General features: G+C 69.8%; 57 protein-coding genes and 2 pseudogenes (2 of these 59 running past the window's edge). 27 read left to right on the forward strand and 32 right to left on the reverse strand.

The features are described from left to right. Both parE and DEW08_RS13225 read left to right on the forward strand, forming a co-directional pair. Positions 1-1,376, forward strand: a pseudogene (parE, locus tag DEW08_RS13220) (DNA topoisomerase IV subunit B); it begins 612 nt to the left of the window's first position. Positions 1,377-1,410: 34 nt separating this feature from the next. After that, positions 1,411-1,983: a hypothetical protein gene (locus DEW08_RS13225; protein ID WP_109327802.1), complete on the forward strand. Its 573-nt coding sequence runs from the start codon at positions 1,411-1,413 to the stop codon at positions 1,981-1,983. 11 nt (positions 1,984-1,994) lie between these two features. Here DEW08_RS13225 and DEW08_RS13230 read toward each other — a convergent pair whose 3' ends face one another. Together DEW08_RS13230 and DEW08_RS13235 are read right to left on the reverse strand one after the other, a co-directional pair. Next, complete coding sequence (locus DEW08_RS13230; protein ID WP_109327804.1) at positions 1,995-2,705, reverse strand: alpha/beta fold hydrolase; 711 nt, start codon at positions 2,703-2,705, stop codon at positions 1,995-1,997. 19 nt (positions 2,706-2,724) lie between these two features. Further along, positions 2,725-3,266: pseudogene (locus DEW08_RS13235) on the reverse strand (isochorismatase family protein). A 221-nt stretch (positions 3,267-3,487) separates the two neighbouring features. On the opposite strand from DEW08_RS13235, the gene DEW08_RS13240 reads away from it, so the two are divergent. The 5 genes from DEW08_RS13240 (at position 3,488) to rpe (ending at position 9,319) form a co-directional block, all read left to right on the forward strand. Then, positions 3,488-5,032 (forward strand): DEAD/DEAH box helicase, encoded by a 1,545-nt coding sequence (locus tag DEW08_RS13240; RefSeq protein ID WP_109327806.1) that lies wholly within the window; start codon positions 3,488-3,490, stop codon positions 5,030-5,032. A gap of 4 nt (positions 5,033-5,036) precedes the next feature. Beyond that, the gene (locus tag DEW08_RS13245; protein ID WP_109327808.1) at positions 5,037-5,279 is read left to right on the forward strand and encodes an Lrp/AsnC ligand binding domain-containing protein; all 243 of its coding nucleotides are present in this window, start codon (positions 5,037-5,039) and stop codon (positions 5,277-5,279) included. 95 nt (positions 5,280-5,374) lie between these two features. Then, complete coding sequence (locus tag DEW08_RS13250) at positions 5,375-7,696, forward strand: LPS-assembly protein LptD (RefSeq protein WP_109329830.1); 2,322 nt, start codon at positions 5,375-5,377, stop codon at positions 7,694-7,696. A gap of 131 nt (positions 7,697-7,827) precedes the next feature. Next, positions 7,828-8,553 carry a hypothetical protein gene (locus tag DEW08_RS13255; protein WP_109327810.1) on the forward strand — a complete coding sequence of 242 codons (726 nt, stop codon included), beginning with the start codon at positions 7,828-7,830 and terminating at the stop codon, positions 8,551-8,553. Positions 8,554-8,665: 112 nt separating this feature from the next. After that, positions 8,666-9,319, forward strand: coding sequence for a ribulose-phosphate 3-epimerase (gene rpe, locus DEW08_RS13260; protein WP_109327812.1), 654 nt, complete (start codon positions 8,666-8,668; stop codon positions 9,317-9,319). Between the two features lie 80 nt (positions 9,320-9,399). Here rpe and DEW08_RS13265 read toward each other — a convergent pair whose 3' ends face one another. After that, positions 9,400-10,026 (reverse strand): DUF4142 domain-containing protein, encoded by a 627-nt coding sequence (locus DEW08_RS13265; RefSeq protein ID WP_109327814.1) that lies wholly within the window; start codon positions 10,024-10,026, stop codon positions 9,400-9,402. Positions 10,027-10,255: 229 nt separating this feature from the next. Here DEW08_RS13265 and DEW08_RS13270 point away from each other — a divergent pair, with 229 nt between their 5' ends. Continuing rightward, the gene (locus DEW08_RS13270) at positions 10,256-10,513 is read left to right on the forward strand and encodes a GlsB/YeaQ/YmgE family stress response membrane protein (protein WP_109327816.1); all 258 of its coding nucleotides are present in this window, start codon (positions 10,256-10,258) and stop codon (positions 10,511-10,513) included. A gap of 102 nt (positions 10,514-10,615) precedes the next feature. On the opposite strand, the gene DEW08_RS13275 is transcribed toward DEW08_RS13270, so the two are convergent. From DEW08_RS13275 to DEW08_RS13315, 9 genes are all read right to left on the reverse strand, one after another. Beyond that, the gene (locus DEW08_RS13275; protein ID WP_109327818.1) at positions 10,616-11,431 is read right to left on the reverse strand and encodes a PhyR family response regulator anti-anti-sigma factor; all 816 of its coding nucleotides are present in this window, start codon (positions 11,429-11,431) and stop codon (positions 10,616-10,618) included. A gap of 182 nt (positions 11,432-11,613) precedes the next feature. Beyond that, positions 11,614-12,186, reverse strand: coding sequence for a thermonuclease family protein (locus tag DEW08_RS13280; protein ID WP_109327820.1), 573 nt, complete (start codon positions 12,184-12,186; stop codon positions 11,614-11,616). Beyond that, the gene (locus tag DEW08_RS13285; RefSeq protein WP_109327822.1) at positions 12,164-12,868 is read right to left on the reverse strand and encodes an SOS response-associated peptidase; all 705 of its coding nucleotides are present in this window, start codon (positions 12,866-12,868) and stop codon (positions 12,164-12,166) included. The genes DEW08_RS13280 and DEW08_RS13285 overlap by 23 nt, the downstream gene beginning before the upstream one ends. Positions 12,869-12,947: 79 nt before the next feature. Then, the gene (locus DEW08_RS13290) at positions 12,948-13,709 is read right to left on the reverse strand and encodes an ABC transporter ATP-binding protein (protein WP_109327824.1); all 762 of its coding nucleotides are present in this window, start codon (positions 13,707-13,709) and stop codon (positions 12,948-12,950) included. 56 nt (positions 13,710-13,765) lie between these two features. Further along, on the reverse strand, positions 13,766-14,527 hold the full coding sequence (locus DEW08_RS13295) for an ABC transporter permease (protein WP_109327826.1): 762 nt from the start codon (positions 14,525-14,527) through the stop codon (positions 13,766-13,768). A gap of 16 nt (positions 14,528-14,543) precedes the next feature. Then, positions 14,544-15,575, reverse strand: coding sequence for an ABC transporter substrate-binding protein (locus DEW08_RS13300; RefSeq protein ID WP_109327828.1), 1,032 nt, complete (start codon positions 15,573-15,575; stop codon positions 14,544-14,546). Positions 15,576-15,761: 186 nt separating this feature from the next. Continuing rightward, positions 15,762-17,636: an adenylyl-sulfate kinase gene (cysC, locus tag DEW08_RS13305; RefSeq protein ID WP_109327830.1), complete on the reverse strand. Its 1,875-nt coding sequence runs from the start codon at positions 17,634-17,636 to the stop codon at positions 15,762-15,764. A gap of 1 nt (position 17,637) precedes the next feature. After that, positions 17,638-18,435 carry a sulfate adenylyltransferase subunit CysD gene (gene cysD, locus DEW08_RS13310; RefSeq protein WP_109327832.1) on the reverse strand — a complete coding sequence of 266 codons (798 nt, stop codon included), beginning with the start codon at positions 18,433-18,435 and terminating at the stop codon, positions 17,638-17,640. Further along, on the reverse strand, positions 18,432-19,157 hold the full coding sequence (locus tag DEW08_RS13315; protein WP_245986638.1) for a phosphoadenylyl-sulfate reductase: 726 nt from the start codon (positions 19,155-19,157) through the stop codon (positions 18,432-18,434). The genes cysD and DEW08_RS13315 overlap by 4 nt, the downstream gene beginning before the upstream one ends. A 410-nt stretch (positions 19,158-19,567) precedes the next feature. On the opposite strand from DEW08_RS13315, the gene cobA reads away from it, so the two are divergent. From cobA to DEW08_RS13335, 4 genes are all read left to right on the forward strand, one after another. After that, positions 19,568-20,407, forward strand: coding sequence for a uroporphyrinogen-III C-methyltransferase (cobA, locus tag DEW08_RS13320; protein WP_109327836.1), 840 nt, complete (start codon positions 19,568-19,570; stop codon positions 20,405-20,407). A gap of 22 nt (positions 20,408-20,429) precedes the next feature. Next, on the forward strand, positions 20,430-20,741 hold the full coding sequence (locus tag DEW08_RS13325) for a DUF2849 domain-containing protein (protein WP_109327838.1): 312 nt from the start codon (positions 20,430-20,432) through the stop codon (positions 20,739-20,741). Between the two features lie 79 nt (positions 20,742-20,820). After that, positions 20,821-22,509 carry a nitrite/sulfite reductase gene (locus DEW08_RS13330; protein WP_109327840.1) on the forward strand — a complete coding sequence of 563 codons (1,689 nt, stop codon included), beginning with the start codon at positions 20,821-20,823 and terminating at the stop codon, positions 22,507-22,509. Beyond that, positions 22,496-22,996 (forward strand): DUF934 domain-containing protein, encoded by a 501-nt coding sequence (locus DEW08_RS13335; protein WP_109327842.1) that lies wholly within the window; start codon positions 22,496-22,498, stop codon positions 22,994-22,996. Before DEW08_RS13330 ends, DEW08_RS13335 begins: the two co-directional genes overlap by 14 nt. Before the next feature lie 92 nt (positions 22,997-23,088). On the opposite strand, the gene DEW08_RS13340 is transcribed toward DEW08_RS13335, so the two are convergent. The 4 genes from DEW08_RS13340 to DEW08_RS32330 form a co-directional block, all read right to left on the reverse strand. Beyond that, entirely contained in the window at positions 23,089-24,198 is a 1,110-nt protein-coding gene (locus DEW08_RS13340; protein ID WP_109327844.1) for a fatty acid desaturase, read from the reverse strand. Positions 24,199-24,324: 126 nt separating this feature from the next. Beyond that, a complete protein-coding gene (locus DEW08_RS32325) occupies positions 24,325-24,477 on the reverse strand; it encodes a hypothetical protein (RefSeq protein ID WP_245986211.1) in 153 nt (50 codons plus the stop codon). A 12-nt stretch (positions 24,478-24,489) separates the two neighbouring features. Beyond that, positions 24,490-25,383 carry an Hsp70 family protein gene (locus DEW08_RS13345; RefSeq protein WP_245986212.1) on the reverse strand — a complete coding sequence of 298 codons (894 nt, stop codon included), beginning with the start codon at positions 25,381-25,383 and terminating at the stop codon, positions 24,490-24,492. Further along, entirely contained in the window at positions 25,383-25,598 is a 216-nt protein-coding gene (locus tag DEW08_RS32330; protein WP_245986214.1) for a hypothetical protein, read from the reverse strand. The genes DEW08_RS13345 and DEW08_RS32330 overlap by 1 nt, the downstream gene beginning before the upstream one ends. Positions 25,599-26,107: 509 nt before the next feature. Between DEW08_RS32330 and ftsH the strand changes: the two genes are divergently transcribed. The 4 genes from ftsH to DEW08_RS13365 all read left to right on the forward strand — a co-directional run bounded on the left by ftsH (position 26,108) and on the right by DEW08_RS13365 (position 31,367). Next, positions 26,108-27,886, forward strand: a complete 1,779-nt coding sequence (gene ftsH / locus DEW08_RS13350) for an ATP-dependent zinc metalloprotease FtsH (RefSeq protein WP_109327846.1) — start codon at positions 26,108-26,110, stop codon at positions 27,884-27,886. Between the two features lie 241 nt (positions 27,887-28,127). Continuing rightward, positions 28,128-28,853, forward strand: coding sequence for a substrate-binding periplasmic protein (locus DEW08_RS13355; RefSeq protein WP_245986216.1), 726 nt, complete (start codon positions 28,128-28,130; stop codon positions 28,851-28,853). Then, positions 28,850-30,484 (forward strand): SpoIIE family protein phosphatase, encoded by a 1,635-nt coding sequence (locus tag DEW08_RS13360; RefSeq protein WP_109327850.1) that lies wholly within the window; start codon positions 28,850-28,852, stop codon positions 30,482-30,484. The genes DEW08_RS13355 and DEW08_RS13360 overlap by 4 nt, the downstream gene beginning before the upstream one ends. A gap of 148 nt (positions 30,485-30,632) precedes the next feature. Then, positions 30,633-31,367: a response regulator transcription factor gene (locus DEW08_RS13365; RefSeq protein ID WP_109327852.1), complete on the forward strand. Its 735-nt coding sequence runs from the start codon at positions 30,633-30,635 to the stop codon at positions 31,365-31,367. On the opposite strand, the gene DEW08_RS13370 is transcribed toward DEW08_RS13365, so the two are convergent. The 4 genes from DEW08_RS13370 to DEW08_RS13385 all read right to left on the reverse strand — a co-directional run bounded on the left by DEW08_RS13370 (position 31,364) and on the right by DEW08_RS13385 (position 35,143). Continuing rightward, positions 31,364-32,398 carry a sensor histidine kinase gene (locus tag DEW08_RS13370; protein WP_109327854.1) on the reverse strand — a complete coding sequence of 345 codons (1,035 nt, stop codon included), beginning with the start codon at positions 32,396-32,398 and terminating at the stop codon, positions 31,364-31,366. The genes DEW08_RS13365 and DEW08_RS13370 overlap by 4 nt on opposite strands. Continuing rightward, positions 32,395-32,799, reverse strand: coding sequence for a DUF1987 domain-containing protein (locus tag DEW08_RS13375; RefSeq protein WP_342760734.1), 405 nt, complete (start codon positions 32,797-32,799; stop codon positions 32,395-32,397). Before DEW08_RS13375 ends, DEW08_RS13370 begins: the two co-directional genes overlap by 4 nt. Before the next feature lie 21 nt (positions 32,800-32,820). Further along, positions 32,821-33,375, reverse strand: coding sequence for a SiaB family protein kinase (locus tag DEW08_RS13380; RefSeq protein WP_109327856.1), 555 nt, complete (start codon positions 33,373-33,375; stop codon positions 32,821-32,823). Positions 33,376-33,466: 91 nt separating this feature from the next. After that, positions 33,467-35,143, reverse strand: coding sequence for a DUF3369 domain-containing protein (locus tag DEW08_RS13385; protein WP_245986218.1), 1,677 nt, complete (start codon positions 35,141-35,143; stop codon positions 33,467-33,469). A gap of 380 nt (positions 35,144-35,523) precedes the next feature. Here DEW08_RS13385 and DEW08_RS13390 point away from each other — a divergent pair, with 380 nt between their 5' ends. The 5 genes from DEW08_RS13390 (at position 35,524) to DEW08_RS13405 (ending at position 38,816) form a co-directional block, all read left to right on the forward strand. Then, positions 35,524-35,736: a hypothetical protein gene (locus tag DEW08_RS13390; protein WP_109327861.1), complete on the forward strand. Its 213-nt coding sequence runs from the start codon at positions 35,524-35,526 to the stop codon at positions 35,734-35,736. After that, the gene (locus DEW08_RS13395) at positions 35,736-36,395 is read left to right on the forward strand and encodes a hypothetical protein (RefSeq protein WP_109327863.1); all 660 of its coding nucleotides are present in this window, start codon (positions 35,736-35,738) and stop codon (positions 36,393-36,395) included. Before DEW08_RS13390 ends, DEW08_RS13395 begins: the two co-directional genes overlap by 1 nt. Beyond that, positions 36,392-36,997 carry a hypothetical protein gene (locus DEW08_RS13400; RefSeq protein ID WP_109327865.1) on the forward strand — a complete coding sequence of 202 codons (606 nt, stop codon included), beginning with the start codon at positions 36,392-36,394 and terminating at the stop codon, positions 36,995-36,997. The genes DEW08_RS13395 and DEW08_RS13400 overlap by 4 nt, the downstream gene beginning before the upstream one ends. Before the next feature lie 113 nt (positions 36,998-37,110). Further along, positions 37,111-37,557, forward strand: coding sequence for a hypothetical protein (locus tag DEW08_RS32335; RefSeq protein WP_245986220.1), 447 nt, complete (start codon positions 37,111-37,113; stop codon positions 37,555-37,557). Then, entirely contained in the window at positions 37,461-38,816 is a 1,356-nt protein-coding gene (locus tag DEW08_RS13405; protein WP_245986222.1) for a sensor histidine kinase, read from the forward strand. The genes DEW08_RS32335 and DEW08_RS13405 overlap by 97 nt, the downstream gene beginning before the upstream one ends. A 10-nt stretch (positions 38,817-38,826) precedes the next feature. On the opposite strand, the gene hisE is transcribed toward DEW08_RS13405, so the two are convergent. The 11 genes from hisE to DEW08_RS32345 form a co-directional block, all read right to left on the reverse strand. Then, the gene (gene hisE, locus DEW08_RS13410; protein ID WP_109327867.1) at positions 38,827-39,234 is read right to left on the reverse strand and encodes a phosphoribosyl-ATP diphosphatase; all 408 of its coding nucleotides are present in this window, start codon (positions 39,232-39,234) and stop codon (positions 38,827-38,829) included. A 117-nt stretch (positions 39,235-39,351) separates the two neighbouring features. Then, entirely contained in the window at positions 39,352-41,340 is a 1,989-nt protein-coding gene (locus DEW08_RS13415; protein ID WP_109327869.1) for a methyl-accepting chemotaxis protein, read from the reverse strand. A 154-nt stretch (positions 41,341-41,494) separates the two neighbouring features. Next, positions 41,495-41,857 (reverse strand): tRNA-binding protein, encoded by a 363-nt coding sequence (locus tag DEW08_RS13420; RefSeq protein ID WP_109327871.1) that lies wholly within the window; start codon positions 41,855-41,857, stop codon positions 41,495-41,497. A gap of 143 nt (positions 41,858-42,000) precedes the next feature. Beyond that, positions 42,001-42,435 (reverse strand): phasin family protein, encoded by a 435-nt coding sequence (locus DEW08_RS13425; RefSeq protein WP_109327873.1) that lies wholly within the window; start codon positions 42,433-42,435, stop codon positions 42,001-42,003. Between the two features lie 146 nt (positions 42,436-42,581). Beyond that, a complete protein-coding gene (locus tag DEW08_RS13430) occupies positions 42,582-43,265 on the reverse strand; it encodes a TetR family transcriptional regulator (RefSeq protein WP_109327875.1) in 684 nt (227 codons plus the stop codon). 64 nt (positions 43,266-43,329) lie between these two features. Next, positions 43,330-43,815, reverse strand: coding sequence for a YbaK/EbsC family protein (locus DEW08_RS13435; protein WP_109327877.1), 486 nt, complete (start codon positions 43,813-43,815; stop codon positions 43,330-43,332). Between the two features lie 19 nt (positions 43,816-43,834). Further along, positions 43,835-44,656: a pyrroline-5-carboxylate reductase gene (gene proC, locus DEW08_RS13440; RefSeq protein ID WP_109327879.1), complete on the reverse strand. Its 822-nt coding sequence runs from the start codon at positions 44,654-44,656 to the stop codon at positions 43,835-43,837. Between the two features lie 42 nt (positions 44,657-44,698). Continuing rightward, positions 44,699-45,202: a type III secretion system chaperone family protein gene (locus DEW08_RS13445; protein ID WP_109327881.1), complete on the reverse strand. Its 504-nt coding sequence runs from the start codon at positions 45,200-45,202 to the stop codon at positions 44,699-44,701. Between the two features lie 204 nt (positions 45,203-45,406). Continuing rightward, positions 45,407-45,775, reverse strand: a complete 369-nt coding sequence (locus DEW08_RS13450; RefSeq protein WP_109327883.1) for an accessory factor UbiK family protein — start codon at positions 45,773-45,775, stop codon at positions 45,407-45,409. An 81-nt stretch (positions 45,776-45,856) separates the two neighbouring features. Beyond that, entirely contained in the window at positions 45,857-47,908 is a 2,052-nt protein-coding gene (locus DEW08_RS32340; protein ID WP_245986223.1) for an AsmA family protein, read from the reverse strand. Between the two features lie 86 nt (positions 47,909-47,994). Continuing rightward, entirely contained in the window at positions 47,995-49,275 is a 1,281-nt protein-coding gene (locus DEW08_RS32345; protein ID WP_245986224.1) for an AsmA family protein, read from the reverse strand. Positions 49,276-49,463: 188 nt separating this feature from the next. On the opposite strand from DEW08_RS32345, the gene DEW08_RS13460 reads away from it, so the two are divergent. Both DEW08_RS13460 and DEW08_RS13465 read left to right on the forward strand, forming a co-directional pair. After that, a complete protein-coding gene (locus tag DEW08_RS13460; RefSeq protein WP_342760735.1) occupies positions 49,464-49,688 on the forward strand; it encodes a DUF4169 family protein in 225 nt (74 codons plus the stop codon). 205 nt (positions 49,689-49,893) lie between these two features. Continuing rightward, complete coding sequence (locus DEW08_RS13465) at positions 49,894-50,694, forward strand: DUF2189 domain-containing protein (RefSeq protein WP_109327885.1); 801 nt, start codon at positions 49,894-49,896, stop codon at positions 50,692-50,694. A 143-nt stretch (positions 50,695-50,837) separates the two neighbouring features. Here the strand turns inward: DEW08_RS13465 and DEW08_RS13470 are convergent, their stop codons facing one another. Then, positions 50,838-51,044 carry a DUF1192 domain-containing protein gene (locus DEW08_RS13470; protein WP_109327887.1) on the reverse strand — a complete coding sequence of 69 codons (207 nt, stop codon included), beginning with the start codon at positions 51,042-51,044 and terminating at the stop codon, positions 50,838-50,840. 119 nt (positions 51,045-51,163) lie between these two features. On the opposite strand from DEW08_RS13470, the gene DEW08_RS13475 reads away from it, so the two are divergent. The 4 genes from DEW08_RS13475 to DEW08_RS13490 all read left to right on the forward strand — a co-directional run. Next, positions 51,164-52,180 (forward strand): NAD(P)H-quinone oxidoreductase, encoded by a 1,017-nt coding sequence (locus DEW08_RS13475; RefSeq protein WP_109327889.1) that lies wholly within the window; start codon positions 51,164-51,166, stop codon positions 52,178-52,180. 296 nt (positions 52,181-52,476) lie between these two features. After that, positions 52,477-53,085 carry a DUF1013 domain-containing protein gene (locus DEW08_RS13480; protein ID WP_109327891.1) on the forward strand — a complete coding sequence of 203 codons (609 nt, stop codon included), beginning with the start codon at positions 52,477-52,479 and terminating at the stop codon, positions 53,083-53,085. Between the two features lie 80 nt (positions 53,086-53,165). After that, positions 53,166-53,759, forward strand: a complete 594-nt coding sequence (locus DEW08_RS13485) for a UbiX family flavin prenyltransferase (RefSeq protein WP_109327894.1) — start codon at positions 53,166-53,168, stop codon at positions 53,757-53,759. 134 nt (positions 53,760-53,893) lie between these two features. Beyond that, positions 53,894-53,905, forward strand: partial view of a carbonic anhydrase gene (locus DEW08_RS13490; protein ID WP_109327896.1) — the start only. It continues 669 nt past the right edge of the window; only the first 12 of its 681 coding nucleotides appear in the window; it begins with the start codon at positions 53,894-53,896; the stop codon falls past the right edge of the window.

Raw genomic sequence — 53,905 nt, forward strand, 5'->3', positions numbered from 1 at the left:
GCCTACCTCTATCGCGGCGTCGAGATCCGCTGGAGCTGCGATCCCTCGCTGCTGACGGTCGACACCACGACCCCGGCGGCGGAGACGCTGCACTTCCCCGGCGGCCTGCTGGACTACCTGACCGCCGCGCTGAAGGACCACAAGTCGCTGACCCCGGTGCCCTTCTCCGGTGCGGTCGACTTCCCCAACGGCCAGGGACGCGTCGAATGGGCGGTCGCCTGGACCGACAATGACGAGGGGTTCTCGCACACCTACTGCAACACGGTCCCCACCCCCCAGGGCGGCACGCACGAGGCCGGGCTGCGCTCGGCGCTGACGCGCGGGCTGAAGGGCTATGGCGAGCTGACCAACAACAAGCGGGCCGGCCAGATCACCTCCGACGACGTGATGGGCGACGCCTGCGTCCTGCTGTCCGTCTTCATCCGCGAGCCGCATTTCCAGGGCCAGACCAAGGAGAGGCTGGTCACCGGCGAGGCGCAGAAGCTGGTCGAGGCGGCGGTCAAGGACCATTTCGACCACTGGCTGTCGGGTGATCCCTCCTCCTCCAACAGCCTGCTCGAGCACCTGATCGAGCGCGCCGAGGAGCGGCAGCGCCGCAAGCAGATGAAGGAGACGGGCCGCAAGACCCCGACCCGCCGCCTGCGCCTGCCCGGCAAGCTGGCCGACTGCTCGCGCACCACCCCGGAGGGGACCGAGATCTTCCTGGTCGAGGGCGACTCGGCGGGCGGCTCGGCCAAACAGGCGCGCAACCGCGAGACCCAGGCCATCCTGCCGCTGCGCGGCAAGATCCTGAACGTGGCAAGCGCCTCGTCCGACAAGATGAAGGCGAACCAGGAGCTGAACGACCTGACCCAGGCGCTCGGCTGCGGGGTCGGGCGGGACTTCAGCGTCGACAAGCTGCGCTACGAGCGGGTCATCATCATGACCGACGCCGACGTGGACGGCGCGCACATCGCCTCGCTGCTGATGACCTTCTTCTATCGCGAGATGCCGGGCCTGATCCAGGAGGGGCGCCTCTACCTCGCCCTGCCCCGCTCTACCGCCTCAGCCATGGCGGCAAGTCGGTCTATGCCCGCGACGACCGGCACAAGGACGAGCTGCTCGGCAGGATGTTCAGGAACAAGAAACCGGAGATCAGCCGCTTCAAGGGCCTGGGCGAGATGATGCCGGCGCAGCTCCGCGAGACGACGATGGACCCGGCCAAGCGCACGCTGCTGCGCGTCCTGGTGCCGAACACCGCCGATCCGGAAGAGCGCGACGAGATCGAGCGGACCAGGATGCGGGTCGAACAGTTGATGGGACGGCGGCCCGAACTGCGCTTCCAGTTCATCCAGGAGAACGCGAAGTTCGTGAAGGCGGACGACATCGACGTCTGAGGCCGGATCGCCGGCGGTGGAAGAGGGATTGCGGATGAAACGACCTGTCCCGCTCGCCGTGGCGGCGGCCTTCCTGCTCCTGGCCGGCTGCGGCAACGAGCGGGTGGTGTCCGACCTGCCCGCACCGGCCTACACGCCGGGCGAGCTGGCCTATGCCGCCAGCGACCGCGACCTGCGGGTGGTGATCCACGGCAATCCGTTCGGCGGCGACGGCGAGCGGTTCGGCGACCGCGTCACCGACTACATGCAGAACCATGTCTTCGGCGTGCGCACCCATTTCACGATCCGGCCGGACCAGACGGCGCGGCCGGACTACCGCGTGGTGCTCGCCTTCAACCCGGCGCAGAACACGCTGAATTCGGAGCTGTGCCGCAACGCGGCCATCCCGACGCGCCCGCCGGGCGGCGCGATCGTCGTCCAGGGCGCCTTCTGCCGCGGCGGCGGCGCCCTGACCTCGGCCACCGGCTGGCTGGACGAGGTGAAGACCATGGAAGACCCGGACTTCCGCCAGCTCATCGGCGACCTGACCTTCTCGCTCTTCCCGACGAAGCGGGCCGAGGCCGACGACCGGCTGGACCACCCGGTCTTCCGGCGGAGTCGTCCCTAAACCCGGCGAGCTCAGTCCTGCAGCCAGAGCCGCAGCAGCGCCGTGACGGCCTGCGGCTGTTCCATGGCGGAGAGGTGGCCGCAATCCTCGACCACCACGAAACGGGCGCCGGGGATCAGGGACGCCATCTCCTCATGCAGCTCCGGCGGGGTCAGGGCGTCCTGGCGGCCGCAGAGGACCAGCGCCGGGCAGCGAATCGCGGCGAGGCCGGGGCGGCTGTCGGGCCGGGTCATGATCGCCGTCTGCTCGCGCTCGTACCCGTCGACGCCGATCCGCTCCGCCTGGGCCAGCACCGACTCGACGAGCGGCCGGTCTGCCATGCGGTCGGGATGGATCAGCCGCGGCAGGGCCGCCGCCATCACCTGCCGCAGCCTGCCCTGCCGGGCGAGCGCGATGCCTTCCTTGCGGTTGGCGGTCGCCTCCGGCGTGTCGGGGCGGGCGTTGGTGTCGAGCAGGGCGAGCCGCGTCACCCGCTCCGGCGCGCGGCGCAGGATCTCCATGGCGACATAGCCGCCCATCGACAGGCCGGCGACGGCGAATCGCTCCGGCGCCTCGGCCAGGACGAGATCGGCCATGCCGGCGATCGAGTCCCGCCCGGACAGGTTCGCCACGCGCATCTCCGCCACGTCGGCGAGATGCCGGGTCTGGTGGTCCCAGAGCGCGGCGTCCAGCGGCATGCCGGGCAGGAGAACCAGGGGCTGGCGGCCGTTCCGGCTGGTCATGGTCGGGTCTCCCGTGCGCTTACTTGATGAGGGCGCTGATCGTCTTGAACTCCGGCGTGCCGGCCCGCTCCATCCACTCGAACAGCACCATCTCGGTGGTGACGATCTGCGCGCCGCAGCCACGCATGCGGGCGATCGCCAGATCGGCGTTGGCCGGCAGGCGCGACGACACCGCGTCCGCCACCAGGAACAGCTCGTAGCCCAGCGACAGCAGCCCCAGCGCCGTCTGCAGCACGCAGACATGCGCCTCGGTCCCGCAGAGGACCACCTGGGGGCGGTCGATGCGCTTCAGCCGATCGACGAAGGCAGGCTCGCCGGTGGAGCCGAAGGCGATCTTCTCGACGACCGCCCCCGGAGGGACGAGCGCGGCGACCGGCTCCACCGTCGGGCCGAGTCCGCGGGATACTGTTCCGTCACCACGACCGGAACGGACAGCACGGCGGCCCCCTTCAGCAGGAGCGAGACGTTGCGGACGACCCGCTCGGAGTCGCTGATCGCCGGCAGGAGCCTCTCCTGCACATCGACGACGGCCAGGACGGATCGGTTGGAGTGAAGCAGCATCGGGGGCAGCCTTTTTCTCGCGGATCGGTGGTGGGGCGAGGGGGAAAACAGCCTACCCCACCGCTCTTTCGCCGCCAACCGGCGCGTCCGCGGCAGCTATTTCACCCGAAAAGCCACGAGGTGTATTGACAGCGGCCTTTGACTTCCTATTCTGCGGCACCATCTAGGCAACGGGCGTCGATTCGCTCGATCTTTTCAACCTCCAGACAGAAACAGGTTGGATGCTATTCTCGGAACTTGGGCTTGGCCCTGACGTCCTGCGGGCGATCGAGGACAAGGGGTACACCCAGCCGACGCCGATCCAGGAACAGGCTATTCCCTGGGTCCTCCAAGGCCGCGACGTTCTCGGCTGCGCGCAGACGGGAACGGGCAAGACGGCAAGCTTCACCTTGCCGATGATCGACATCCTGGCCTCCGGCCGGGCCCGGGCACGCATGCCCCGATCGTTGATCCTGGAGCCGACCCGCGAGCTTGCCGCCCAGGTTGCCGAAAGCTTCGAGACCTATGGGAAGCACCATAAGCTCAGCATGGCGCTGCTGATCGGCGGCGAGACCTTCTCCGAACAGGTCAAGCGGCTGGACCGTGGCGTGGATGTGCTGATCGCGACTCCCGGTCGACTGATCGACCTGTTCGAGCGCGGCAACATCATGCTGAACGACATCAAGGTCTTCGTCATCGACGAGGCGGACCGGATGCTCGACATGGGGTTCATCCCCGACATCGAGCGGATCGTCAGCAAGCTGCCGAAGATCCGGCAGACCCTGTTCTTCTCGGCGACCATGCCGCCGGAGATCCGCCGGCTGGCCGACGCCTTCCTGATGAACCCGAAGGAGATCAGCGTCGCCCCTCCGGCCTCCCCGGCCGAGACGGTGACCCAGGCGATGGCCCTGGTGCACGAGGTGGACAAGCGCAAGGCGCTGCGCCACCTGCTGCGCACCGAGGACGTCAGGAACGCCTTCATCTTCTGCAACCGCAAGCGCGACATCGACGTGCTGCGCCGCTCGCTGGAACGCCACGGCTTCAACGCCGGCGCGCTGCACGGCGACATGGTGCAGTCCAAGCGGACGGAAACACTGGAAGCGTTCAAGCGCGGGGACATCACCCTGCTGGTCTGCTCCGACGTCGCCGCCCGCGGCATCGACGTCCAGGGCCTGAGCCACGTCTTCAATTTCGACGTTCCGATCAACGCCGAGGACTACGTCCATCGCATCGGCCGCACCGGCCGCGCCGGTCGTCAGGGACGCGCCTTCATGCTGGCCACCCCCGACGACGACAAGCTGGTGTCCGCGATCGCGCGCCTCATCAAACGGGAGATTCCTATGATCGCCATCGACGGCCTCGAGTCGGCCGAGTTCGGCGAGGAAGAGGCGCGTCCCAGCCGCGGTCGCGGCGGCCGCGGCCGGGACAGGAGCGAACGGACCAAGGACCGTGGCGAGCGCGCCGGCCGCGAGGCATCCCGCGAGGAGCGGGCTCCCCGAGCCGAGGCCGGCCAGCGGGAAGACCGTCCGCGGGACGAGCGCCAGAGGGACGAGCGTCCGTCGCAGCCGCGTGAGTCGGTCGCCGCCGCCGAAGCCCGCCGCAGCGAGCCGCGCCGCGACCGGGATCGCGACCGCCGCCGCCGCCGCGACGACGATGACGACGACGTGGCGGTGATCGGCTTCGGCGACCACGTGCCGTCCTTCATGCTGCGCGCCGCGCGCCCGCGGCCGGCCGATGCGGCCCGCGACACCAAGGCCGAGGCACTGGACGGAGCGCAGGAGGGCTGAGCCGATGCAGACCATCTTCGTCATGGTCAAGTGCGACCTGGGAAAGGCCTATCAGGTGGCCGACCAGGCGGTTCAGGAGATCGAGCAGGTGTCGGAGGTGCACTCCATCTCCGGCCAGTACGACCTGCTGATGAAGTGCTATCTGGACCAGGACACGGACATCGGCCGGTTCGTGACCGAGCATGTCCAGACCCTGTCGGGCGTGCGGGACACCTTTACCCTGATCGCCTATAAGGCCTTTGCCTGACCCGGCCCTGGCCCCGCGGCAACACCGCGGGGCCGGCTGCGGAACTCACAACCGAAATCGTTGACTTGGCCGTGCGGTTCCCCCAATCGTTCCGCATGCTCCAGCATCGCTCCGGGCGCGCCCGCGCCACCCGAAACGACACCATCTCCCCCATCCTGCGCTCCGGCATCATCGGCCTGATGATCGCCAGCGGAGTGATGCTGTCCGATCTGGCGGGGGCCCAGACCCCGGCGAAGACCGCTCCGGCGAACGGCGCCCCCGGCGACACCGCCAATGAGCGGCAGCAGCCGGTCCTGATGACGGCGGATACCGTCACCTTCGACGAGACGCAGAACCTCGTGACCGCCGCCGGCAATGTCGAGCTGGCGCAGGGGCAGCGCAGCGTCAAGGCCGACAAGATCACCTACAACCAGAAGACCAAGGTCGTCACGGCGACCGGTCATGTGCGGCTGGTGGAACCGTCGGGCGACATCGTCTTCGCCGACTATGCCGAACTGACCGATGACATGAAGGACGTGTTCATCGAGAACATCCGCGTCCTGATGACCGACAACGGCCGCATGGCCGGCAACGAGGGCGAGCGGCGCGAAGGCCGGCTGACCCGCGTCAACCGCGGCGTCTACAGCCCCTGCGACCTCTGCAAGGAGGATCCGACCCGCGCGCCCCTGTGGCAGATCCGCGCGGTCCGCATCGTCCACGACAACCAGGAAAAGGAAGTCCGGTACCGCGACGCGACGATGGAGATCTTCGGCATCCCCGTCGCCTACACGCCCTACCTGTCGCATCCCGATCCCTCGGTGGACCGCAAGAGCGGCTTCCTGACACCTGGCTTCGGCAACAGCTCCGACCTCGGCTTCATCCTGAAGAACCACTATTACTGGGACATCGGCGAGGACCAGGACGCGACCTTCGACGTCAGCGGTTTCTCCAAGCAGGGGCTTCTGCTCGGCGGGCAGTATCGCCGGCGCATCGAGAACGGCCGCTTCTCCGTCGAGGGTGCGATCACCCGCGGCGAACTGAGCAACGGCGGCACCAAGGACTCGCCGAAGGACCGGCGGACCCGCGGCTACATCGCCGCCAAGGGCCTGTTCGACATCGACGACACCTGGCGCACCGGATTCGACGTCAAGCGGGCGAGCGACCACACCTTCCTGCGGCGCTATTACGACTTCCGCGAGGACTACCTGACCAGCCGGGCCTTCGTGGAAGGGTTCAAAGGGCGCAACTACGCGGCGGTGAACGCCTACAGCTTCCAGGACCTGCGCTATGGCAATACGATCGCCGAGCCGATCGTGATGCCGTCGGCCCGCTGGCAGGCCTTCGGCGAGCCCGGCAGCCTGCTGGGAGGGCGCTGGTCGCTGGACAGCAACATCCTGTCGGTCACCCGACGGGACGATGGCGCCAACACCCGGCGCATCTCCGTCCAGCCGGGCTGGGAGCGCGAGATCGTCTCGAACGTCGGGTTCGTCACCACGCTGAACGGCAGCGTGCTCGTCGCCGGCTACAACGCGGATCGTTTCAACTCGTCCAACGTCGGCGCGCGCGGATCCGACTCCGTCAACCGCTTCCGCTTCTTCCCGCAGGGGCAGGCCACCGTCCGCTATCCCTTCGTCCGCTATGGCGAGTCGTCGCAGCAACTGATCGAGCCGATCGCGCAGCTCACCGCAGCGCCGAAGCTGCCGAACAACAAGGTGTTCCCCAACGAGGACAGCCTGGACGTCGAGTTCGACGAGGTGAACCTGCTGATGCCCAACCGCTTCACCGGCATCGACCGGCTGGACGACGGCCTGCGGGTGACCTACGGCCTGCGCTCCGCCATCTACGGCAACAAGGAGGGGGCGGCGAGCGTCTTCATCGGCCAGAGCCGCCGCCTGACGCAGACGAACAGTTTCCAGGTCGGATCAGGGCTGGAGGACAACGTCTCGGACTATGTCGGCCGTGTCGACCTGCAGCCGGCCGACTGGCTGGACGTGAACTATGGCTTCCGCATCGACCACGACACGCTGCGCCCGCGGCGTCACTCGCTGAACGCCTCGGCGGGTGTCCCGCTCCTGCGCCTCTCGACCGCCTACACCTATGTCGACCAGACGTCGGTGCGCAACGCGGTGACGCGCGACCAGGTGGAACAGGCAACCTTCGGCCTCTCCTCCGCCTTCTCGACGCATTGGAGCATCGGCGTCAGCCATTCGCAGGCGATGCTGCCGCAGCCGGGGCCCCGCTCCAGCCTGGCTGTGCTGTCCTACGCCGACGAATGCCTGATCTTCCAGACGATCGCGCGCCGCGACTACACCACGACCGCGGGCGGGGTCAGCGACGGAAACTCGATCTTCTTCCGCTTCATCTTCAAGAACGTCGGCGAGTTCAACACGCCGGGCATCGGTCTCAACAGCCTGTTCGGATCGTCGACGGCGAAGTGAGGGCGGCCGGCACGCAGTAAAGGGGAGACAGGGCGAAACGCCTCTGCGGCGGCCTTGGGGGGTTGCATCGCACCCCCGTTGCCGGTAGCCATAGACGCCCTTCCCGCCTCTCCTCCTTGCGCAAAGCTGCCATGACTCTCGGACGATACGACTATGAGCGACGCTACCGGCGCCGGATGTGGACCGGTGTCGGCAAGTTCGGCCTGCTGCTGGTCCTTCTGCTCGGCGTCGGGCTGTTCTCCTACCAGATGGGCATCGAGCAGTTGAAGGGGCGGGACGTCACGTTGCGCGAGGAGAACGCGGCGCTGTCCCGGCAGAAGGCGGAGTATGAGCTGCTGGCAAGCCAGATGCAGCATGCGGCACGGGTTGCCGAGGCCAAAGCGGCGGAGCTGGAGCATCGGTTGCAGCGCGAGGTGCCGACCGGCGACCTGGCCCGCCTGACGCACCTCGTCGCCGAGCGGCTGAAGGCCGGGCTCGACGCCAACCGGCTGGCCTTCGTGATCCAGCAGGCCCAGATTCCGCGCAACTGCCAGCAGCCGGAGACCAAGCGCTTCTCGCTGGCGACCCCGCTGCTGAAGGGCGGCACCCGCTCGGTCAGCTTCACCAACGGTACGGTGACGGTCGCCGGCGAGGGGCAATCCTCGCGGGATGCCCAGGGCAACGCCGAGAGCTGGTTCGACCCGACCCAGCCCGTGACGATCAGGATCACCGGCATCGGCGGCAAGGGCACCACCGTCAGCGGCGTGCTGCCGCTGCACCAGTCGCTGGTGATCGACAACACCGAGTACCGCTTCACCTTCGTGGCCGGCCAGCGGTCCTTCGTCGACGTCACCGCCGACCGCTGCCCCTTCCCCTGAGCGGCGGCGCCGGGCCGCTACGCCGCCCGTTCGTGCTTTGGCTTTCGATCGGGCGCCCGCCCGTGCTAAGGGAGGGCGCCGTCTTCCTTCCAGCCGCCAGGAAAGTCCCGCCATGACCGCGGTCAAGATTGCTCCGTCCATCCTCTCCGCCGATTTCGCCCGGCTGGGCGATGAGGTGCGCGCCGTCGACGCGGCGGGTGCCGACTACATCCACATCGATGTGATGGACGGTCATTTCGTCCCCAACATCACGATCGGGCCGGCGGTGGTGAAGGCTCTGCGCCCGCATACGGCGAAACCCTTCGACGTGCACCTGATGATCTCCCCGGTCGATCCCTACATCGCGGGCTTCGCGGAAGCGGGGGCCGACATCATCACCGTCCATCCGGAGGCCGGCCCGCACCTGCACCGCACCCTTCAGCTCATCAAGTCCTTCGGCAAGAAGGCCGGCGTGTCGCTGAATCCCGCCACCCCGGTCGAGGCGATCCAGCATGTGCTGGAGGAGGTGGACCTGATCCTGGTGATGACGGTCAATCCCGGTTTCGGCGGACAGAGCTTCATCGCCAGCCAGCTTCCCAAGATCCGCGAACTGCGCCGGCGGATCGACGCGCTCGGCAGGCCGGTCGACCTGGAGGTGGACGGCGGAATCAATGTGGACACCGCCCGCCTCGCCATCGAGGCCGGGGCGGACGTCCTGGTCGCCGGAACCGCCACCTTCACCGGCGGCCCGGAGAAGTACGCGACGAACATCCGCGCCCTTCGCTGAAGGCAGACAAAGGCGAACCCCGCCCGCGAACGGGACGGGGTTCGGTCCAGCCGATCCGACTGCGGGAAGGAACGCCCCGATCAGCGTGCCGCGGTCGGCATACCGGTGCCGGCCAGGGCCTCGGCCTCCTGCAGGTGATGGCGCAGGACCGGCAGGGTCTGGGCGGCGAAGGCCTGATACGGAGCCATGTCGGCGGCGGTGCTGTTGGCCGCGGTGGCGAACAGGTTCACCGCCTGCTTGTGCGCCGTCACCTGCTCGTTCAGATACATCCGGTCGAAGCTGTTGCCGGACAGGCCCTGAAGCTGCGTGAGCTTCTGCTGGAAGGTCGCATCGGGCTGCATCGGCGGCTCGATGCCCTGGGCGCGCGACAGCGTGGCGAGCTGCTGATTGACGCGGGTGTGGTCCTCGATCATCTGGCGGGCGAAGGAGCGGACCTGATCGCTCTGCGACCGGTCGAGCGCCAGACGGCTCGATTCCACCTCGAAGAAGCCGCTCGACGCGGCCTGGGTCACGAAATCGCGCGCCGAGCCGAGCTGGGCCACATCCTCACCCAGCACGAAGACCTTGCCGGCCGTCGGCGTATCGGTCACCGGCAGCCCCTTGGCCGGGCCGGTCGCCCGATCCGGATCGAACTGCGACTGGGCGAGCGCCGGCGTCGACAGGACGGTCGCGGCAATGGCGGCCGCAAGGGCGAAGCGCTTGTTCATGATCGGTCTCCCTCACTGTCGGGTCCTGGTCGCGGACCCCTTCATGTCACATCCCGAATGGGCGCCCGAACAACATGGGGTCGTCGGGAAAGGTTCCGCGGCAGCCGGCAAGCGCGAAAATCCGCTGAAGCTCAACCGCTGCAGAGAATGGGCAAAGGCGAGAACCAAACGCCGCTTCACGCGTTATGGAGTGGTGGGCCGAGGGTTCCGCTACAGGAGGGAATAGGACATGGGCATTCTGTGGACCATCATCATCGGATTCATTGCCGGACTGATCGCCAAGTTCCTGATGCCGGGCCGTGATCCCGGCGGCTTCATCATCACCACGCTACTCGGGATCGCCGGCGCGTTCGTCGCGACTTACCTGGGAGCGGCGGTCGGCTGGTATCGGGCCGGGGAAGGAGCGGGACTGATCGGCGCCGTGGTCGGAGCCATCATCATTCTGGCCCTGTACCGCATGGTGGCGGGACGCCGGACCACCGTCTGACCGGGACGGACGGCAGACCACGACAAAGCCGGGCTGGAGGGATCCAGCCCGGCTTCGTCACATGTGCCGCGCCTCGCGGCAGCGCGGACAGCAGACGCCCCGTCAGGCGAGCGCCACCGGGGTCGGCATGAAGACGGCGCGGGAGATCGCCGCGCGGATCGCTTCGTTGGTGAAGGGCTTGCGGACGATCTGCCCCAGGTGACGGGCGTCCAGCTCCTCCAGGTCGCCGTCGAAAGCGGTGACGAAGATGGTCCGCAGAGCCCGCTTCTGGCGCAGGTGGCGGGCGATCTCCACGCCGCTGCCGCCGTCGCCCAGCCGCACGTCGAGCAGCGCCAGGGTCGGCCGCTCGGCCTCCAGCAGCTCCATCGCCTCCCGCTCGCTGCCGGCCGTACCACAGACGACATGGCCCATGTCGGTCACCAGCTCGCCGATCTCCATGGCCAGCAGCGGATTGTCCTCGACCACCAGGACGCGCTGCGTCAGGGCGGCGCGCACCTCGTCCCGGGCGATCTTCAGGCGCTTGGTCGCCTGGACCGGGGACAGGTGCAGGACCTGCGCGGCTTCGACGAGCGTCAGACCTTCCAGGGTGATCAGCAGATAGAGTCGCCGCTCGACCTCCGGCAGGGCGGCGAGCGCCCGTTCGATCGGGTGCGGCGAGGCCATCGGACGTCCCTCCGCCCCGTCCGCCTCACCCTCGCCATCCTCTTCGGGCTCGTCGAAGAGCAGGTGCAGCAGCGCGTAGAGCGGCAGCCGCGCGCCCTGTCCCTTGTCGAGACCGAAGCGCGACGGTGCCAGGACCGCCACTTCGACACAGCGCGTCACCAGATCGTCGCCACGTTCGGTCGAACCGGTCAGCGCCCGCGCATAGCGGCGCAGATAGGGGAGATGATCGTACAGTTCGCGTGCGTAGACTCGCATGACCCGATTTCCGCATCCGGAGGCTGTCCAATCGCCCCGCCGCCCGGCGTTCCCTTGGCGGGGGTCGGGACCGGCACCGCCGGCTTGGTTAAGAATCAGTTAAGACACTGAAACCCTATCACGGACCCGGCGCCCCGGCGAACCCTAAAAAAGTGAAGTGCCCCTTCCTCTCTTGGCAGAGCTCACCGGCCCTGTTCCCGCCTTTGGCGGGACCGCCACTGCGCCGGTTTCTCCACTTTTCCCGCCCAAAGCCCAAGCTTCTTGCTTTGGGCATAGGCTTCGGCAGAGGCGTAAACCGGCGACAGGCTGCGATAGGCGAACGCCCAGCCGCGCGAGACCATCGCGCTTCCCAGATCGACGCCGCGGACGCGGCACTCTCCCTTCTTCTCGCCGGTACGGTCACGCTCTGCGACCGTGCATTCCACCTCCTGGTCCTTCACCAGATTCGCCAGCACGGCGGTGGCGATGCGGAAGCAATCGAGTTCATGGCCGTTGCGGTTCCGGCACTTCTGGTCCGGGTCCGGCGCGTCGATGCCCATCAGCCGGATCGGCGTGCCGTCGACGGCGAGCAGGTCTCCCTCCAGCGCAGCCGCTTTCCCCTTTATGATCTGGTTGGGCGTAGAGAACACAGTGCCTTTGGAGGTACCGCTGCCGGCCGCGGCAGCAGGATGACAGGCGAGCGCGGCCGCCAGAGCCGCCAGCACCGGCAGGCCGGACCCCAGCGCCGGCGGGCTAGAACAGCGTCGGCGCGGCATCGTCCGGGCTCCGCATGTCCGGCGGCGGGTCCAGGCAGGACGGGTCGTCGTTGCGCACGTTGTTGACCCTAGGCCCGACCGGCTGGAGGTCGAGCAGATCGTCCGGCGCCGGCCGCAGCATCCTTTCCAGCACCGGCAACGGCGCTTGCGGATCGAGCCACAGGTCCCAGTCCGAACGGTCGAGCACCACGGGCATGCGGTCATGCAGGGGCGCCAGAGCCGCGTTGGCCCCGGTGGTGACGATGGTCATCGTCTCCAGCGGTTCGGCAAGCGGCGGCCCGCCCTTGGGGCCGCGCCAGCGCTCCCACAATCCGGCGAGCGCGAAGGGCGACCGGTCGCGCCGGCGGATGACATAGCCCTGCTTGCGCCGCCCTTCGGCCGCCCATTCGTAGAAGCCGTCGAGCGGGACGAGGCAGCGCCGCTTGCGGAAGGCGTCGCGGAAGGCCGGCTTCCCGGCCACCGACTCCCCGCGCGCATTGATCATGCGGGCGCCGACCGAGGGATCCGCCGCCCATGAGGGCACCAGCCCCCAGCGCAGCAGCGCCAGATGGTTGCCGTCCTCCGCCCGCCGGATCACGGGAACGTCCTGCGTCGGTGCGACATTCCAGCGCGCCGGCAGGTTGGGCCGTTCGGAGAAGGAAAAGGCCGCCCGCAGATCGTCGACAGGCGTCACGAGGAGCATTCGTCCGCACATGCCACCGAATATGGCGCGGACGGGGACGAACCGCCAGATCGCGGTCGCCCGCCCCGGCTTCCGGAATTCAGATGCTGTAGTTGTCGGCGATGTCCAGGCGCAGCGCCTCGACCTGATCGCGGAACAGCACCCCGTCGGCGCCGGAGTTGTTCGGCACGTCGCGCACGATCCGCGCCGGCGCCCCGCCGAGCACGACGATCCTGTCGGCCAGACGGACGGCCTCCTCCAGGTCATGGGTGACGAACAGGATCGTCTTGCCCGTTTCGCGATGGATGCGCCGCAATTCGTCCTGCAGGCCGTTGCGCGTGATGGCGTCGAGCGCGCCGAACGGCTCGTCCATCAGCAGGATGTCGGGATCGACCGCCAGGGCGCGGGCGATGCCGACGCGCTGGCGCTGGCCGCCGGACAGCTCATAGGGCCAGCGGCGGCCGTAGCCGTCGAGCCGGACGAGGCGCAGCGCCTCCTCCACCCGCCGCTCGCGGTCGGCGGCCGACAGCGGAAGCCCTTCGAGGCCGAGCCGCACGTTCCTGGCGACCCGGCGCCAGGGCAGCAGCCGGGCGTCCTGGAAGACCAGGCCGACCGGCCGGTGGCCCGGCTTGTTCGCCTCATGGATGACGACACGGCCGCTGCCCGCCTTGTGCAGGCCGGCGACGACGCGCAGCAGGGTCGACTTGCCGACGCCCGACGGTCCGACGATGGCGACGAAGCTGCCGCGTTCCACCGACAGGTCGACGTCGACCAGCACGGGCGGCGCATCGCCGTAGGCGATGGACACACCCTCCAGATCGATCACCGTGTCGCGCTTCGCCGAAGCCTCGCCCGCCGTCATTCCAGCCACTGCCGCCACCTTTGCCGCTGCCCCTACCGCCGCCCCTACCGCTGCCCCTACCGCTGCCATGACAGAACCCGCGTCTGAACCTGCATGAACAGGAAGTCGGAGATCCCGTACAGCAAGGCGATGGTGACCATGTAGAGCACGACGATGTGGGTCGCCAGCAGGCCCGACGCCTCCATCATCCGCATGCCGAGGCCGGAGATGCCGAACAGTTCCGCCGCCACCACGGTCATCCACCCCTGCCCCAGCCCGGCCCGCAGGCCGGACAGGATGCCGGGCAGCGCGCCGGGCAGCACGATCTTGAACAGCCGCGCAATCAGCCCGCCCTGCCCGAAGGCGTAGCCGAGTTCGATCAGGTCCTTGTCCACGCCGCGTACCGCGGCGTAGCTGGCATAGTAGTTGATCCAGAACACCGTCAGGGCGATCAGGAAGGAGGCCGCCCCCTCGCTGACGCCGAACCAGATGATGGCGAAGGGAATCCAGGCGATCGCCGGAATCGGGCGCAGCATGCGCACCACCCAGGCCTGGAAGGCGTCCCACACGCCCCACAGCGCCGCCGCCGTGCCGAAGCCGATGCCGAGGACGGAGCCCAGCGCCAGGCCGACGAGATAGTGGGACAGGCTGGCCATCACCATCGCCTGCCAGGTCCCCCGCCCGAATTCGGCAAGGAAGGCGGCGGGAACGGCGCTGGGCGACGGGATCAGCCGGGCCGGGACCAGTCCGCTGCGCGCCACCGCTTCCCACGCGAGCAGGAAGGCGACGACGCCCAGGGCCGACAGCAGCAGGGAGGTCGGGGCTTTCAGACGGCGCATCGCTGGTCGATCCGCCTTACTTGCCGACGGCGGCGTCGTAGAAACGGAAATCGAAGGCCTCGGCCACCGGGACGGTACCCTCGGCGACGCCGATCTCCTTGGCATAGGCCATCATCTTCTCCACCGCCGGGACGACGCTGTGCGGGTCGGCGACGAACTTGGCGGCCGGACCGCGCAGCGCGGCCTCCAGCGTCTCCGGCTCGATCAGCCCCTTGCCGAGATACTCGTTGACCAGTCTGGCCGCCCGCTTGGGGTCCTTGCCGATCAGGTCGACGGCCCGGATATGGGCCTTGATCAGCGCCTGGACCGCGGCTGCGTTGTCGCGCAGGACGGCGCCGCGCGCGGTGACGGCGGTGCCGGGCTGGTCGGGGAACATCTGCGCGCCGTTGGCGAGCAGGACGACGTTCGGGTCCATCTGGCGGGTGATGGTCACCGTCGGCTCGCGGATCGTCGCGGCATCGAGCGCGCCGGCCAGCAGGGCCTGCTGCGTCTTCTCAATGCCCATCGACACCAGATCGACGTCGGCCGGATCGACCTTCACCACCTTGAACAGCCAGTGACGCAGCACCGTGTCGGGCACCGAGCCCGGCGGCTGGGTGCCGATCTTGATCTTGCGGCCGGCATCCGCCGCGAACTTCTTGAAGGAGTCCGCAGTCGGAGTCTCCCCCACCGCCTTGGCGAAGGCACCGCGGCCGGCCACGACCATCTCCTCCACCGACGAGTTGGCGATGACGGTGATGTCCGCTCCCTTGCTGCGGGCGACCAGCGCCGGCGCGACGCCGGCGTAGAGCAGGTCGATCTGCCCGGCCGACATCGCCTGGATGGCATGGGGGCCGGATTCGAAGCGGGTGAGCTTCAGCGCGATCCCCGCCTCCTTCGCCCAGCCCTCGGCGTCCACGATGAACAGCGGAGCGGCGGCGAGGATCGGAATATAGCCGATCTCCAGCTTCACCGGATCGGCGGCCCGGACCGTGCCGGGCGCAAGGGCGGCGGCCGAAGCGAAGGCGGCCAGCGAAAGAAGGGCGGCGCGGCGGGAGAGGCTGGTCATGGCTGTCGAATCCTCGGGGAATGTCCTCTGGCGTGTGTACCACGCTTTTGTGAATTAGGAAGACAGGATTTTCACTGATGGAGGTGGGTATTACAGAATTCTACATTGTGACAGTGCGGTATGAGGGCACGGCCGTACCGGGGCGGGTCGGCAACCCGCCGCCCCTCCCCTGATCCCGGCGCCTGTTCAGATCACCCAACTGCTGCTGCGGTCGGCCTCGCCCGGCAGCGTCGCCTTGCCCAGCGCTTCGTCGACATAGTCGAGCAGCCGGGCCAGCGCCTCGCTGCGGTCGAGCCTGCCGGTATCGATCACCAGCTCCGGAGCTTCCGGCGCCTCGTAAGGGGCGGAAATCCCGGTGAACTCTGCGATCTCGCCGGCACGGGCGCGCCTGTAGAGCCCCTTGGGATCGCGCTCCTCGCAGGTGGCGAGGTCGGCGTCCACATGGATCTCGTGGAAGCGCTGGCCGCCGATGGCCCGCGCCCGTGCCCGGTCGGCCCGCAGCGGCGAGATCAGCGACGCGATCACCACCATGCCGGCATCGGCGAACAGCTTGGCCGTCTCGGCGACGCGGCGGATGTTCTCCGCCCGGTCCTCGGGCGAGAAGCCGAGGCCGGCGTTCAGCCCGTTGCGGACATTGTCGCCGTCCAGCACGAAGGTCTGCCAGCCGCGCTCGAACAGCGCGCGCTCCAGCGCCATGGCGAGCGTCGACTTGCCGGCGCCGGACAGGCCGGTCAGCCACAGGATGCCGCCGCGGTGGCCGTTGGCCTGCGCCCGTTCCTCGACCGACACGGCATGGCTGACCTCGGTGATGTTGGCGGTGGCCGTCTCCTCGATCTGCACGACGAGGAAACCGCCGACCACGTCGTTGCCGTCGATCAGCACGCCGCGGCCGGTGCGCGGCAGGTCGGCCGCCAGATCCACGGCGATCGGCGTGCGCGAGCGCAGGACGACCTCGGCCACCTCGTTGCGGTGGACGGCCTTGCCCGGGGTGCTGGTCAGATCCTCCACGTCGATGACAGCGGTAACCTGCTCCACCGTGACGCGGTGCTCGGCCGTGGCGATCTTCAGCGTGTAGGTCTTGCCGACCACCAGCGGCTCCGACACCAGCCAGAACAGGCGGACCGCCATGCGGTGGGCGATCCGCGGGGCCGCGTCCAGATGGTGGGCGATGTGCCCGCGCTCGGCGAAGATGCGCTTGTCGAGCGTGATGCCGATGCTCTGTCCGGCATGGGCGGAAAGGACCGGCTGCGGGTGGTTCCACGCCTCGATGCCGACGACCCTGGCATCCGCTCCGGTTGGGGCGAAGCGCAGCACGTCGCCGACGCGCAGGCGGCCGCTCTCGATCCGGCCGACCAGGATGCGCCGGTCGTCGGGCTTGTAGACGTCCTGCAGCGGGAAGCGCAGCGGCTGGTCGGGCGAGGTCTGCTGCGGCCGGAAGGCGTCGAGCTGCTCGATCACCGTCGGGCCGAGGTACCAGCGCGCCTTGTCGGTGCGCGTGACGATGTTCTCGCCGCCGCGCGCGGAGATCGGGATCACCGCCTTCGGGTAGAGGCCGAGCTCGCCGAGATAGTCGCGGATCTCCTTGGCGACGGCCTCGTAGCGGGCCTCGTCGAAATCGACGCGGTCCATCTTGTTGACGACCACCGCGACCTGGCGGACGCCCAGCAGATGCAGCAGGAAGGCATGGCGGCGCGACTGCTCCAGCGCGCCCTCGCCGGCATCGATCACCAGCAGCGCGGCATCGGCCTGGCTGGCGCCCGTCACCATGTTCTTCAGGAACTCGGCATGGCCCGGCGCGTCGATGATGACGTAGGGGCGCTGCGCCGTCTTGAAGTGGATCTGGGTGGTGTCGATGGTGATACCCTGGTCGCGCTCGGCCTGCAGGGCGTCCATGACGAAGGCCCACTCGAAGGGCATGCCGCGCTTGCGGCTCATCTCCCGGACCTGTTCGACCTTGCCGTCCGGCAGGCTGCCGGTGTCGTTCAGCAGGCGGCCGATCAGCGTGGACTTGCCATGGTCGACATGGCCGACGATGACGATGCGGAGTTGGGAGTGCGGCATCTTACATGTACCCCGAGCTGCGCAGGCGTTCGAAACTGTCCTCGGCCTCGTTGTCCATGGCGCGGCCGGCGCGCTCCGGAATACGGGTGACGACCAGTTCTGCGATGATCTCGTCGATGGTCCCGGCGGTGGAGTCGACCGGGAAGGTGATGTTCTTCTCGCCGAGCGAGCGGTAGCGCTTGCCGTCCCGCGCGAAGTACAGCGGAACGATGGGGATCTCCTCCCGCTTGGAATAGCGCCAGATGTCCAGCTCGGTCCAGGCCAGCAGCGGATGGATGCGGACGTGGACGCCTTCCGGGAAACGGGTCTTGTAATGGTCCCAGAACTCGGCCGGCTGGTCCTTCACGTCCCAGTCGCCGTCCAGGGAGCGCGGCGAGAAGACGCGCTCCTTGGCGCGGGTCGCCTGCTCGTCGCGGCGGATGCCGACCATGATCCCCTGATAGGCATTGTCGCGCAGCAGGGTCTTCAGCCCCTCCGTCTTGCGCGCGGCGGCGCGGGTCAGCGGCGGCAGGGTCTGGTCCATCTCCTCCTCGGGCGGGCACTGCGCCACGATCAGGTCGAGGTCCCATTCCCGGGCGATGCGGTCGCGGAACTCGTAGACCTCCGGCAGCTCCATCCCGGTGTCGAGCTGCACCACGGGGAACGGAATCCGCCCGAAGAACGCCTTGCGGCAGAGCCAGAGCAGCGCGTTGCTGTCCTTCCCGATCGACCACAGCAAGGCCAGCTTGTCGATGCGGTTGTAGGCCTCGCGGAGGATATAGATGCTCTGATTCTCAAGCTGGTCGAGATCGGCGCTCATCTTGCGGTTCCAGTCCAGTTCATGTGTATGCCGCATTCGGTTTTGGCGGACCCGGCCCACCGGCCGGACCGCGGGTCTGCGCCGGGCGCCACGCGCTCGGTACAGGTGTAGCAGCCGATGGATAGAAACCCGTCGGCCTCCAGGGGATGACGCGGAAGGTCGCGCCGGGTGAATTCCTCCTCCAGCCGCTCCTTGTCCCAGTCGGCCAGCGGATTGACCTTGATGCGGTCGCCGTCCTGCTCGAACAGTGGCAGCGCGGCGCGGGTGGCGGACTGGAAGCGCTTGCGCCCCGTCACCCAGGCGTCCAGGCCGGCCAGGGCGCGCTGCAGCGGGACCGTCTTGCGCAGTTGGCAGCAGGCGTCATAGTCCCGGTTGAAGAGCATGCCGTCCGGATCGCCGGCCGCCAGTTCCGCCGCGCTCGGCCCGACCTCGCGCACATCCGTCAGCCCCAGCCGCTTCACGAGCTGGTCGCGGTAGCGCAGGGTCTCGCCGAACAGCTTGCCTGTGTTGACGAAGATCACGGGAAACGCGGGATCGGCCTCTGCCGCCATCGCCAGCAGCACGGCGGATTCCGTTCCGAAGGAGGAGACGAGCGCGATGCGGCCAGGGAAGACCTCCCGGCTGAGGAGCCCGAGCAGTTCCGCCCCTTCGATCCCGCCATAGAGGCCGGCAAGATCTTCGGCGCGGCCGGGGACGCGGAGTGTCTGAGCAGCTTCCGGCATCATTATCTACTTTTCTAGTAGAGTTATTGTTTCGATTTGCACAGTAACATCGCCATGAAAGCGCCGCAACAGAAATACATTCTCTACTTGTTTAATAGAGTTAGGTAACCTTGTGAAATGTGTTGATTACGTCCGACGCCCGCGTATAACTACCTCCATGATCTCCGCCCGCGCCATGAAACCATTGGAATTCCGTCACCTGACGGCAGAGAGACAGCCGTGACCCCCGGCCCCCTCGATCCCGCACACGACCGCATGGCATGCGCCGGAGATAGCCCGCCGGCGATGCGGCGGTGCGTGCAGCGACCCGACGATGGGGCCGATCCGGCGCCCTTTTCACCGAATCCCAATGGGGAATTGCCTGCGCGTGCCGTCCCGCGCGGCCTCATCCCTGCGGAGGCGTGGTTATCATGACTGCCGTCCCTGCCCTGTCCTTCCTGCCGGCCTTCGAGCCCGGTACCGTCTGGCTGGTCGGCGCCGGCCCCGGCGATCCCGGCCTGCTCACCCTGCTGGCGGCCAAGGCGCTCGCCGAGGCCGACGTCATCGTCCATGATGCGCTGGTGGATCCGGCGATCCTCGACCTTGCCGGCCCGGCTGCGGTCCTTGAGGATCTCGGCAAGCGGGCCGGCCGTCCCTCCCCGACGCAGGAGGCGATCAACGCCCGCCTTGTCGAGCTGGCCGGGCGGAACCTGCGCGTCCTGCGCCTCAAGGGCGGCGATCCCTTCGTCTTCGGCCGCGGCGGCGAAGAGTGCCTGGCGCTGGCCGAGGCAGGCCTGCCCTTCCGCGTCGTGCCCGGCGTGACGGCCGGGATCGGCGGGCTCGCCTATGCCGGCATACCGGTGACGCACCGCGGCCTCGCCACCACCGCCACCTTCGTGACCGGCCACGATCGCTCCGGCGCGCTGCCGGAAACGCTGGACTTCGATGTCCTGGCGAAGCTGCCGGGGGCGCTGGTATTCTACATGGCGCTCGGCACGCTGGAGGAGATCGCGCAACGGCTGGTCGCCGCGGGCAAGCCGCCGATGACGCCGGTCGCCATCGTCTCCAGCGCCACCACCCAGGCGCAGAGCGTGATCGAGACGAACCTTGCCCATTGCGGCCGCGACGCCGTGCGGCTACAGCCAAGACGCCCGGCGATCGTGGCGATCGGCGAGGTGGTCCGGCTGCGTGGCTGGATCACGCAATTCCAGCAATCCCACCTTCATCCGCGCGGGGCGTCCATGGCCCCGCGGCACGCCGCTTCGGCGTGACCTCAGAATCGGGAGACCAGACATGCCGAAGCAGGACGAAACCCTGAAGGCCATCACCGCGAACCGGCTGCGCGACGGCACCGTCGTCTTCCTCGGCCCCGACGGCCGGTGGGTCGAAGCGCTCGACGAGGCGGCCCTGTTCGACGAGGCTGCCGCCGAGCCGGCGCTGGCCGCCGCCAAGGCCAAGGCGGAGCGAGAGCAGTTCGGCGTCGACATCTATGCCTTCGACGTTGCGGTCGGCGCCGACGGCCGCCTGCCGGTCAAGATGCGGGAGCGCATCCGCGCGCTCGGCCCGACCGTCCGCACCGACCTCGGCAAGCAGGCAGCGGCCTGATCCGCCCGAACCGCCCCCGCGAAGCCGCTTCTCGCGAAGACCGATCCGAATGACCACCCGTGGCGCTGGAAGTCCCGACATGAACCACATCGCCCCCGGCGCGCACGCCGGCATCTACCGCTATGACTCCATCGACCGCCAGTTCGTCGGCGAGCGGGTGGAGCAGTTCCGCAAGCAGGTCGCCCGCCGCCTGTCCGGCGAGCTCACGGAGGAGGAGTTCAAGCCGCTGCGGCTGATGAACGGCCTCTACCTGCAGCTCCACGCCTACATGCTGCGCATCGCCGTTCCGTACGGCGTGCTGACCTCGCGCCAGCTCCGCAAGCTGGCGGAGATCGGGCGTCGCTACGACAAGGGCTACGGCCACTTCACCACCCGCCAGAACCTCCAGTTCAACTGGATCCGGCTGGAGGACACGCCGGATATCCTGGCGGAGCTGGCCGAGGTGGACATGCACGCCCTGCAGACCAGCGGCAACTGCGTGCGCAACGTGACGACCGACCAGTTCGTCGGTGCCGCCCGGGACGAGGTGGTGGACGGCCGCGTCTATGCCGAGATCCTGCGGCAGTGGACGACCCTGCACCCCGAATTCACCTACCTGCCCCGAAAGTTCAAGATCGCCATCTCCGGCGCCGACCATGATCGGGCCGCCGTGCGCATCCACGATGTCGGCGTGCTGGCGAAGCGCAACGAGGCGGGCGAGACCGGCTTCGCCTTCTATGTCGGCGGCGGCCTCGGCCGGTCGCCCTTCGTGGCGAAGCCGGTGCGCGAGTGGGTCGCCGAGGAGGACTTCGTCGCCTATCTCGAGGCCATCCTGCGCGTCTACAACCAGTACGGCCGGCGCGACAACATCTACAAGGCCCGCATCAAGATCCTGGTCCACGAGCTGGGCCTGGAGCGCTTCACCCGCGAGGTGGAGGAGGAATTCGCCCGGCTGCGCGGCCCCAAATACCGCCTCGCCCCGGAGATCGTCGCCGAGATCCGCCGGCACTTCGCCCCGCCGCCCTTCGAGGAGCTGCCCCCGGCGTCGGAGGCGCTGGAGCGCGCCAGGGCGGCCAACCCGGCCTTTGCCCGCTGGGTCGAGGTCAACGTGGCCGAGCACCGGGCGCCGGGCTACGCCATCGCCACCATCTCCCTGAAGCCGGCCGGCGGCATCCCCGGCGACGCGACGTCGGAGCAGATGGAGCTGGTCGCCGGCCTCGCCGACCGCTACAGCTTCGGGGAGCTGCGCGTCTCGCACGCCCAGAACCTCGTGCTGGCCCATGTGAAGCAGGACGACCTGTTCGACCTGTGGCAGGCGCTGGAGACGGCCGGGCTCGGCACCGCGAACGCCGGGCTGATCGGCGACATCATCGCCTGCCCCGGCCTGGACTATTGCGCGCTCGCCAACGCCCGGTCGATCCCGCTGGCCCAGGCGATCTCCGCCCGCTTCGCCGACCCGGAGCGTCAGCGCGCCATCGGCGAGATGGGGATCAAGATCAGCGGCTGCATCAACGCCTGCGGCCACCACCATGTCGGCCACATCGGCATCCTGGGCGTCGACAAGAAGGGCACCGAATTCTACCAGATCACGGTGGGCGGCGACCCGACCCTGACGACGGCCATCGGCGACATCCTCGGCCCGTCGCTGACCGAGGCGGAGACGGTCGACGCCATCGAGGCCATCGTGAACACCTATCTTGCCCGCCGCACCGAGGGCGAGCGCTTCCTCGACACGCTGAAGCGCATCGGGCACACCCCCTTCAAGGAGAGCGTCTATGCCGCTGCTTAAGGACGGCCGCGTCGCGGAGGACGCCTGGATCTCCTCCGCCGACGACCAGCCGGTCGCCACCGACCGGCCGGTCATCATCAGCTTCGAGCGCTGGCAGGCCGAGCGGGCGAGCTTCGACGGCCGCAACGCGCCGCTCGGTATCCGCCTGAAGAGCGGCACGCTGGCCGGCGCCATCGCCGAGGACCTCGACCGCTTCGCCCTGGTGGCGATCGAGTTCCCGAAGTTCCGCGACGGCCGCGGCTTCTCCACCGCACGGGAACTGCGGGAGCGCTACGGCTACACCGGCGAGATCCGTGCGGTCGGCCATGTCATCCCCGACCAGTACCGCTTCCTGATCCGCACCGGCTTCACCTCCGCCGAGGCGCCGGAGGGGACCAACCCGGAGAGCTGGGCCAACGCGCTGAGCGAGATCTCCATCGCCTTCCAGCCCAGCCTGGACGAGACGCAGCCCCTGTCGCTGCTGCGCCGCCGGCTCGGCGCCGGCTGATCCGCTTCATCCCGGCCAACGAAAAGCCCCTCTGCCGCAAGGAAGAGGGGCTTCTTCTTTTCCGTCCGACGTCCCTGCCGGGGGCGGTCCCGTCAGGCCATGCGGGCCCGCAGGTCGCTGAAGCCGATCATGCGGCGGCTGTCCTCGTCGAAGAGGGCGAGGCGGACGGTCTTCAGGCTGTCCCACAGCGTCAGGCGGGGGGCGTTCCGCAGTTCCGGCACCGCCAGATGGCAGTCGCGCAGCCGGTAGTTCGGCACGCGGGACGCCAGATGATGGACGTGGTGGTAGCCGATGTAGCCGGTGATCCAGTGCAGCCAGCGCGGCAGGTCGTAGAAGCTGCAGCCCTCGATCGCCGCCTCGTGGAAGTCCCAGTCGCCCTGGCGGCGCCAGTAGACGCCCTCGAACTGGTGCTGGACGTAGAACATCCAGATGCCGACGGTGGCGCCGAACAGCACGACCGGCAGCCAGATCTTCAGCACCGCCCCGATGCCGAACAGCGCCATGAAGAGGGCGAGGCCGGCGCCGATCATGGCGTTGGTGGACAGGCAGCTTATCCAGGCCCGCAGGTCGCGGACCTGGCCGGCCAGCGGGACGCGGAACTTGCAGAGGAAGAGGAAGCCCGGCCCGACGCCGAACAGCACCAGCGGATGGCGGTAGAGCCGGTAGCGCAGGCGCTGCCAGCGGCCGAGCGCCAGATACTCCCGAACCGTCAGCGTGTCGATGTCGCCGAAGCCGCGCTTGTCCAGGTTGCCGGAGGTGGCGTGGTGGACGGCATGGTCGCGGCGCCACACCTCGTAGGGCGTGACGGTCAGGACGCCCAGCAGGCGCCCGACCCAGTCGTTCGCCCAGCCTTCCTTGAAGAAGGAGCCGTGGCCGCAGTCATGCTGCAGGATGAAGACCCGCACCAGGAAGAAGCCGGCGGGCACGGCCAGCAGAAGGGTCAGCCAGTAGCCGACCTGATGCATCGCGAACGCCATCAGCGCCACCAGCCCGGCCAGCACCAGCAGGGTCAGGGCAAGCTGGCCGAGGCTGCGGCTGGTGACCGGCGTCTTGTACTCCGCCAGCCGCTCCGCCCAGAAGCGGGCCCTGGCCTTGCGGTCCACCGGCGCGGGGCTGACGGGCGGCGTGGAGGTGTCGGGGGTGGCGTCGGTTCGAGCGAGATTGGCGCCGGACTGGTCGTGGGCGCGAAGGGCGACGGTCATTGCGACGAAGGTTCCGCGGCTCTGTGCTGCCTCGAGGGCACTAGGTACTATCCAATCTAGCCTAGTGCGGTCGCCAAAGCTTCCGGAAAATGGCCGCCTGGAACAATTCGCGACCTGTCCTTCCGGTCAGGCGGTGCCGTAGCGGCGCGTCGCCTCGACGGTCAGGCCTAGTCCGACCGAGCCGAAGATGTTCCCCTCGACCACCCGCGCCTGCGGAACCTCGGTCAGGATGGCGCCGCGGACCTGCGGGAGCAGGGTCGATCCGCCGGTCAGGAACACCGCGTCGATGTCCTACGGCTCGACGCCGGCCTCGGCGAGGCAGGCGCGCACCCGGCCGCCGATGCGGGCGGCGAGCGCCCGCGTCGCCTGGTCCAGCGTCGGCCCGTCGACGGCGAGGTCGAGGCTGCCGTCGCCCCAGTCCAGCGCCAGCCCGGTCTGCGGCTCGCCCGACAGCGCGATCTTGGTCCGCTCCACCTCCATCGCCAGGGCATGGCCGCGGCGATGCTCCACCACGCCGATCAGCCGCTCGATCTTCTCCGGCTCGGCCGAATCCCGCAGCAGCCGTTCAAGCTCGCCCATCGCCTTGGCGGTGTAGAGGAAGTTGATCTTCGACCAGGTGGCGAGATCGAGGAAGATCGTCTTGGGCGCCACCAGCCCGGCCCGCTTCAGCGCGCTGCCATGGCCCAGCATCGGCATGACGGTGGCGAGGCTGAGGTCGCGGTCGAAGTCGGTGCCCCCGACCCGGATGCCGTCGTTGGCCAGGATGTCCTCGGTCCGGTCCGGCTTGCCGCGCCGCTCCGGCCCGATGCGGACGATGGAGAAGTCCGAGGTGCCGCCGCCGATGTCGGCGATCAGCGCCAGCTCCTCCCCGCCCACCTGCTGCTCGTAGTCGAGGGCCGCCGCGATCGGCTCGTACTGGAAGGACACGTCGCGGAAGCCGACCGAGCGGGCGATCCCGCGCAGCGTTTCCTCCGCCGCATGGTCGCCGGCCGGGTCGCCGTCCACGAAATGGACCGGGCGGCCGACCACCACGTCGCTCAGCGGCCCGTCGAGCGCCGCTTCCGCCCGCGCCTTCACCTGCTCCAGGAAGGTGGCGATCACCGCGCGGAAGCTGATGCGGCCACGGCGCAGCGCGGTGTCCGCGTCGATCAGGTCGGTGCCGAGCATCGACTTGATGGAGCGCATCAGCCGCCCCTCCACCCGCCGGCGTAGGCGTCGATGGCCGCCTGCCCGATGGTCACGGCATCGGCCTCGAAATCGAAGAAGACCGCACTCGGCACCGTGCTGCGGGCGCCGTCCAGAGGCAGCAGGCGGAAGGCATCGGCATCCGGCCCCGCCACAGCTCCCCGCACTCCGAGAGTCGTGTTCGAGGTTCCGAAATCGAGACCGCAGACCGTCATGGCGAAGCCCTCACCCCAGCGCAAAGGCGCGACGCTATACAGACACCGGCGCGGGCGATCAAGCACGGAGCGGAGGGCGCATGGCACCCTTCCTCCCGGCACGGCCGTCCGGCTCCGGCCCGCCCCACCGCCGCGCCGCGGCGGGACGGGCGCAACCGGGCGGATTGTGCAGACACCGTTTCCCGCACAACGGGGCTGCCCGCCATATTATGGTTCCATAGCAAGGGTTTGCGCCGGTTCATTCGCCTGCGGCCGTTGTGCGTCGGCTGCACAATTCCGGGAGTCCGGGCACGTCCGGCCCCTTGGCGGACGCCAGGATAGGGCGTCGATTGAAACAATTCAAGAACGCGATAATAACGGCAACGCCCCAGCTTGTCCCGTGACTTGGCCGCCGGGGCCGCGCCGGCGCGCGGTGTCAAAGAATGGGTCCGTGGCGAAAATGATTGCTGCGGCGGACCCGCCTCCCCCATTTTGGCGGTGGTCGCTTTCTCCTTTCCGCATAGGCCGCCATGCCGCAGATTCCCAAACGTCTTGTCGCCGCCGCCGCCGTGGTCGCCGGCCTTCTTACCGCTTGGATCGCCTTCGCGGCATGGTGGGACTATGACGCCCGGCAGGCCGAGGAGCAGGCGACCTACAGCGTGCTGCTGGACAAGGCCACCCAGGGCGAGGTGGCGTCGATCACCTTCTCCGGCGGAGCCGCCCATGCCACGACGGCCGATGGCAAGCGGCTGCGCGCGCTGATGCCCGTCACCGACGAGGTGCTGAAGGAACTGCGCGCCCGCAAGGTCGCCATCACCTTCGAGGACTCGCCCGGCGGGCTGCTCGACCAGACGGTCGGGGTGCTGGAGAAGCTGGCTCCCTTCCTGATCCTCGGCCTGCTGGTCGCGGGGCTGGCGGTCAGCGGCGCCCCCTTCCTCGGCGGCGGGCGGGCGACCCGCATCCGGCCGCAGGATACCGGCACGGTCTTCGCCGATGTCGCCGGGGTGGACGAGGCGAAGGACGAGCTGCGCGAGACGGTGGAGTTCCTGCGCGACCCGCGCCGCTTCGCCATGGCCGGCGCGCGGGTGCCGAAGGGCATCCTGCTGGTTGGCCCGCCCGGCACCGGCAAGACCATGCTGGCGAAGGCCGCCGCGGGCGAAGCCGGCGTGCCGTTCTTCGCCGCCTCCGGCTCCGACTTCGTCGAGATGTTCGTCGGGCTGGGGGCGGCCCGCGTGCGCAGCCTGTTCCGCACCGCCCGCGCCAACGCGCCCTGCCTGCTGTTCATCGACGAGATCGACGCGCTGGCCGGCAAGCGCGGGGAATCCAACTCCCACTCCGAGCGCGAGCAGACGCTGAACCAGCTCCTGGTCGAGATGGACGGCATCGTCGAGGGCGGCGACGTGGTGGTGATCGCCGCGACCAACCGGGCCGAGATGCTGGACCCGGCGGTGACCCGCCCCGGCCGCTTCGACCGGCACATCCATGTCGCCCTGCCCGACGTGTCGGGGCGCGAGGCGATCCTGGAGGTCCATGCCGGACGGCTGAAGCTGGCGCCGGATGTCTGCATCCGCACGGTGGCGCGCGGCACGCCGGGCTTTTCCGGTGCCGAGCTCGCCAACCTGACCAACGAGGCGGCGCTGTCGGCGGCGCGCAACGGCCGCGTCACCGTCACCTCGGCCGACTTCGAATCGGCCAAGGACCGCGTGCTGATGGGGACGGAGCGGCGCAGCCTTGCCCTGTCCGACCACGAGCGGCGGCTGACCGCCTGCCACGAGGCCGGCCACGCGCTGGTCTCGCTGCTCTGCCCGGAGGCCGACCCGATCCACAAGGCGACGATCATCCCGCGCGGCCGGGCGCTGGGCATGGTGGTCCGGCTGCCGGAGGGCGACCGCGTCTCCGTCTCCCGCGCCAAGCTGATGGCCGACATCGCCGTCGCCATGGCCGGCCGCGCCGCCGAGGAGCTGGTGTTCGGGCAGGATGCCGTGACGACCGGGGCGGAGGCCGACTTCCGCGCCGCCACCGACCTCGCCCGCCGCATGGTCACCGCCTGGGGCATGAGCGACACCATCGGCTTCGTCGCCCATGCCGGCGGCGAATCCGGCCCGCTGCGCTCCGAACGCACCGCCTGGCACATCGACGAGGAGATCCGCCGCATCACCGACGAGGGGATGGAGCGCGCGCGCCAACTGCTGTCCGGCAACCGCGCGGCGCTCGACCGCATCGCCCGGGCGCTGCTGGAGCAGGAGACGCTGACCGGCGACGAGATCGGCCTGCTCGCCCATCCGGAACGCGCGACGGAGGCCGCCTGAGGCGGCCCCCTTCCGGCCGGCTTTCCGGCCGCCGGCCGGTCATAGGCCTGCTGGTATTACTATACCGTCAGCATAATCCATTGTCAGAAAACCCAAATTACTACGATACGCCACAAAGATTGCTCAATTGCGCATACAGGGGTAAGCTCAGCAGGTAAGGTTCGGACAGCGGGAAATGAAGAGTATGGCCGGAACGCCGAACAGAACGAGTCGACGGGGCCTGCTTGCCCTTTTCTTCTCCTTGGCGACATGCCTTCCGCTTCCCCTTCCCGCTTCGGCTGCCACGCTCGTCCGCGTCGGCGCCTATGAATTCCCCCCCTACCTGTCCGAGAATCGCGAGGGGCTGACCCCCGGCCTGCTCTCCCTGCTGAACGCCGTGCAGTCGGACTACCGGTTCGAACTGGTCGTCACCTCGCCGCAGCGGCGCTATGACGACCTGACGCAGGGCCGGTTCGACATGATGGCGTTCGAGAGCATCGCCTGGGGCTGGCAGGACCGGCCGGTGGAGGCGAGCCGGGTATTCTTCCGCGACGCCGAGGTGTTCGTCGCCAAGGCCGGACCGGGCGTGGACCAGTCGGTCTTCGACCGGCTGGAGGGCAAGTCGATCCTCGGCCGGCTCGGCTACCATTATGCCTTCGCCGGATTCGAGGCGGATCCGAAACTGCTCGAATCGCGCTACAACACCCGCGTCACGGTCACGCATGAGGGCAATGTGCGCAGCGTCGCCGCCGGGCGGGCGACGCTTGCCATCGTCACCCGGTCCTTCCTGACCCGCTTCCTGCACGACAACCCGGATCTGGCCGGCAAGCTGCTGGTGTCGGAGCGGCCGGACCAGGTCTACGAGCATACGGTGCTGGTCCGCCGCGGCGCGCCGGTCGACGTCGCCTGGGTGAACGGCATGCTCGACCGGCTGGAGGCCGACGGGCGGCTCGCCGCGCTGTGGCAACGGTACGGGGTGGTGCCATGAACGGAGCGGACGCCGAGAGCGTCCGTCCCGCCGCCGGCGTGCGGCGCGGCCGGTCGCTGCTGACCCGGGTCGGCGCCGTGTTCCTGGCGACCACCGTCGCGGTCGGCCTTGCCGCCGTCATGCTGTCGGCCGAGATCGTCGGGCGGCAGCGCCACCAGGATCTGCTGCATCGCGCCGGCCTCGTGGCCGCCACCCAGGCGGACGCGCTGAGCGGTCCGGTGTGGGAACTGGACGACCGCACCGCCCAGTCGATGATCGAGGCGCTGATCGCCCGCGACACCGCCATCCGCTCCATCGCCGTCTTCGAATCGAGCCGCAGCGCGCCGCTGGCGGAAAGCGCCCTGCCCCCCATCGGACGGGCGCCGGAGACGGTGACGATCGAACGGCCGATCCTCCGCCGCGGCCATGACGGGCGCGAGGAGCGGATCGGGCTGCTGCGGCTGGTCTATTCCACCGGAGAGGTCGCCGAGGCCACCTGGAACGCGCTGGTTCCGGTGTGGGGCCTGCTGCTGCTGTCGCTGCTGACGGCCGTGGCGGTGCTGGCGCTGTGGCTGAACCGGGCGCTTCTGCGTCCGCTGATCCGGCTGACCCAGCTTTCCCGCGCGATGACGCGTGGCGAGTACGGCTCGCGCATCGACATCGACCGGACCGACGAGATCGGCGTGCTGGCCGAGAGCTTCAACCGCATGGCCGAGACGGTGCAGGATCACACGCGGACCCTGGAGGACCGGGTGCGGGAGCGGACCGAGGCGCTGGCCCAGACCAACCGCGCCATCATGGACAGCATCAACTACGCCCAGTTGATCCAATCCTCCATCCTGCCCGCCCCGGACACGCTGTCGGAGGGGCTGGCCGAGCATTTCGTGCTGTGGCGCCCGCGCGACGTGGTGAGCGGCGATTTCTACGTCTGCCGCCCGGTCGGCGACGGATTCGTCGTCGGGGTGGCCGACTGCACCGGCCATGGCGTGCCCGGCGCCTTCATGACGATGACGGCGAGCGCCATCCTGAACAACGTCCTGGACCAGATGGGGGCCGACGACCCCGCGGCGGTGCTGGCGGCGGTGGACGCGACGGTGCGCGCCACCCTGCACCAGGGCGGTGCGGCACGCTCGCTGACGGAGAGCTTCGACAACGGCCTGGATCTGGCGCTCTGCCATGTGCGACCGGACGGGCGGCGGCTGGTCTTCGCCGGGGCGCGCCTGCCGCTGCTGGTCGTCGGGCCGGAGGGGGCGACGGAGATCCGCGGCGACCGCCACAGCCTGGGCTACCGCCAGGAGGCCGGCGCCGCGCCGGCCCGCTTCACCAACCACGCGGTCAGACTGCGGCCGGGCCAGACCTTCTATCTCGGCACCGACGGGCTGGCCGACCAGAACGGCGGCCGGCTGGGTCGCAGCCTGGGCAAGCGGCGCCTGCGCGAGGTCATCGCGCGAACGGCGGGCGAATCGCTGGACCGCCAGAAGGAGGCGGTCGAGGAGCTGCTGGCGCAGTTCCAGGCCGACCGGGCGCAGCGCGACGACATCACGCTGCTGGGCTTCCGCGTCCGGCTGGCGGAGGCGGAGCGCAATGCCGGGACCGGAAGCACCGCGGCCGGCAATGCCGCGGCGGTAAGTACCGCGGAGTGCGCGGCATGAGGAGAATTCCGCGAAGACCGGGCCGTCCGACCGCAACGTCTTTACAGACCACAAGGTTTACGGCATCGCTTGCCCTGGGAATGCCGGTTCCGCTATGGCGTATTCCGGGGTATCGTCTCGCGCAACGAGGGAAAAAGGCACGGGTCCGATGACAGCACCATCCATCGTCGTCGTCGAGGACGAGGATTCCCTGCGTTCGGACATGGTCGATTACCTGTCCGGCTGCGGATTCGAAGCCGTCGGCGCCCGCAGCGGGACGGAGCTGGACCAGATCCTGACGACCCACGCGGTGGCGGTGGTGGTCCTCGACGTCAACCTGCCTGGCGAGGATGGCTTCAAGATCGCCGCGCGGCTGCGCGACAGCCATGGGATCGGGATCATCATGGTCACCGCCCGCGGCTCGACGGTGGACCGCGTCGTCGGGCTGGAGATCGGCGCCGACGCCTATTTCGTGAAGCCGGTGGAGATGCGCGAGCTGGAAGCGCAGGTGAAGTCGCTGCTGCGACGCCTGAGCGACCGCGGCACCCGGCCGGCCGTCGCCGCCACCGTTGCCGAGGCGGCTCCCGGCGAGTCCGACGAGCCGCGCTGGCTGCTCGATCCCACCGAATGGTCGCTGACCAGCCCGGCCGGCGTGCGGATCGGCCTGACCAGCATGGAGATGAAGCTGGCGAGCCTGCTGGCGAGCCAGGCCCGGCAGCCGGCGACGCGCGAGCAGATCTCGCAGGCGCTCTACAATCGGCGCTGGAACCCGGAGGACCGGTCCATCGACACGGTGGTCGGCCGCCTGCGCCACAAGATCGAAGGGCTGATCGGCAGCCCCGCGCCGCTGAAGTCGGTGCATGGCGTGGGCTACGTCTTCTCGGCGCCGATCCGCGTGCTTTAGGCCGCCTCGTCCGGGGTGCGGCGCGGGAAGTCGATGGTGAAGGCGGTGCCGGCGCCGGGGACGCTGGCGACGGTGATCGTGCCCTTCAGCACCCCGGCGACCAGATTGTGCACGATGTGCAGGCCGAGCCCGCTGCCGCCGCTGCCGCGGCGCGTGGTGAAGAAGGGCTCGAAGATCGCGGCGTGATGTTCGGCCGGGATGCCGCAGCCGTCGTCGGCGACGACCAGCCGCACCGTCTCCTCGTCCGGCTGGCCGACCGTCACCGTCACCGTCAGGGTGCCCGGCCGCCCGTCCGGATAGGCATGGGTCAGCGCGTTCATGACAAGGTTGGTCAGAAGCTGCGACAGCGCGCCGGGGAAGCTGTCCACCACGAGATCCGGCGGGCAGGCGACCGTGACGGTGTGGCCGGCCGGGCGCAGCTTCGGCTGCAGGCTGGTCAGCACCTCGCTGATGTAGGCGCCGAGGCGCACCGTCCGCCGCTCCGCGCTCGCCCGGTCCACCGCCACCTGCTTGAAGGCGGTGATGAGCTGCGCCGCCCGCTGGCAGTTGGCGAGGATTAGGTCGGTCGTGTCGGTGGCGGTCGTCAGGTAGCGGTCGAAGTCGCCGCGGCTGATCTGCCCCTCCTCGCTGCGGCGGCGCAGCGCCACCGTCTGGTCGGCGAGGTGCGAGGCGCAGGACACGGCAATGCCCACGGGCGTGTTGATCTCGTGCGCGACGCCGGCGACCAGCGCGCCGAGCGAGGCCAGCTTCTCCGCCTGGACGATGGCCTCCTGCGCGTCGCGCAGGCGGGTCAGCGCCGTCTCCGCCTCCTGTCGGCGGCGCTCCAGCTCCTGGTTGGCGCTGGCGATCTGGGCCTGCAGCCGGTCGCTGACGCGGACGAGGCGGCGCTGTTCGCGGATGCTGCGGCGGAAGCTGTCGAGCAGCGAGTCGAACTCCGGCACCAGGTCGGGCGCAGCCTCCGCCAGCCGCTTGCCCAGCCCCTGCGCCTGCTCGATCGCCTGATCCTCCGCTGCAAACAGGTTGAAGCTCATCGCACCCCGCTGACGGGCACCTCCTTCAGAAGGAAGCTCACGCTGTCGAGGTCCTCGGCGAAGTCCTCTCCCAGTTCCCGCATCGACTCGTCGTCCTCCTCGTAGCACCAGGCGACGGTGACCGGCCGGCCGCCGCGCGCCGCCGTCTCCAGCATCTGGAGGATGTTCATCAGGGCCTTGGCGCTGGAGCTGTTGAAGTAGAGGAGTTCCATGTCGAAGCGCAGCGGGGTGGCCGGGCTCTCCGCCAGGAAGCTGCGCAGGGCGGTCAGCAGCGGCCCGAAGAAGGTGGCGACGTCGTCGGGATAGGATTCGCCGGCGAGTCGTAAGACGCCGTTGGGGAAGTCGAAGTCGACCTCCGGTGTGCGCCCGGTGGCGGCGATCTTCAGGGAAGGCATCGTCATTTCCAATCTTCCGCCACCTTGTCAGATCCGGGCCTTGAGACAGAAGAAGCTGCGTTCGTCGGCCAGGGGGGTGAAGTCGTATTCGATCGGCTCGCTGGCGCGGCGCGCGATCTCGATCAGCCCGATGGTGGCGCCGCGGCTGTCGTCGTCCGGCGCCTCGCGAAGCTGCTCGCGGTAGTAGGTCTTGATGCCGTCGCGGTCGAGGCTGCGCAGATGGTCCAGCCGCTCCTTCAGCCGCGCCACGTCGCCGTCGCGCACGGCGTTGCCGCAGACGATGAAGACCTTCCCCGCCTCCATGCCGATGGTGACCATGCCGGCGCTGAGCTCGACCGGCCGGCCGGCGGCGCCGGTCACCTTCTCCGCCGAGTAGCGGATGATGTTCTGCATCTGCTCGACGAAGACGGAGAAGACGCGGCGGACGGTGGGGCCGTCCGCCTCCTCCAGCGTCATCTTCTCGCGCAGCGCCTCGCCCAGGGAATAGAGGATCCCCTCGGACAGGTAGCCGCTGAAGGAAAAGATGATCCCTTGCTGGTCGAGATCGCGTTTGATCCCGGCGAATTGCTGGGCGAGCGTCATGGCACCTTACGCACCCGGGCTGTTGGATTGCGGGACGGCGCGGCCCTGTCGCCGCACCGGCTGGGAAGGGCGGACGTGCCGGGAAGGGCGGTCATCGCGAGGGGGCCTCCAGCGGCAGGACGACGCGGAAGCTGCTGCCCTCCCCGACCTCGCTCTCGGCATCCACCGAACCGCCGTGCATCTGCACGATCTGCTGCACCGTGTGCAGCCCGATGCCGGATCCCGACACCCCGGCGGCGGAGGAGCCGCGGTAGAAGCGTTCGAACAGGCGCGGGATCTCCGGCTCGGGGATGCCGCGGCCCCAGTCCTGCACCTCCAGCACCACCATGCCGCCGTCGCGGGCGGTCCTTATGGTGATGGGGGTGCCGGGATCGGAATATTTGATCGCGTTGTTCAGCAGGTTGCTGAGCACCAGCCCCATCAGGTGCCCGTCGGCGGTGATGCGCCGGGGCGCGTCGCCGGGCTCGACCACGAAGTCGCGGCCGGGATAGGCGATGCGGAAGGGCTGGACGGCGCTGCGGATCAGGGTCTGCAGGTCGAGGTCGACCGGCTCCAGCATCAGGGTGCGGCTCTGCAGCCGCTCGCTGGTCAGGTGGGCGTCGATCAGGCCGGTCAGGCGCAGGACGCTGCCGCGGATGACCGACAGCCGCTCCAGCATGTCCGGCCCGATCTGCTCGGCCCGCAGGGCCAGGAGCTGGGCGGCGCTGTCGATGATGGCGAGCGGCGTGCGGAACTCGTGGCTGACCATGGAGAGGAACTGGCGCTGCTGGTCGCGGGCGGCGAGCTCGCGTTCGAGCGCCCGCTCCACCCGCTCCTTGGCCTTCACCAGGGCGCGCTGGTTCTCCTCCAGCTCCAGCGTGCGCTCCTCCACCCGCTTCTCCAGCGAGCGGTTGAGGCCCACCAGCTCCTCATAGAGGCAGACATTGTCGAAGCCGATGGCGACGCGGTCGCAGAACAGCTCCAGCAGGCGGTTCTCGTCGGCCGTGTAGGGCTCCTGCCGCTCCAGCAGGAGGACGGTGGTGCCGTGCTCGCGCGTGCGCACCACCAGGACGCAGCAGCCGTCGATGCCGGTGCCCGCCTGGGTGACGAAGGCCTGCTCCACCGCCGCGGCGCGGGCGGCGGGAAGGACCTGCCACACCGGGGAGCCGACGGACTGGCCGGCGCGGCCCGTCGCGGCGACCGCGGTGGTCTCCTCCCGCCCGTCGCCCCGCTCCACCCGGCGGAAGGCGAGCGCCGTGGCGTTGCCGTGGTCGACCACCTGGACGAGCTGCTGCACCAGCCGCTCGACGAAGCTGTGCATCGAGCGCGCCTCGAACAGGCTGGAGGCGGCGGCCAGCACCCGCTCCAGCCCCTGGCGGTTCCGCTCGATCGTCACGATGTCGCGCCAGGCCCTGAGCGCGCTGACCAGCGAGGTGTAGAGCCGCTGCGCGGTCAGGTCGCTCTTCGACTTGTAATCGTTAATGTCGTAGGAGACGACGACGTCGCGCTCCGGCGCCTGTCCCGGCTGCCCGGTGCGCAGCACGATGCGGATCCGCCGGTTGCCGAGATCCTCGCGGATGTGGCGGACGAGCTGGAGGCCGGCATCCTCGGTCTCCATCACCACGTCGAGCAGGGCGACCGGCAGGTCCGGCCGCTCGGTGAGCACGGCCTTCGCCTCGGCGGCGGAATGGGCGCTCACCACCTCGAAGGGACGGCCCTCGAACTCGAAGTCGCGCAGCAGCACCACGGTCATGGCGTGGACCTGGGGATCGTCGTCGACGACCAGCACCGGCCACGGCACCCCCGCCGGGCGTGCGCGCCGGGACGCGTCCGGATGTCCGTCGGCCCCGGCCCCCGGCCCGGCCGCAGGCCCGGTCATGTTTCCGGCCGTGGTCCCGGAGTCGTCAAACAACGGCTCGTCGTCGCGGTCGCCCATACCAGTTCCCGATTCCTGCCGGCCCTTCTGCCATAGGCGGATGGAAACACTCGGCGCCGCATCCTCCAAGGCGGTTCTGCGACGCACCCCGCCTTCGTTTCAATTTGTCACAAAAGGCCGTCATTTGCAGCGCGATGACGCCTATTGGCGGCATTCCTTTCCAATCGTCCCTGTCTCTACAACGCAACATTAGGTAATGGTGAAGGACAGTTCAGAGACCAGCGAAGGCAGGTATGGACAACAAGGCGCGCAAGCTCGCACCCGGCGCCCTGGTTGCCGCACGCGACACCGTGACCCGTGCGCTGTGCGGCGAACGGGACGTGATGGCGCGCGAGCGGCTGCTCGATGCGTTGGACATCCATTTCGCCCGCGCCGACGACGCAACCGCCATCCAGGGGTTGAACCGGCTGGATGCAGGGCTTCGGCCCGCGCGAGAGGGGCTGTGATGACCGCCCCGGCGGACGTCTTCGCGGTCGGCGTGCTGGTGCTGGCGCTCGGCGCGCTCGGCCTGTCCGTCGCCTTCGAGGCGTCGCGCCTGAGCGCCCTGACCGGTCGTCTCGCCCTGCTGAAGCGCCGCCTTCAGGCCCGCGACCGCGAGTTGTTCGACCTGAAGCGCCGCGTCTCGTCGGCCGAGACCGAACTGCAGACCAAGCAGGCCGGCCTCGATTCCCTGACGGCCGAGCGCAGCCGGCTGACCGCCGCCATCGCCTCCATCCGCTCCTCCAAGGTCGAGATGGTGCACGAGCTGGGCGACCCGGACGGCTTCAACACGCTCTACCAGGTGGATTTGCGGACGGCGCCGGGCTTTGCGCGGATCGACCAGCGCCGGATCGTGTTCGCCCGCGAGATCTGGGAGCGGACCAACATCGCGCTGGTCTGGGCGGACTCCGCGGAGGCCGCCATGACCATCGCGCGGCGCGCCTTCAACGAGCGGTCGGGCGTCCAGCCCCTGAACGTCCGCAAGGCCGACATGGTGGTCGACGCCGCGGCGCTCGCCCTGGCGGCCCGTGCCCCCGGCGGCACCTCACCCTCCAGCGGGCCCGGGCCGGCGGCCAGGGCACCGGCGACGCTGGAGAGGACCGCCGTGGAGACGAGGGCGGCATGACCGCGCTGATGCTCTACGGCGCCGTGCTGCTGATGGTCGCCAGCGTGATCGTCAACCGCATCGGGCAGCGCCGCGCCGCCCTGGCCCACCGGCGCCTGCAGACCGACGAGGGAACGCTGCGCACGCTGGAGCACGAGGTGGGCGACCGCAGCCGCGCCCTGCACATCCTGCGCGAGCGCTGCGCCGGGCTCGACGAGCAGCTCGACGAGGCGCGCGTCGCGGTGGACCAGCTTTCGCAGAAGATGGAGCGGGCGAAGGCGGCCCCGGTGGAGCGCTATTTCGTCTTCGATCGCCAGGACCCGCGACCCGGCACCATCTGGGCCCTGCAGGTCGGGCGGTCGGCCGACGCCCCGCCGGCCCTGCCGCGGATGGAGACGAGCTGGAAGGCGCCGCGGACCTATCTGGTGGTTGCAGGCAACCAGCGCGAGGCGATGGACCGCGTCGCCCACCGCTATTCCCGCAACGCCGGGTTCGAGGTCGGGACGGCGACCACCTGCCATCTCTTCGGCGCCAAGCAGCCCGGCAAGGACGATCCGGCCCTGTCCGGCCTGCCGGCAGGCCCCGGCAGGGCCGGGCAGCGGCGGCCGGCGACGGCGGGCTGACGCTCCCGGCGGTCGAGCGGTCCGAACGCGCAATGGCTGATGACGGACCGTACGCGCTGCACTATGCTGTCCCGCGCAATGCCAAACCGCGCATTACTTCCACCGCGAGCATCATGCCGAACGCCGGCACCAGCGAGTTGAAGCTGCGGACCCTGGCAAGTCCCGGCCTGTCCGACAGCGCCCGGGCCCGTCCCCTGCGGGTCTGGCCGATGACGCTGACCGTCCTCGCCGCGGCGATGGCGGTCACGCTTCTGATGCTCGGGCTTGCGGCCCTGCAGTATCAGGCCCAGGTCCGGGCGGAACTGCGCGACCAGCTTCTCGGCACCTCCCGCGTGCTGGAGGAGCATGCCGCGAAGGTGCTGGGCATCCATGCCGCGACGCTGAAGCATGTGGAATGGATGGTCGACGATCTGGGGTGGGAGCGGATCGCCGGCTCCCCCTGCTGCAGCGGCGGCTGGTCCACATGGCGGAGGATCTGCCGGAGGTGCAATCCTACTGGATCACCGACGCGGCCGGCATCATCCGCGCCACCAGCCAGGAATGGCCGGCCCGTGCGCTGAACGTGGCCGACCGCGAGTATTTCCGCGTCCACGCCCAGGGCCGGAAGGACATCCACATCGGCCCGCGCCTGCTCGGCCGCATCCGCCAGAGCGAGGTGTTCTTCACCGTCAGCCACCGGATGGAATGGCCGGACGGCAGCTTCCAGGGGGTGGCGCAGGTGTCGATCCTGCCCTCCTACTTCTCGGCCTTCTACCGCTCGGCGCTCGCCCGGCCGGGCGACGTGATCCTGCTGCTGCGCGAGGACGGCTCCGTCCTGGCCCGCGAACCGGCGAGCGGAGCGGCGGGCGACGCGGTGGTGGCCGACATCGGCCGCCATCCGGAGCTGATCGCCGCCCCCGAAACGGACGGCATCTTCCGGACCGTGACCGCCTTCGACGGGGTGGAGCGGCTGATGGTCCGCCGCAAGGTGCCGGACCTGCCGGTCTACGTCGTCTACGGCATCGATACCGCGACCCTGACCGACGAATGGCGCAGCCGCGTCGCGCCCTATGCCTATTTCGCCGGGCCGGTCGCCGTCCTGCTGCTGGTGATGGGCATCATCGCGCTGCGCCGGTCGCGCGAGGTGGCGCTGGCGCAGCAGCAGCTCCGCCAGGCCAACGACGAGCTGGAGCAGCGCATCGCCGAGCGCACGCGCCATCTGGACCGCGCGCTGGCCGACAAGGAAGTGCTGCTGCGCGACATCCATCACCGGGTGAAGAACAACCTGCAGGTGATCCTGAGCCTGCTGCAGTTGCAGTCCCAGAGGCTGCCCGCCCTGAAGCCGCATTTCGACGAGGCGCTGGCCCGCATCCACACGATGGGGCTGATCCACGAGCAGATCTACCGCACGACCGGCGTCTCCGAGATCCGGCTGGACGAGTTCGTCACGGCGCTGTGCGGCAACCTGCGGAGCTTCTACGACCGGCCGGAGCAGACGGTGCGCATCAGCCACGATGCCGACCCGGTGGTGCTGGACCTGAACCGGGCGGTGCCCTTCTCGCTGATCCTGAACGAGGTGGTCTCCAACGCCTACAAGCACGGGTTCCGCGACCGGAGCGAGGGCGAGATCCGCATCACCGTCCGGGCCGAGGCCGACCTCATCCGCCTGACCATTCACGACGACGGGATCGGCCTGCCAGTCGGGCAACCCAAGAGCAAATCCATGGGCATGGACCTGATCCGCGCCTTTGCCCGGCAACTCGGCGGCGACCATGCCTTCAGCAGCGACGGCGGCACCCGGTTCGACCTGACCTTCCCGAGGACGGAGGCGGACACCTGAACCGGAACGGCTATTTGTCCTGCTTGCGCCGTTTCACCGGGTTCGGCGGGGCCTGGACCGGCGGCGGCGGAGAAAGACCATCCGTCTTCGGCAGCTTCTCCGCCGCGCCATAGGTCAGTTCGCGCCGGCGGAGCTCCGCCCACACCTCGTCCGGGGTGATGCCCATGTCGGCCAGCAGGACGGTCAGGTTGTACAGCAGGTCGGCGGCCTCCAGGACCGTCGCCTCGCGGTCGCCGCGCATCGCCTCGATCGCCACCTCGATCGCCTCCTCGCCGACCTTGCGGGCCATCCGGCTGCGCCCCTGGGCGAGCAGCTTGGCCGTGCGCGGCAGGGAGGGCGCCTCCGCCGGCTCCCGCCGCATCGCTTCGACGGCGTCATACAAGGTTCTGAGCGGGTTCGGGCCGAGGTAGTGCACCATGGAGCGTGACGCTGTCCTTTCCGATGGGTCTGCGGGCGAGGCGACCTTCCACAGTCAACAATAGCCCGGCCGGGAGAATACGGCGATCTTACGGTCTAGCGCCAAGGTGCAGGACTGTCATGCGACGATTCGCTCGACCGGCCCGGCCTCGAACCGGTCGAACAGCGCGTCGAAGGCCGCCCGCTCCCCGGCGTCGAGGCGGAAGCGGATGCGCACCGACTCCCGCTCGCGGTTCAGCACCTCGAAGGGCAGCGGCATGGCGATCAGGTCGGTCTGCAGCGTCCCCTCCGACGGCACCGCCCCGGCGTCGGCAAGCGCGCAGCCGTTGCGCGAGATGTCGGACAGCGTGACCCGCAACGTTCCGCCGGCGGCGGCGACCGTGCAGGAGCGGCCGACGCGGTAGCGCGGCAAGGTGCGGCGGTCGACATCCTCCGACGCGGTGCGGACGGCGCGGACGAGCGTGTGCATCAGGTTGTCGATGCTGACGGCGACCTCGGAGGCGTCGTGCCGCAGTTCGCCGGCGCGGTTGCCGGTGACGGCGGCCTCGCGCGACACCTCGCCGATGCGGACCGACACGGTGCTGGCGACGGCGGCGGTCTGGGCGACGTTGCGCGAGATCTCCTGCGTCGCGGCCCCCTGCTGCTCGATGGCGGCGGCGACGGTGGTCGAGATGTCGTCGATCTCCGCGATGGTGCGGCCGATCTGCTCGACGGCTGAGACGCTTTCGGCGGTGACGGCCTGGATCTCGGCGATCAGGCGCGAGATCTCCTCGGTGGAGCGCGAGGTCTGGCTGGCGAGGTTCTTCACCTCGTTGGCGACGACGGCGAAGCCCTTGCCGGCCTCCCCCGCCCGCGCGGCCTCGATGGTGGCGTTGAGGGCCAGCAGGTTGGTCTGGGCCGCGATGCCCTGGATCAGGCTGGCGACGTCGCCGATCCGGCCGACCGCGCTCGACAGCGATTCGATGGTCCGCTGCGTCCGCTGCCCGGCCTCGACAGCCGAGCGGGTGACGCTGGCGGCCTGGCCGACCTGGCCACCGATCTCGCCGATGGAGGCGGAGAGCTGCTCCGCGGCGGAGGCGACGGCCTGGGCGTTGTCGAGCGCCTGCTGGGCCGCGGCGGCGACCTCCTGCGCGCTGACGCCGACCAGTCCGGCGGAGCCCGCCATCGCCTCGGCATTATGGTCCATCGACTGGGTGCGCTGGGAAACGCGGTTGACGGCGTCGCGGCACTCCCGCTCCACCGTGTCGGCCATGCCCTGGAGGGCGCGGCGCTTCTCCTCCTCCGCCTCCCGGCGGCGCTGCTCGCGCTCTGCCCGCAGGCGCTCGGCGTCGGCCATGCCGTCGCGGAAGATGGCGACCGAGCGGGCCATGGCGCCGATCTCGTCCTGCCGCCCGCTGCCCGCGATGGGGGTGGCGAGGTCGCCGGCGGACAGCGCCTGCATCGCGCGGTCGAGCTGGCCCAGCGGCCGCAGCAGCCGGCTGAGCAGCAGGTAGCCCGGCACCGCCAGCACCAGCGCGCAGCCGATCACGAACAGGGTGGCGAAGCGCATGCTGTCGTCGAAGGTGGCGAAGACGTCGCTCTTCTTGATGCCGACATAGAGGATGCCGATCGTCTCGCCGCGGCCGTTCTTGATGGGATCGTAGGCGGCGTAATACTCCTCGCCCAGGATCGTCACCATGCCGCGGTAGCCGTTGCCGCGGCCGAGCACGGCGTCATGGGCCGGACCGGGCGCCAGCTTCGTTCCGGTGGCCCGGCTGCCGTCCTTGTTCAGCACGTTGGTGGCGACGCGGGTATCGCCCTGGAAGATGGTCGCGGTGCCGCCGGTGATCTTCTTGATCTTGTCGACCGTCTCGTTGTTCCCGTTGAGGACGATGCCGCCCAGACGCAGCGTGCCGTCCGCGACCGAGAAGTCCGTTCCCTTGTCCAGCAGGGAGCTCCAGGCGATCTCCATGCTGAGCCGCTGCATGTCGATCGCCTGCCGTTCCAGTTCGCGGCCGATCACCTGCCCGATGACGAGAAGCACGGCGCCGCTGAGCAGCAGCATGCCCAGAAGGTTCAGGATGCTGACCTTCTTCGAGATCGACATCCGGGCGACAAACGACTGCATCAGGACCCCTCCCCTGGACGGCAATGCCGCAATGCAACAACGCGACCGACGGGGAGAGGCTTACTCCGCCAGAGGTTTCCTAAAGGTTTACACAATTGTCATTGACAGCCGACGCCGCGCCGGCATCCGCACGGCTGTGGAACCGCGTGCCGGTTCAATAAAGACGGCCGCCATCGGGCACCGGCTTCCCCGGTCCGACGAGGATCACCGCCCCTTCCGCATCCGGCAGGCCGAGGCACAGCACCTCGCTGGTGAAGGGGCCGATGCGCTTGGGCGGGAAGTTCACGACGGCGAGGACCTGACGGCCGACCAGCTCCTCCAGCACATAATGGGTGGTGATCTGGGCGGAGCTGCGCCGCGCGCCGATCCCCGGCCCGAAATCGATGGTCAGCTTATAGGCCGGCTTGCGCGCCTCGGGGAACGGCTCGGCCGCCGTGATGGTGCCGACGCGGATGTCGACCTTCAGGAAATCGTCGTAGGAGATCGGGGCGGTCTTGCTGCCGTCAGTGCTGGTCATGGGGGCTTCCGCTCTCTTGTCCGTGGCAGGAGACGAGGCTACCCCGCGGCCGGCACGGCAGGAAACGCAAAAAGGGCCGCCCGCGGGGGCAGCCCTTTTCCGTGACGGGTGCCGCCGCGCCTGGCGCGGCAGCGGTCGTCCCGTTACTTGCGCACGTTGGCGATCGCCGACTTCAGCTCGTCCAGGCTCTCCGACACGCGCTTGGAGAGGATCTCGGCGGCCTCGGTGTTGGACTTGGCCAGCAGCTCCGACACTTCGCGGGCGTTGGCGATGGCCTTCTCGAAGGCGGCCTTCACCAGCTCGGTCTGGCGGGCGGCCTTCTCCTCCGGGGTGCCGGCGGCGACGACCTGGTTGACGTAGCCGCTGGCCTCCTCGAGCGAGGAGCGCAGGATCTCGGCCTGGCGGCGGGCGGCGGCCTGCAGCCCTTCGAAGGCGAGCTGGTTGGCGGCGGTCACCGCCTCGATGTTGCGGCGCTGGCTGGCGATCAGGGCCTCGACGTCCACGCCAGGCATCTTGAAATCGCCAATGATCTTGGTGATGTCGAAATCAAGGAAGGGATTACCGTTCGACGTGGCCATCTTTCTCGTCCCCGTGGGTGAATTTTTTGCTGCGGCGCAGCATGTCCGCTCCCGGACTATGCAGACTGCCGAAATGATAGTCAACGCCCTTTCGCGACGCAGCATAAACACCGATTACGGGCGGCGCACCTGCGCAAATGGCCTATTCAGCCAACCGTTTGCGCAGCGGGACGGTCCGGGGCGTCGCGACGCGGGCGCCAGCGACACAATGCCTCAGCCCAGCGCTCCGCCCGGCGAAGCTCGGTGTCGAGCGCCGCCATGGTACGGGAGAGGTCGGGACTGTCGTCGTGGACGAACACCCGCATGACCCGCGCCTGCACCCCGCCGAGTCCGGCGACCAGGGCGCCGCCACCCCGGCGGTCGACCTCGACCGCGGCGGCCCGCAGCATCCAGGCCATGGAGCGGCCATACTGCCGGCCGAAGCACAGGGAGGTCACCGGCTCCCGCGGCAGGTCGCGCAGGACGGCGCGCAGCCCGTCGCGGTAGGGCACCAGCGCGTCGAAGCGGCGCATCATCACGTCGAACAGCCGGTCGCGCGCCCCCTCCTCCGGGTCCGGCGGCGTGTCGACCGACAGCACCGCCGCATCGGCGACGCGCGAGACGGAGGCGAGCACGGCGGCACGGGTCGGATAGCGGCGGTGGAAGACGACCAGCGGCACGCCGGCCGCGCGGGCGACGTCGAGCACGCTGGTGCTGTGCCAGCCGCGGTCGGCGGCCAGCCGCATCGCGGCGGCGGCGACGCGCCGATCCATCTCGTCACCGGGATCGCCCGGCGTTCCCGGATCGCCCGGAGTCGCCGGGCCGGTTGCGCTGTCGGGGGTATCGTCCATCGTCGGCCTCGTCCGTCCCATCCTGATCGGTCCCGCTACAAGATGGTGCGGCGGAGGCGGTCCGTCACCCGGCCTTGCGCACGTCCTCGACCCGCCCGCCGGTCAGGCTGACGAGGTCGGCCGGCGTGAGTCGGAAAACGGCGTTGGGCGTGCCGGCGGCGGCCCAGATCTCGGCGAACGCCATCAGGTCGCGGTCGATGAGGACGAGCGGCGGAACGCTGTGGCCGATCGGCGCGACGCCGCCGATGGCGAATCCGGTCGCCTCTCGCACGAAGTCGGCATCGGCGCGCGCGATCTTCCCGCCGACCAGCCGGCCGACCGCCTTCTCGTCCACCCGGTTGACCCCGCTGGCGACCACGAGGACCGGCCGGCCGGTTTCCTTGGTGCGGAAGATCAGCGACTTGGCGATCTGGGCGACAGTGCAGCCGATGGCGGCCGCCGCCTCCTCGGAGGTGCGGGTGCTGCCCTCGTGCTCCACGACGCGGTGGCCGAGCCCGGCGGCATCCAGCAGGTCCTGCACGCGGCGGGCGGAGGGGCTGAGGCCGGTCATCTCCGGGCGCCCCGGCCGGTCACTGGGCGAGTTCGCGCGACCGCCGGGTGGCCGCGGCGACCGCGGCGTCCATCACCGGCTGCAGCCCCTGCGGCCCCATCAGCACGTCGAGCGCCGCCTGGGTGGTGCCGTTCGGGCTGGTGACCGCCTTGCGCAGATCGGCCGCCGGGGCCGGCGACTGGTGGAGGAGTTCACCCGCGCCGCAGACGGTGGCGCGGGCCAGCCGCATGGCGAGGTCGGGGGAAAGCCCGCTCGCCTCGCCGGCCCTGGCGAGCGCCTCGACCAGCAGGAAGACGTAAGCCGGGCCACTGCCCGACACGGCGGTGACCGGATCGAGGAGCCCCTCCTCCTCCACCCAGGCGACATCGCCGACCGCATGGAGGAGCCGGTCGCACAGCGCCACCTGGTCCTGCGCGACGGCCGGGCTGGCGACCGCGACGGTCATGCCGCGGCCGATGGCGGCGGGGGTGTTGGGCATGGAGCGGACGACCGCCGCCTGCTCCCCCAGCACGCGCTGGAAATAGGCGATGGTCTTGCCGGCGGCGATCGACAGGAAGACGGTGCCGGGACGCACCAGCGCCCGGTAGGCCGGCAGGGCGCCGTCCATCACCTGCGGCTTGACCGCCAGCACGACGACGTCCGGGACGAAGCCGTCCGGCAGGGCGTCGGGACCGGACGCGGCGGCGACGCGGCCGTCGCCCTCCAGCGACTGCGGCACGCCGGAGAGATCGATCACCACGACCCGCGAGGCGACGCCGGAGGCGAGCCAGCCGTCCAGCATCGCACCGCCCATCTTGCCGCAGCCGACCAGCAGCAGTTTCGCCCCGACGCCCTCGCTCATCGCCCGCCCCGTCTCCGCTCGATCATCCCGGCCATGGTGTTCTCAAGCTTCGCCCATCGTGTCGAGGATGGCGGCGGACACCGCCTCCTGCGCGCTCTTGCCGCCCCAGATGACGAACTGGAAGGCGGGGTAGAAGCGCTCGCACTCCGACAGGGCGATCTCCACCAGATCCTCGAGCTGTTCCACCGTGGCGCCGCGCGAGCCGCGCAGCAGCATGGTCTGGCGGAACATCGGCGTGTGCTCTTCCGGGCAGACGTCGAAATGGCCGAGCCACATGCGGCCGTTCACCTCGGCCAGCAGTTCGGCCACCGCGCCGCGGCGGGCGGCCTGGACCTTCATGTCGAACTGGCAGGAGAACTGCATCGCGCTGACGTCCGGCTGCCACACGAAGTAGAGCCGGTAGTCGCACCAGCGCCCGCCGATCTCGACGATCAGCTCGTCCTCGGTCGCGCGCTCGAACGGCCATTCGTTGGCGGTGACGATTTCCTCGACCACATCGAGCGGATTATGGGCGGAAGCGGTGGTTTCGGCGGTAACGGCCGACATGTCAGCGTCCTCCTGTGAAGGTGCGGCGCATGACGCCGCCCTCCAGGGCAACGAGGCCGAAGCCTCCAGATCGTGTATACATCGCCCCGGGGGCAGCTACGGCTGGCACCGTGCCAAAGGCCCCCCCACGGCGCAACAGAATTTGCCGCCGTGGGCGCGGCAGTCCACTGCGATGACGGATTGCGGAGCGCCGGGACCCGGTCTTCACGCCCCGGCGTCGGCCGGCTTGCTGCCCGGATCGGCGATCACCGAGGGAGCCGGGGCGGACTCGGACACCACCGGCGCATGGTCGGCCGGCAACGGCTGCGTCGAGGCCGCGGTCGCCAGGGAGGCGACCGTCGCCTCCAGCGTGGCGATCCGCTCGGCGAGCAGTTCCTGCTCCTCGCGGGCCTTGGCGGCCATGGCGCGGACGGCCTCGTGCTCCTCGCGGCTCACCACGTCCATGCGCGACAGCACGCGCTCGAACTGCTGGCGAAGCTGACCTTCGACCTCTTCGCGCAAGGACGAGAAGGCGCCGAGCGCGCCACCGGCCACGCGGGCCAGATCGTCCAGGATCTTGTTGTCCACCTGCATCGGGAAAATACCTCAATTACCGGGTTTCATTATGGGCTCCACCCCGGCGGACTTCAACCGGGTTGGTCCTGGCATCATCGGTCAACGCTTCAGCCCGTCGATCAGCCCGCGGATGAGCCCCTCCGGATTCGCCGGGACGCCCTGAAGGTTGGGAACGGGCAGGCTGGGCTTCAGCGCCTCTCCCGCCCGGCGGGCGAAATAGTCCTGCAGCTCCTGCATCTCCAGCGACCGGGTCGGGGCGGCCAGCGGCCCGCTGACCCGCAGGCTGAGCGGCGGCAGCGGCGGATCGGCCGCGATGGTCACCCGCATGCGGGCATCGACCGTGCCCTGCGGCAGCGAGACCTGCCCGACCACCGCCGCCTCGCCGAAGTCGGTGACGGCGCGGGTATCCTCCGTCCGGGCCACGCCGTTCCTGACGGTGAAGGTGCCGTCCAGCCGCCCGAAACGGGTCTGGCCGCCCTGGAGCCCGCCGGCGATGGCGCCGAGAACCTCCTGCGGCCGGTCGATGCGGGTCAGCCGGTCGCGGATGGCGGCGAAATCGAGCCCGGTCAGCAGGCCGTCGCGGGCGGCGACGCGCCCCTTGCCGGTCAGGCCGCGCAGCAGGGCGTCGCCGCTGTCGCCCGTGGTGGCGAGCGTCGCCTCCAGGTCGGCGGAGCCGCCGGCGAAGCCGAGGCCGGACAGCCCGGCGAGCTGGTCGAGCCTCGCCTTGCCGACGGTGACGGTGCCGTCCATCGCCGGGGCGGCGCCCTCGGCGGCGACGAGCTTGCCGCTCGCCCAGACCTGGCCGCCGGCCCAGCTTCCGTCGAACTCCTCCAGCTTCAGGACCCCGTTCTCCAGCGTGGCGCGCAGCGCCGGCTCGTCGATGCGGGTGTCGCCGATCACCAGAGAGGCCGGCGTCAGGGCGAGACGCCCGTCGAAGGAACGCATCCAGCCGAGGTCGAAGCGGGCCGGCGTGTCCGCCGCGGGCGCCGCGGCCGGGGCGCTTCCCTGTCCGGCTCCCTGTCCGGCTGCCGGCCCGGCGGCCCCGACGCGGGAGGCCAGGGCCGGAGCCGCGGCGAGCCGGGCGATGTCGAGATCGCCGGTCTGCAGATCGGCCTCCACCCGCGGGCGGCTGCCGGTCAGGTTGGCGTTGGCCCGGCCACGCAGCGGCACCCCGGCGACGATGCCCTGGATGTTGCCGAGGACCGGCATCTTGCGCGGCCCGCGCAGCTCGGCATAGAGGTCGAGCGGCCCATAGGCACGCGCCGGCTGCCCGTCGCCGAACAGGGCGGCGGCACGCCCGATCTCCGGGTGGGTGAGGCGCAGCTTCAGGTCGGCCGCCGGATCGGTCTCCAGCGCCAGCAGGGCGCCGCCGGCCTCCAGCGTCGCGTCGGCGATCCCGGCATTCACCTCCACCGCCAGCCGCTCGGCATCGCCGGCGACGCGCGCGCGCGCCGTGACGGCGCCCAGCCGCTCCGGCGCCGGGATGCCCGGCGGCCAGGCGACGGCGCTCGGCAGGCTGGACAGGTTCGCCGCCTCGGCGGTCAGGGCGAGGTTGGCGCCGCGCAGCGGCCAGACGGCGGCAACCTGCCCGTCCAGCCGCCCCTTCAGCCCGATGAAGTCGTCGATGCGCGCCTCGCGGATGGTCACGCCGCCGCCGGCCACCGTCGCGTCGAGCCTGATCCCCTGCACCGGCAGCCCGCGCACCGTGAGCTGGCTGACCGTCAGGTCGAGGTTGGCGTCGACCGATTTCAGCAGGCGCAGCGAGGCCGGCTCCTCCGGCTGCCGGGCGGCGGCGCGGCCGGCCTTCTGCGCCGGCCTCTGCGGCTGGCCGGAAGGCGCCGGCTGCGCGGCGGGCGTCGGGGCCGCGCCCGTCTCCGGGGGCAGGTAGGCGTCGAGGTTCAGCCGGTCCAGCTCCAGCCGGGCGCCGAAGGCGGGCCTGCCGCGGTCGACATAGGCGACGGCGCCGGACAGGCGGCTGGTATCGACCCGCAGATCCAGGCCGCCGATCTCGAACCGGCCGGGCGTGCCGACGAGGCGGGCGGCCAGCGAGGCCCGGCGCAGCCGGTCCGCCGGAACGGCATGGGTGTCGAGCTTCATCCAGTCGAGCAGGGCCCGCAGATTGTCGGCGTTCGCCTCCACCCGCAGGTCCATGGTCGGCAGGCCGCCGGGGGTCGTCAGCTCGCCGGCGGCGACGAGGTCGGACCCGCCGGGCAGCAGCGCGCTGAACCGGTCGACGTTCAGACGGCCGCCCGACAGGGTGGCCTCGATCCGGCCCTGGCGGACGACGCTGCCGTTGTAGGTGATGCCGTCGGCCGACAGGTCGAGCTTGACGTCGATCCCCCCGGCAGCTCCGGAACGCGGATCGACGGGCGGTCGGCCCTGGTCGGTTCCGCGGATGCCGGCGTCCCGTCCGCGGCGGGGGGAGCCGGCGGCGGCACGGAGGGCTGCGCATCGGCGGCGGCGGGAGCGCCGGTCGAGAACCGGCCCCGCCAGGCATCGATGTCCAGCCGGTTGAGGGCCAGGGTCAGCTCCGCCCGCGTCGGCGTTCCGTTGCGCAGCGACGCCGATCCGGACGCCCGGGTGTCGCCGAGCTGGACCTCCAGGTTGGAGAAGGAGGCCGCCGCGGTCGTCGCCTCCATCGCCGTGCGCAGATTGAAGGGCTGGGCGAGCGCCGGGCTGCCGCCGGCCCCGATCACCGCGAGGACGCGGTTGAGGTCCCCGCCCTCCGCCCGCAGGTCGCCCTGGGCGCGCGGACCGCCGCCGGACGCGGCCGGGGCGCCGGCCTGCCCGTTGTTCCCCTGGGCGATGATGCCGGCGAAGCGCAGCGTCGCGTCGCTGTCCTGCAGGCCGAGCGACACGCGCAGCGGCACGGCCGCCCCCTCGGTGAAGCGGCCGGTGGTGATCTCGGTGCGGACCGGAGTGCTGCGCAGCGTGAAGGTGCCCTGCACCTGGAAGGGGCCGGTCAGGCTGCCGGCGACGATGCGGGCGTTCACATTCTCCAACCGTTCGATCCGGCCGGAGCGGTCGTCGCGGTAGAGGATCGTGCCGCTGTCGATGGAAACCTGATCGAAGCTGACGGAGGACACGATGGCGTCCGCCTGTCTTCCGGTGCCGCGGCTGTCGGCGCGGTCGGCGGAGAGATCCCAGTTCAGCCGGCCGTCGGGCAGAACCTCCACCACCACGGTCGGCTCGACCAGCGCGATGCTCTCCACCTGGACGCGACCGCCGAGCAGCGGGCCGAGCGCGATCCGCACGTCCAGCTTCTTCAGCCGGACCATGTCGGCCTCCGCGGCGCCGGGGGCGTTGGCGAGGCGGGCATCGCGGACGGTGAAGGCCGGGGTCGGCAGGATCGACAGGCCGACGTCGCCCTTCAGTTCCACGGCGCGCCCGGTCGCCGCGGCGACACGTTCCGCGATCTGGGCGCGGTAGCCGTTCCAGTCCACCAGGGAGGGCAAGCCCAGCAATGCGCCCGCCAGAACGGCGAGCACGGCCAGGATTGCGATCACGATCTTCTTCACCGAGGGTCCGCCTTCCCTACTGGTCGGTTTCATCCATTGCGCTGTGGGTACCGCCGCAGGGGGGCGGACCCGACCGGCCCTTCTCGCCCGCGCCGTCCTTCGCTAAGCTAATCGGTGGATATGAAACAAGCAATTTGGGCAATCCCACGACCAAGTTGCGATCCGCAGACAGAATGCTCGACGGCCGGATGGCCGCAGCGCCGGAGAATCCCTGGATGGGCGACGTCATCAACCTCAACAAAGTCCGCAAGGCCCGCGCCCGCAGCGAGCGGGAAAAGGAAGCCGGGGCGAATCGGATCCGCTTCGGCCGGACCAAGGCCGAGAAGACCCGCGACCGGCAGGAGCGCGGCCGCGCCGACCGCGACCTGGACGGCAGCAGGTTGGACGGCCCGAAGCCCGACGACCCGCGCTGAGCGCCCGGCCGGAGCAGGCCGGCCCTGCCATGCAACGGCAAAGCCCAAGCTGCAAACTCGGGAATAACCCCTAATTTCCTGAGACTATCCGTCACCTAAACAATTCCCTATTGCGACTGTCTCGGTTTCGGTGCGATCATCCCGCCATGGTCGTCCGGGGATACCCCCGGTTGCGCCCAGTGACAGAAGGGGGAGGTCCGTCACCATGGCCGACATCACGTCACTCCACGGCAACACGCCTGGTCAAACGGCCGGGTCCTTTCTTCCGCCGGTCCGGGCGGTCGATACCCAACGCCCCTGGGTCTGGCTGGCCGCCGCCTGGCAGGACATGACGCAGGCGCCGGTCATCAGCTTCGCCTACGGCCTGCTGGCGGTGATCTCCAGCTTCGTCCTGGTCGCCGGACTGGCGATGCAGGAGATGGAATACCTGATCCTTCCGCTGGGTGCCGGCTTCATGCTGCTCGGCCCGATGTTCGCGGTCGGGCTCTACGAGGCGAGCCGGCTGCTGGAGCAGGGGCAGCGGCCGACCATGACGGCGGTCATCGGCGCCTATCGGCGCAACGGCGTGCAGGTCGCCGGAATCGGGCTGGTGCTGATGCTGGCGATGCTCGCCTGGATCCGCGTGGCCTTCCTGATCTTCGCCCTGTTCTTCTCGTCCGAGCCGCCGGCCTTCGACCAGCTCGTCGACCGGATCTTCTTCTCGGCCGAGACGATCCCGTTCCTGCTGACCGGCACGATCTTCGGCGGCATCATCGCCACCGCCGTCTTCTCCGTGGCGGTGGTGTCGATCCCGATGCTGCTGGACCGCGACACCGACGTCTTCACCGCCATGGCGACCAGCGTCGCCGTGGTGCGCGAGAATGCCGGCCCGATGGCGGTCTGGGCCTTCCTGATCACGCTGTTCACCGCGGCGGGCATGGTGACCGGCTTCCTCGGCCTCGCCCTCGCCTTCCCGCTGATCGGACATGCATCCTGGCACGCCTATCGCGACCTCGTCGGCCGCTGACGCGGCGGACGGGTCGGGAGACAGCGACTTCCATGGCTTGCCGGCGGGAGCGGCTCTCCCGCCGGCAAGCCATTTTCTTCAGGGCACCGGCCGCCCCGGCGATGCCCCCGGCGACGCCCCCCCCCCCGGCGACGCCGGAGCGATCAGAGCTTCTTGAAGATGGCGTCGGCGACCGTGCGCTGTTCCTCCCGCGCAGCAATGGCTTGGCGCGCACGGGAAATCTCCCCTTCCAGGCTGCTTATGTAGGCCTTCAGCTCGGCAATGCCGAAGGGGGTGAGGTCCTTCTGAAGGGGATTGGCCTGGGGCTTGGCCTGATGCCCGGGTTCCAGGTCGTCGCTGTCGATCGCCATGTCGTCCTCCTGGACACGCCGTCGCGGTCCTTGCCAGTGGGGTGCGGCAATTCTACCTTTCGCAGCCTGCCGATACAAACGGAGGCCGCTCCGCGCGGTCGGGAAAAGGGAGAAAGCCGATGGGCCTCGCACTGCCGGACAGCATGAACTGCGTCGAGATCGCCGAGCCCGGCGGGCCGGAGGTGCTGCGCCCCGTCCGCCGCCCCGCCCCGGTGCCCGGCCGCGACGAGATCCTGGTGGAGGTCGCGGCGGCCGGCGTCAACCGGCCGGACATGTTCCAGCGCCAGGGCCGCTACGACCCGCCGCCGGGCGCCTCGGACCTGCCGGGGCTGGAGATCGCCGGCCGGGTCATCGCCATCGGCGAGGGCGTCACCGGCTGGGGCCTGGGGGACGAGGTCTGCGCGCTGGTCGCCGGCGGCGGCTATGCCGAGTATTGCGTGGTGCCAGCCGTGCAGGCCCTGCCGAAGCCCAAGGGCTTCTCCATGGTGGAGGCGGCGGCTGTGCCGGAGACCTTCTTCACCGTCTGGACCAACGTGTTCGAGCGCGGCGCGCTGAAGCCGGGCGAGACGCTGCTGGTCCATGGCGGGTCGAGCGGCATCGGCACCACGGCCATCCAGCTCGCCAAGGCCTTCGGCGCCACCGTCTTCACCACCGCCGGCAGCGCCGACAAGTGCCGGGCCTGCGAGCGGCTCGGCGCCGACCGCGCCATCGACTACAGGACCGAGGACTTCGCCGCGGTGATCCGCGAGGCGACCGGCGGGCGCGGCGTCGACGTGGTCTTGGACATGGTGGGCGGCGACTATATCGCCCGCGATATCGACATCATGGCGACCGACGGGCGCCACGTCTCGATCGCCTTCCTGCAGGGGCCGAAGGTCTCGCTGAACATGGCGCCGGTGATGGCCAGGCGGCTGACGCTGACCGGGTCGACGCTGCGCGCCCGGCCGGTGGCGGAGAAGGGCCGAATCGCCGCGGCGCTGCGCGAGACGGTCTGGCCGCTGCTGGAGGCGGGGCGGATCAAGCCGGTGATCCACCGCACCTTCCCGCTGGCCGAGGCGGTCGAGGCGCACCGGCTGATGGAATCGAGCGCCCATATCGGCAAGATCGTCTTGACGGTCGGCCCCGGGGTCCCGTAAAGGGCGCGGTCGGGGCAGGCGGACCAGCGGCATACGAAAGTCCGCACCGGGTCCGCCCTGCTCTTTTTTCGCGCATTCCGGCGCGGGGCCTGTGCCTCGGGCTTGCGAAAGCGCGTCAGTCGGGTTAGCAGAAGAGCAGGCGACCGGGATTCCCCGGCGGCCTGCGCAAGCATGCTTACATTGCCCGGACTCGGCCCTATATGGAAAGCGAAGTCCGGGACAATCCGGTAAGAGAGGAAGGCCGATCGCGCCACCCGCCAACGGGTGCGGTCGGATTGGATTTGTCAGGAGGGACGATGGCACTGCCCTTGATGCCGAAAGCGACGGCCGTTTGGCTGGTCGAGAACACCGCCTTGACCTTCGAGCAGATTGCCGAGTTCTGCGGCATGCATTCGCTGGAGGTCCAGGCCATCGCCGACGGCGAGGTGGCGGTCGGGATGGTCGGCCTGGACCCGGTTGCCAACGGGCAGCTGACCAAGGAGGAGATCGAGCGCTGCGAGCGCAACCCCAACCTGCGCCTGAAGCTGCTGGTGCCCGACCTGCCGCTGCCGGCCACCCGGTCGAAGGGTCCGCGCTACACCCCGATCACCAAGCGCGGCGACAAGCCCGACGCCATCGCCTGGCTGGTCAAGCACCATCCGGAGCTGTCGGACGCGCAGACCTGCCGCCTGATCGGCACGACCAAGCCGACCATCGCCGCCGTGCGCGACAAGACCCACTGGAACGCGCCGAACATCAAGCCGCGCAACCCGGTCCTGCTCGGCCTGTGCACCCAGCGCGAGCTGGAAGAGGCGCTGGCGCTGGCCATCCGCCGCGGCGGCACCCCGCTGCCCCCGGAAGAGGCCGCGCGCGGCGAGTACGGCGAGGACGACGAGTCCTATTCCGAACAGGAAGAGGCGCACTGAGCCGCCGGCGCGCAGGCTCCCCTGATCGAAAGGGGGAGATGCGCGCTTGTTCTTCCGGCGCACCGCACCAGATCCCGGACATGACCATCCCTCCCCGTCTCGTCGTCGGAATCAGCGGTGCCTCGGGCGTCATCCTCGGCATCCGCCTGCTGACCACGCTGCGCCGTCTCGGCGTCGAATCGCACCTCGTGGTCAGCCGGTCGGCCGAGGTCACGCTGGCCCACGAGACCGGCATGAAGGTGGCGGAGCTGCGCGCCCTCGCCGACGTCTGCTATCCCGCCCAGGACATCGGGGCCGCGATCTCCAGCGGCAGCTTCCGCACCATGGGCATGGTGGTCGCCCCCTGCTCCATCCGCACCATGAGCGAGATCGCCACCGGCGTGACCTCCACCCTGCTGACGCGGGCGGCGGACGTGACGCTGAAGGAGCGGCGCCGGCTCGTCCTGATGGTGCGGGAAACCCCGCTGCATCTCGGTCACCTGCGGACCATGACGGCGCTGGCCGAGATGGGTGCCGTGATCGCCCCGCCGGTTCCCGCCTTCTATGCCAGGCCGCGGACCATCGACGATCTGGTCGACCATTCGGTCGGCCGGGTGCTCGACCTGTTCGGCATCGACACCGGCACGCTGAATCGCTGGGGCGAGCCCGACACCCCGGAGACCATCGAGATCTGATCATCGGGATCCGAGGATCCGGATAAGGCCTTCCGCAATGCGCGAAGCCGCTTGGCGGACCGGGCGGATGCCGCTATACCGCGTCGATGACGGGGCCGGCGTTGTGCCGGCCGGCATCACAGGGCGCAGGGCCGATGACGGACGCG

The sequence above is a fragment of the Azospirillum thermophilum genome, assembly GCF_003130795.1.
Classification (GTDB): Bacteria; Pseudomonadota; Alphaproteobacteria; order Azospirillales; family Azospirillaceae; genus Azospirillum; species Azospirillum thermophilum.

What these genes read in the sequence shown, in the direction of transcription:
- hisE (WP_109327867.1), bottom strand. Translation starts at nt 39,234, where the DNA reads ATGGTGCACTACCTCGGCCCGAACCCGCTCAGAACCTTGTATGACGCC.
- DEW08_RS13415 (WP_109327869.1), bottom strand. Translation starts at nt 41,340, where the DNA reads ATGCAGTCGTTTGTCGCCCGGATGTCGATCTCGAAGAAGGTCAGCATC.
- DEW08_RS13365 (WP_109327852.1), top strand. Translation starts at nt 30,633, where the DNA reads ATGACAGCACCATCCATCGTCGTCGTCGAGGACGAGGATTCCCTGCGT.
- DEW08_RS13425 (WP_109327873.1), bottom strand. Translation starts at nt 42,435, where the DNA reads ATGGCCACGTCGAACGGTAATCCCTTCCTTGATTTCGACATCACCAAG.
- DEW08_RS13295 (WP_109327826.1), bottom strand. Translation starts at nt 14,527, where the DNA reads ATGCGCCGTCTGAAAGCCCCGACCTCCCTGCTGCTGTCGGCCCTGGGC.
- DEW08_RS13340 (WP_109327844.1), bottom strand. Translation starts at nt 24,198, where the DNA reads ATGACCGTCGCCCTTCGCGCCCACGACCAGTCCGGCGCCAATCTCGCT.
- DEW08_RS13475 (WP_109327889.1), top strand. Translation starts at nt 51,164, where the DNA reads ATGGGCCTCGCACTGCCGGACAGCATGAACTGCGTCGAGATCGCCGAG.
- DEW08_RS13435 (WP_109327877.1), bottom strand. Translation starts at nt 43,815, where the DNA reads ATGACCGGCCTCAGCCCCTCCGCCCGCCGCGTGCAGGACCTGCTGGAT.
- DEW08_RS13335 (WP_109327842.1), top strand. Translation starts at nt 22,496, where the DNA reads ATGCCGCTGCTTAAGGACGGCCGCGTCGCGGAGGACGCCTGGATCTCC.
- proC (WP_109327879.1), bottom strand. Translation starts at nt 44,656, where the DNA reads ATGAGCGAGGGCGTCGGGGCGAAACTGCTGCTGGTCGGCTGCGGCAAG.
- DEW08_RS13290 (WP_109327824.1), bottom strand. Translation starts at nt 13,709, where the DNA reads ATGACGGCGGGCGAGGCTTCGGCGAAGCGCGACACGGTGATCGATCTG.
- DEW08_RS13400 (WP_109327865.1), top strand. Translation starts at nt 36,392, where the DNA reads ATGACCGCGCTGATGCTCTACGGCGCCGTGCTGCTGATGGTCGCCAGC.
- DEW08_RS13315 (WP_245986638.1), bottom strand. Translation starts at nt 19,157, where the DNA reads ATGCCGGAAGCTGCTCAGACACTCCGCGTCCCCGGCCGCGCCGAAGAT.
- DEW08_RS13445 (WP_109327881.1), bottom strand. Translation starts at nt 45,202, where the DNA reads ATGTCGGCCGTTACCGCCGAAACCACCGCTTCCGCCCATAATCCGCTC.
- DEW08_RS13270 (WP_109327816.1), top strand. Translation starts at nt 10,256, where the DNA reads ATGGGCATTCTGTGGACCATCATCATCGGATTCATTGCCGGACTGATC.
- DEW08_RS13255 (WP_109327810.1), top strand. Translation starts at nt 7,828, where the DNA reads ATGACTCTCGGACGATACGACTATGAGCGACGCTACCGGCGCCGGATG.
- ftsH (WP_109327846.1), top strand. Translation starts at nt 26,108, where the DNA reads ATGCCGCAGATTCCCAAACGTCTTGTCGCCGCCGCCGCCGTGGTCGCC.
- DEW08_RS13430 (WP_109327875.1), bottom strand. Translation starts at nt 43,265, where the DNA reads ATGGACGATACCCCCGACAGCGCAACCGGCCCGGCGACTCCGGGCGAT.
- cysD (WP_109327832.1), bottom strand. Translation starts at nt 18,435, where the DNA reads ATGAGCGCCGATCTCGACCAGCTTGAGAATCAGAGCATCTATATCCTC.
- DEW08_RS13275 (WP_109327818.1), bottom strand. Translation starts at nt 11,431, where the DNA reads ATGCGAGTCTACGCACGCGAACTGTACGATCATCTCCCCTATCTGCGC.
- DEW08_RS13465 (WP_109327885.1), top strand. Translation starts at nt 49,894, where the DNA reads ATGGCCGACATCACGTCACTCCACGGCAACACGCCTGGTCAAACGGCC.
- DEW08_RS13245 (WP_109327808.1), top strand. Translation starts at nt 5,037, where the DNA reads ATGCAGACCATCTTCGTCATGGTCAAGTGCGACCTGGGAAAGGCCTAT.
- DEW08_RS13325 (WP_109327838.1), top strand. Translation starts at nt 20,430, where the DNA reads ATGCCGAAGCAGGACGAAACCCTGAAGGCCATCACCGCGAACCGGCTG.
- DEW08_RS13370 (WP_109327854.1), bottom strand. Translation starts at nt 32,398, where the DNA reads ATGAGCTTCAACCTGTTTGCAGCGGAGGATCAGGCGATCGAGCAGGCG.
- DEW08_RS32340 (WP_245986223.1), bottom strand. Translation starts at nt 47,908, where the DNA reads ATGGACCTGCGGGTGGAGGCGAACGCCGACAATCTGCGGGCCCTGCTC.
- DEW08_RS13480 (WP_109327891.1), top strand. Translation starts at nt 52,477, where the DNA reads ATGGCACTGCCCTTGATGCCGAAAGCGACGGCCGTTTGGCTGGTCGAG.
- DEW08_RS13390 (WP_109327861.1), top strand. Translation starts at nt 35,524, where the DNA reads ATGGACAACAAGGCGCGCAAGCTCGCACCCGGCGCCCTGGTTGCCGCA.
- DEW08_RS32335 (WP_245986220.1), top strand. Translation starts at nt 37,111, where the DNA reads ATGCCGAACGCCGGCACCAGCGAGTTGAAGCTGCGGACCCTGGCAAGT.
- DEW08_RS13360 (WP_109327850.1), top strand. Translation starts at nt 28,850, where the DNA reads ATGAACGGAGCGGACGCCGAGAGCGTCCGTCCCGCCGCCGGCGTGCGG.
- DEW08_RS13240 (WP_109327806.1), top strand. Translation starts at nt 3,488, where the DNA reads ATGCTATTCTCGGAACTTGGGCTTGGCCCTGACGTCCTGCGGGCGATC.
- DEW08_RS13225 (WP_109327802.1), top strand. Translation starts at nt 1,411, where the DNA reads ATGAAACGACCTGTCCCGCTCGCCGTGGCGGCGGCCTTCCTGCTCCTG.
- DEW08_RS13285 (WP_109327822.1), bottom strand. Translation starts at nt 12,868, where the DNA reads ATGCTCCTCGTGACGCCTGTCGACGATCTGCGGGCGGCCTTTTCCTTC.
- DEW08_RS13450 (WP_109327883.1), bottom strand. Translation starts at nt 45,775, where the DNA reads ATGCAGGTGGACAACAAGATCCTGGACGATCTGGCCCGCGTGGCCGGT.
- DEW08_RS13485 (WP_109327894.1), top strand. Translation starts at nt 53,166, where the DNA reads ATGACCATCCCTCCCCGTCTCGTCGTCGGAATCAGCGGTGCCTCGGGC.
- DEW08_RS13345 (WP_245986212.1), bottom strand. Translation starts at nt 25,383, where the DNA reads ATGCGCTCCATCAAGTCGATGCTCGGCACCGACCTGATCGACGCGGAC.
- DEW08_RS13230 (WP_109327804.1), bottom strand. Translation starts at nt 2,705, where the DNA reads ATGACCAGCCGGAACGGCCGCCAGCCCCTGGTTCTCCTGCCCGGCATG.
- DEW08_RS13300 (WP_109327828.1), bottom strand. Translation starts at nt 15,575, where the DNA reads ATGACCAGCCTCTCCCGCCGCGCCGCCCTTCTTTCGCTGGCCGCCTTC.
- DEW08_RS13250 (WP_109329830.1), top strand. Translation starts at nt 5,375, where the DNA reads ATGCTCCAGCATCGCTCCGGGCGCGCCCGCGCCACCCGAAACGACACC.
- DEW08_RS13405 (WP_245986222.1), top strand. Translation starts at nt 37,461, where the DNA reads ATGGCGGAGGATCTGCCGGAGGTGCAATCCTACTGGATCACCGACGCG.
- DEW08_RS13280 (WP_109327820.1), bottom strand. Translation starts at nt 12,186, where the DNA reads ATGCCGCGCCGACGCTGTTCTAGCCCGCCGGCGCTGGGGTCCGGCCTG.
- cysC (WP_109327830.1), bottom strand. Translation starts at nt 17,636, where the DNA reads ATGCCGCACTCCCAACTCCGCATCGTCATCGTCGGCCATGTCGACCAT.
- DEW08_RS13375 (WP_342760734.1), bottom strand. Translation starts at nt 32,799, where the DNA reads ATGACGATGCCTTCCCTGAAGATCGCCGCCACCGGGCGCACACCGGAG.
- DEW08_RS13265 (WP_109327814.1), bottom strand. Translation starts at nt 10,026, where the DNA reads ATGAACAAGCGCTTCGCCCTTGCGGCCGCCATTGCCGCGACCGTCCTG.
- DEW08_RS13420 (WP_109327871.1), bottom strand. Translation starts at nt 41,857, where the DNA reads ATGACCAGCACTGACGGCAGCAAGACCGCCCCGATCTCCTACGACGAT.
- DEW08_RS13470 (WP_109327887.1), bottom strand. Translation starts at nt 51,044, where the DNA reads ATGGCGATCGACAGCGACGACCTGGAACCCGGGCATCAGGCCAAGCCC.
- DEW08_RS13460 (WP_342760735.1), top strand. Translation starts at nt 49,464, where the DNA reads ATGGCCGCAGCGCCGGAGAATCCCTGGATGGGCGACGTCATCAACCTC.
- DEW08_RS13330 (WP_109327840.1), top strand. Translation starts at nt 20,821, where the DNA reads ATGAACCACATCGCCCCCGGCGCGCACGCCGGCATCTACCGCTATGAC.
- DEW08_RS32330 (WP_245986214.1), bottom strand. Translation starts at nt 25,598, where the DNA reads ATGACGGTCTGCGGTCTCGATTTCGGAACCTCGAACACGACTCTCGGA.
- rpe (WP_109327812.1), top strand. Translation starts at nt 8,666, where the DNA reads ATGACCGCGGTCAAGATTGCTCCGTCCATCCTCTCCGCCGATTTCGCC.
- DEW08_RS13380 (WP_109327856.1), bottom strand. Translation starts at nt 33,375, where the DNA reads ATGACGCTCGCCCAGCAATTCGCCGGGATCAAACGCGATCTCGACCAG.
- cobA (WP_109327836.1), top strand. Translation starts at nt 19,568, where the DNA reads ATGACTGCCGTCCCTGCCCTGTCCTTCCTGCCGGCCTTCGAGCCCGGT.
- DEW08_RS13395 (WP_109327863.1), top strand. Translation starts at nt 35,736, where the DNA reads ATGACCGCCCCGGCGGACGTCTTCGCGGTCGGCGTGCTGGTGCTGGCG.